Below are 48,982 nucleotides of genomic sequence, written 5' to 3'. Positions count from 1 at the left end.
GTCGAATGGCAGGCTCGCGTGTCTTGCAGCGGGCGCACTCAACCTCCAGCCAGGCGAGTCCGCCACTAAGCATTGATCGATCGTCGGGCAGGGCTGCGCAGGGCCCCCGTAGCATTCCATGCGGACGGACCAGGCTTCCGCCTCCGCCCGTCGGCTTCTCGAACGGCCTCCTGGGCGCGCTCGCGGGCTCCTTGCGCATCATCATCGCGCCCATAATCCGGCCGCTCCAGACTACCTCTCCACACTTTTCGCGGAGGATTCCGCAGGTGGCTTGTGAGGCTAACCGTCAGCCGGGAGCCCCACACCTCACTTCGGGTCAAGCGCGACTGAGCCTAGCGGCTCCCGCGATCTAATGTGTCAACGTGGCTCGAACCGTAGAAGTGACAAGCTCCGCGCGGAAAAAACGCAGAGCGCTTTCGCGGAAGGGGGCGAGCTACTGGTCCCTGGTTCTCGCCGCGCCGAGGATATCCACTCCTCCGAACTCTGGGCGCTAAGCTTTCGCGAAGACGTTCATTTTTCGCAAACCGTGGACGGCTCTAGAAATAAGCTACAGTAAGGAACTACGCTCGGCTAAATGGCGATACGTGATGCCACTGTGGACATCCGCCTGCAAGGATTTGAACTTCTTTGTCCTGCTGGGCTCTTCCGACTTCGACGGGCATAGTGTCCTTTGGCACGCCTCGTGCCGCTCAACTGCGAATACTTTCTGCACACGCCGGTTTCGATTGTAGCTTCTAAAATCTTCCTTGCAGTCGCTCTTCGTCGCGTTCGTGCTCGGAAGGTCGATCCCCCGCGGATTTAAGAGAGCTGCCAGCCTGCACGCAGGATGCAAGTTAGATCAAGATTTCAGAGCTCGCTGGGCGTCACCGATCTCGCAATTTCGCCTACGTGAACGGGCGCGGGAGCAGTTGGATCATCGCGGCCAACCGGGCTCAGGCGATGGCATGTAAAGACGCAGCCCTGCCGGGAAAGGCATCGATGAGCTGCAGCCGCGCCCTCTCATGCTGTGAGATAACGGCCGGCACGATCCAGACCTACAAGGCCGGCACGTAGGGCAGGGGGCTCCGGCTAATCGTCGAAGCACGGTCCGCATTGCAAGTTAGACGGGCAGCCGAAGCCAAAGGTCGTTGCTGGACAGCGTACCGGCCGGCGTGGCTATCTCCATATCGACGACGCGAAATGAGCCGGGTTGATCATCATACAGGTAACGAAGATGCCAGACGGAGCCAAGTTCTGGTGTAATGGCGAAGTCATCTAAGGCACTCGCGACGTATCGAACGGCATCGCGATGTGCTATCGGCGCGGAGAACATCGTGTCCGTCAGCGTGGCGAGGCTCATACCCTCCAGGAGCATGGTTCGCGCGACTTCGTCTCCGTGGACGAGCCTGAGGACGGATACGAGGGCCGCGATAGCGTCAGGGTTCTTTAGAGACACGGCAGATTCGTTTCAGGCCAAAAGGCGGACTATTGACGTAAGGGCGCGTGGGCGGCGGTCGCGTGTTTTCGCAGGGCATGGTCGTCCGCTACAACACCTCAGCACGAACCTGAGCCACGCCACGATTCGTAATCCCCAAGCTGCGCGCAGCCGCCAGCGAGAGGTCGAGGACGCGGCCACGGACCCATGGTCCGCGGTCGGTGATACGAACCACCACCGACTTGTTCGTCTCAAGATCAATGACGCGGACTCTCGTGCCGAACGGCAGACGGCGATGCGCCGCGGTTAGTAGATTCCGATCAAACGATGAACCGCTCGCTGTCTTGCCTTTGGAATACGAATAGTAGGAGGCTTTTCCGGAAATAACTCGATTGAAAGATTGAGCGCCTGAACGATCTTTCAGGGGCTCTTGTCCGCTCGGGCGTTGCGCTTGCGGCTCCTCCTTCTTTGTCTTATCGAGTCCTTCAGGAGCGGGCTCGGCGTGAGCGTCTGGCACGATGGACCATCTATCATTGAATGTTTGCCCAACGGCTGGGGCGGCGTGAAGCCCCGTCCAGATTGAGACCGCTGCAATCACGATCATTCCAGAAAGCGGACGCATGATCGACCTCACTACAAATCACCAGACTGACAAACAATGCAAACTCGTAAGGCGCGTTCCGGCACATCGGGATTCATGTGTAGAGAGGTGATCTGATACCGATTTGAATGTGTTGCATGGCGAAGAGTGGAAGCAGTGCAACAAGCAGATGGTCCGCTGCAGCGCATTCACGAGAACCGGCGAGCCGTTCTAGAGCTCGACGCTTTGCGAAGCAGCGTCAACCTGGCCTGGCGTGCAGGCGGTTCAGTGGCGTGAATCTCTTCGCCTGATTATAGAGACGAGCAGGACATTGAACGGGCCACGGGCAGCTCGTGGGGCGAGATGCCGCGAGCCGCCTAAGAAGCTCCGCGCGTTATCCAGCCTCGCTCGCAGTGGATCGCAACCGTACACGGCTCTTCTGTGTTATTCCAATCGCCGGCAGTTTGCGTCTTTCGCGCTTCTTCAGCGAAACTGCCTCGGAGCAATTGCTATGAACATAAATCTCCGAAACGAACTCGCGAAGTTGTTGGATGACGTCCAAATAACGCCAGAAAATGTCGGACCTCAGCAGTTGGCTACCACTTCTCCCACAGGAATGCATGCGCGAAGGAGGCCGGTGACATAGGGACTGCTCTCAGCTGGCGCATGCGCTCTGGTTCCACTGGCGTTTAACGTGGCCGCTGTCCTCTCTCCTCACTAAAACGGTTGAGCAAAGAACCAAAGGCCGCCTCAGTTGGCGGCCTTTTTACAATTAGGGTACGCCAGTTTACGTGAACGAAACCTCTGATCAGTAGCGCCGATAGTACCGATGGGCATAAGGCCGACGAACGACGACTACGCCGCGGCGATAGGCAGGACGATAGACCGGGCGGGTTCGGACGCATCCGTGCCGGCCGCAAACCAGAGCTACCGTCTCAACGTTCGCGATGTTTGATTGTCCCAACGGAGCAACGGGCATTGCCGATGCCGTTGCAATTGAGAATGCCGCCCCACCGAGAACGGTTATTGCGGCAAGTGTAAGTTTGTATTTCATCCATGCTACTCCGGCGGAGCCCATCCCCGCTGACCAACCTTAGACGTTCCTTCCTGAACCTCGGATGACCACGCCGCAGCTTTCGCGCGCGCCCTGGCTGGCTGTATGTTTCGGCACAATTGGGCCACGCGCGAGGGGTTGTTCTCTCGATCCTATCCGCCGGGCGGCCGCGCGGTGGCTCTGCGACATGGCTTGCCAATGAAGTTCACGCTGGCGCGCCGATCACCTCGTATTCGAAGCCGACGCCCTCCCGATCGTTCTCATCAATCCAAGCCTGCGCCACCTCCTCTGTAGCGAACCACTTTCGGCGGGGGCGAGGCGCGCCATTACAGATCCTCGCGCAAGGAGGATCTTGTGAATGCAGCGCGCGTCGCGCGGAACGGCCCCGACCCCTGCGCAAGCATGGCTCACCGGGGAAGGGGCGCCCCGGTCCCCATTGCGGAACGAACTCCAACCGAAACGGATATTCGGGTATTCGGGTCCGTAGGCGCCGGTTGGTTCCTAAGCCATAGGTCGATCTTGGGAGCCTCGTAAATTGTTCTAGAGTACTGCGATGGCTGGCAAGAGAACGTCCGAAAGAGAGTTCCTGCCCTCCTAAACCAAACAGGCGAGGTGGAGGCGCGGCAGGTTGTCCAAGAGCAAGTCTCGATCACCAGCCGGCGCTCGTCAAAGGTTCGAAAGTAAGATGAAACGAAGGCCGTCACAGTTGGCGGAGTCGTATTGTAGCTTCCGGCACTTGGGAACTGCCATGCGGTACGTTGCGTATGTGGTCGATTTATCCGGCGTTGCTCGGGCGGTTTATCAAGACAGTCCGACGGATGAAGGCGCCAGAACGCGAGCAGAGAAATTTCTCGATACGTACCCCGCCGTAGAGGTGTGGGATGGTCCTCGCAGAATTGCCCGGCTGGTGCGTGAGAGCTCGGGCTGACCGGTCGAGAAAAAGCGAGAGCTACGCCGGGTTGGTTCGGATCTGCTTACGATCATGAATTGACATTTCGCCGCGGCTCGTGGCTTCCAAAATCTTCATGGCGCGCAGGAACGAGCGGTTCGACTTTTAATTGTTGCCCAAGCAACCGTCCAGGTGCGGGAACCTCGTGGCATTAACATCGACGCGCGTGTTATGACGACTGTTCAAACGGCCTTGCTATTGCGGCCGCAGTGCACGCTCTGCACTAGATCGTGGGCGGTAATCGACACATCAAGCATCAGAGGGCACGGCGGATGTAACCGGCTCGACGATCTTAAGGGCCCGACGTGGAATGCGTCGGGGCCGTTTGTTAGGGCTCCATCTACACCGGCAGCCGCTCAGGGGCGCGAAGCGGAAATTATATCGCTTCGATCCGAGCGTTGCCGGTGGTCACCCCGGAGCAGACTTGACAAGTCGGACGAGTGCAAGGCTCTCTCTCTCTCTCTCTCTCTCTCTGCGAGTTAATCAGATAGCGTCGCAACGTCTGGCCGTGAGGGTTGACGATATTGGACCGCGATCGCTGTTAACCTTGGCCGCTTTTCGGCCAAATTGTTGTTTGTTGCTTGGTACTCGGGGCAGGACCTCATTTTGGAGCCCTGCAATGTTCAAGCAAGTATTTTCTGCGTGTCTCTTCGTTGTCCTCAGCTCGATCTGTTCGGAAGCAAGACCCTACCGCATCGGCCACGCGCCCGAATGCAACGTGATCATGCCATGTGACTTCTCGTCCGCGCAGACGCGCGGCGAACGAATTTCGCAATATTCACTGCAGGCGTATCGTCCCAAACAACTCGTAGTAACCGCAGCCAACAGCTTGGCGATGAGTGTCCCTGCTGAGAGCCGGATCGCCGGGGGTCGGCCGCCCGGCTGCCCGGCGGCATTCTGTGGTTGTGGCGCAGCGCTGCGCGTGTTTGGTCGTGTGGTGCCTGAACTAAACCTCGCAGCCAACTGGCTACGCTTTCCGCGTACGTCGCCGTCGCCCGGAATGGTCGCGGCACGCCGTGGGCACGTCTTCGTACTAGAACAGCATCTCAGAGGCGACATTTGGATGGCGTATGACGCCAACTCAGGCGGACACGCGACAAGGATGCACGCGCGATCGTTGCGCGGCTATACAGTTGTCAATCCACACGTTGCGGCCTGAAAGAGCGCGCGCCAGTTGGTGTACCGGTTTGTCGCTACCCGAACGTCAGCGCGTGTGCCCACGACCGCCGCCTGTGGCGCACTGGAAGGGACGGCCCCCGACCGCCAGCCCCCGTGTTGGTCGGGGCCGATTTTCGTCTGGTGCCCAACGCTCTGACACCATCTGACGAGAACCAGCCGGTTGGTTTTCCGGTTTTTTACAGAGTGGCGTTATGTCGCGTGCGATTGCCACCGTTCAAATTCGACTGGGGCGCCGCTACGCGCTTCCAAGTGGTTCGCAGCGTCATACCGTTTGGAGTTCAGGGATTGTCGAATTTTAGTTCGTCTGAGTTTAGCAAAGTAATCGTTCTTTTCTGATTGGGAATGGCGGCGACATTCGCGGAGGTGCTGGCTGCAAGGTTGACCATCATACCTTTTGTATTTTCGTCAACCGAGTATGTGCCGTAATAGGCAAATGCTTGACGCCACGATACTTTGCGCCTCCTCGGGCGTCGCCTTGGCTCGGTCATTAGCCGCAATCTTTGGAATTTCCGCGCGCGATTGGAAAAGCGAGAAATGGCCATCAACTGAGAAAATCATCACACCCTTTGGGGAAGGACCGAAGGGTTCGCCTATTTGGCCGTCGTCCATTTCACTGGTAACAGCGACTAGCGTCCACGCACCAACAAGCTGTTCCTTAGCCGACTTCTCTTGCGCGAATGCTGCGCCCGACAGGGCAAGCCCAAGCCCGATAGCAACAATGGCTTTGTTCATTATGTCCTCCACCACAAAATTTAATTGTTCAACTACGGTCACGTGAGATCAAGGTCGGCGTGAGCTTCGGGGTCAAAATCGGCGATGAAAACCCACACGATGCCATTCCGATCTAACCTGGACAGCGGGCCCACCCACAGACACAGACTAGCCGCAGTACCCACGTGCCAACCGCCAACCCAGCAGGAATGCCGGCTGATCTCCTACCCAGATGTGTGTCTCGGGATCATCGACCTGCGGCGGAGAGCGGGTCGGCCCACCCGTAAATTTCCCAAGTGCCGCGCCTGCCCCTGATCTGGTACGACGGCCCCAGCTCACCGGAATGAGGCGCATTCGGCCAAATGGATGATCTCGCAATGCTTCTCGCCGAGCTGGAGCGGTGCAAGGCAGAGTTCGAGCACCTGCAAACGGAGCTGAATTCCCCAAGGGGCGCCGGCCCAGTACAGCCAACAACGCTCCAAGATCTGGCGCGCCGGATGAGCGAGATCGCGGCCCGTCTTGAAGCTGCAACGCGCGCGATCTCAAAGGGACCTGCCAGCGGAATACATTGAGCAGTTCCGTAGCGCCCTAGCGAGCCGGCCATCTCCGGTTTGAAGCCAGAACGGACTTGTCCACTTCGCGGAGTACATGGTCTAGTTCGCCATTGGCCGTTGCTCAAGCACCGCAACTCTCCGGCTTGCGCAGGATCAAAACGGACAGCCCCGTTCTCACTAGCCTCACACCTAGCCGAACAACCTGCGGTTCAGTCTGCTGAGGTTATGGGCGCCCAATTGACCTACCCCGATGGAGCGCCGCGCCTGTTACGCCAGTACTCTCGCAATGGCATCCCGCAAGGTTTGCCGTGCGAACGGCTTGCGCAAATAGGCGACGCACCCGGCGTCCACCGCCTCAGGGCCTCGGTCAGATGCAGCTGGAACGCGCGCAGCTCTTCCGCCGTCGCACTGTCGGGGGGAGGGCTGAGGAAAACCCTAAGCCTCTTGACGGCGCGGATGTACTCGCGTTGCGTATCGGGTACGAACCTGCGCATGTTCATGTCGTCGAGCATGCGTTGGCGCAGCGGGCTGATGGGCTTCTCGCTCATTGGGGGCTCCTGTCTTGAGGTTGGAGTGCTTGACCCCTCGATCCTGCAGACGGAGCGCCCGCCCGTCACCTGTGCTCGTTCAAACGGTTACAGCGGTAGACGTGATCGGCGGACCGCGCCGCCAGCCCTCCCGCGAGAGCGGGTTCGTTCTTTGACCCGAAGCCGAAGTTATCAGTCAGCCTTTCATGCCATCCAGACCGGGATAATCTTTGTAAATGTTTTCCTGAAGCACGGAGTCTATTCCGAGAGATGATATCGCCGACCGATGTCCTCAATCTCAGAAACTCAGCTACTGGAGATTCTTGGGCGAGCGTGAGCGCCAGGGATAACTCTCCATGATCCGATCTACGTGCTGTTTAAATCGTGTGGCTGATTTCGCGTCCATAGACCATCTCGCGGCAACAGGGCCTGCCTGGTAAGAGGCCCCTCCAAATATCTAGAGCGCTACTCTACCGCTTGGCCCAAATGCGAAGTGCACGACGTCCGCTATTTGAGTCGCTATCGGGGGAAAAGAGGACGTCGCACACAATCCGCGGGTCTTACTGTGCTAGAAATCCGAATGCGACAACCAGTGCCACCATGCTCGAGAAAATCAGCAGTGCCGGAAGGGATTTTCGGGTCATTGGCCTCGTCGAATGGCGCGCAGCCGATTGGCCGGGTTGAGGTGTAGGCGGTCTCTAGGACCGCACGACGTTGCCCTCTCTCGTTGGCGTTGCCCGTGGAGAGACGTTCCACCGGCCTGCGACCGTATGGCCGGGTTCACTCAAACATCAGTGTTGAATTGTTCTGCAATTGAGAGTTGAATGTTTGTATTTGAGAACGGGGGTTAATTTGCTGCAGCTGGAGGCACATCTCGGTATATCCGATGTGCTTCGTTTGATTGAAGAAAAGCTGGGAGCAGGTGTCTGGCGCTGTGATGCAGCCGGCCAGATGCAATGGTCGCGTGGCTTTTTTAGGCTGCTCGGATTGGATCCGCATGCGGTGTCGCCGTCATACACCGAAATCCAACGAAGGATTCATCCGGACGATCGCGGTCCGACTCGCGGTCCCAGCGAGTTGATGATAGATCGGACGTTGCTCGACGGTGAATTTCGCATCATTCGGCCCAATGGCGCTTTGCGCTGGATTAACTGCCATACCGAAGTGCTACTGAATAGCGCAGGTGAGCCGGAATGTATTTTGGGGATCGCTCTCGACATTACAGCGCAACGTCGGTTGGTCCAGACGCTGCGAAGTGACGCCGAGCGCTACAGCGCTTTGACCCAGGTGGTAGGCGGTCTGCTGTGGATCGGTAGTTCCGACGGTCGAATCACGGCACTGCCGAATGGCGAGAAGACACCAGAGGCGCATCGGTTGCTTGGCAAAGGCTGGGCTGATCTTCTTCACGAAGACGAGCGTGAGGCGGCCTTGAGAAGCTGGACGGCCTCGGTCGAGACCGGACGGCGGTACAGCGTCGAGCATCGCCTGCGAGAGCCCGACAATACATATCGGTGGTATCATTGTACGGCCGTGCCTGTCACCAATGCGGACGGCAGCATCCAGGAATGGATGGGTCTCTCCATTGACGTGCATCAGGAAAAGCTCTCCGTTCAACACGCGGCAACATCGCAGCTTACGGGCGCGCAACTGCGCGCAGCCCGCGGCATCCTAAATTGGTCTGTGAAACAATTGGCCGCGCGAACGGGGATTTCGTCCGCCATCATTCGTCGGCTTGAAGAGTACGATGATGCTCCCCCAATGTCGGACGAGACGACGGAGATTCTTCGTCGCGTCTTTTCGGATGCGGGAATCGAGTTCTTGTTCCCGTCTGTCGGCGAGCCTGCAGTTCGGCCGCGACGATGATTTGAGACAAGTTGTCGCAAGCTGGCTATCTCACTTTCCATAGGTAGCTTTGGAAGGACCGTCTTGGAGCTCAGTTTTTGGGTTGCTCGCGCATTTCGCGGCCGGGCGAACCAAAAATTTGCGAAATGCGCCGAGCTAATTTCGTCATACGCGCTGAAGCAGCAATTTTTGCGCGCGTGAGGAAAATCAGGGTCGATTTCTTCTTAACCAACTCGCAGCCAATTGTCTTCACCATGGTCTGCACGCTCAAGTAGGGACGGGAAACCTGAGCTACTGTTTTATTATCGAGTGACCCCACGAGGGATCTTTTTGCCATCTGACCTAAAAGCCGCCGTCGGTTGCGGCGACTAAGCGCGTCACATCCAAATCCATTCTTGCCAATCTTTTTAAGGGTCCAATGACCCGCGGAGTGTTGCCATGCCCTTCAAACTCAAACTTCGGATTCGTGGCCGGCTGATTTCGGGATTTCTTTCCGTATGCGCGATCATCGCGCTTTCAGTCGGATACACCGTGTTTGCGGTCGGCGGGATTTCCACGACCGTCGATCGCATGGTGAACCTGCGGACACCCGTCGCGCTCGCGAGCACAGAGCTGGTCGGCAATCTCTATTCCACACTGGCGACATTGCGTGGCTATCTCTTGACCGGAAATCCGCAAGGCAAGCTAGATCGGGCCGCGATGTGGAAGGAAATGGATGCCACAGTTGCCGGCTTCGATGAGAAGGCGGTACATTTTACCAACCCGGAGAACAGCCGAAAATGGGCCGAGGCCAAGGCGCTGCTCGCAGAGTTCCGAGCTGCCCAAGACAAAGCCGAAGCCGTCGCGTTCACTTCCGATGCATATCCAGCGACAAAGCTACTTGTGACCGAAGCCGGTCCGCGCACCGAAACAATGTTTTCCGAGATCACCAAGATGATCAACGAGGAGGAGGGCCAGGAGGCGACGGCGGAGCGTAAGAGATTGCTGAAAGCAATGGCGGACACGCGCGGCAATTTTGCCGCTGCCACCGCTCAACTTCGCATGTACCTCCTGTCGGGCGAAAAGAACGACAAGGAGAAATTCTTCAAGCCGTGGGAGCTCTCTGAAAAAGGCTATACCGCCGTGAGTGCGAAGAAGGACCTGCTTACGCCGTCTCAGCTGCTCTCTTTCGAGAAGATCACGAAGGCGCGGGGCGAATTTGTTCTCCTTTACGAGAAGATGTTCGCGTTCCGGGAGTCAGCGGACTGGAATGCACCCGTGCATATTCTCATAACGGAAGCGGCGCCGCGCGCGGTGAAGATTCTCGATCTGCTCGACGGGCCGAAGGGCGCCGACGGCACCCGCTCTGGAGGCATCAAGACGAACCAGAACAGCATGCTTGCCGAGGAAAGCCATCAGGTGCAGACGAGCATATCCTTCCTGAGGCTGGTCCTGTGGGGCTTGCTTGCGGCAGGACTGGGCCTCGGGGCCGCCATTGCGCTGCTGACCGCTCGCGCGATCGCCCTCCCGATCCAGGGGATGACCGCCGCCATGGGCAGGCTCGCGAGCGGCGATACGTCGACCTCGATCCCAGGTGTCGGCCGCGCTGACGAGGTCGGCGAGATGGCCGAGGCGGTTCAGGTCTTCAAAGACAATATGTTCGAAACCGACCGGCTGCGGGCCGAACAGGCGCAATCAGAGGCCCGTGCGGCCGCCCAGCGCAAGACGGACATGCACCAGCTCGCTGGACGCTTTGAGGATGCGGTCGGAGAAATCATCCAGACGCTCTCATCATCCTCGACCGAGCTCGAAGCGGCGGCCAAGACCCTGAGCAGGACAGCCGAGAGCACCCAGCAGCGCTCTAGCATGGTCGTTGCGGCTTCCGAGGAAGCCTCGAGCAACGTTCAATCGGTTGCCTGCGCCACCGAAGAGATGAGCTCATCAGTCGTCGAAATCAGCCGCCAAGTGCAGGACGCAGCCAGGATTGCCGGCGCAGCGGTGGATCAGGCACAGAAAACCAACGTTCGCGTCAACAAGCTGTCACAGGCGGCAACTCGTATCGGCGACGTGGTCGAACTGATCAATACGATCGCGGGGCAGACCAACCTTTTGGCGCTGAACGCAACGATCGAAGCGGCGCGGGCCGGCGAGGCCGGACGCGGCTTCGCTGTCGTTGCCTCCGAAGTCAAGGCGCTCGCCGAACAGACTGCCAAGGCGACTGGGGAGATCAGCCACCAGATCGCCGATATACAGGCCGCCACCCAGGATTCCGTCGTCGCGATCAAGGAAATCAGCGGCACGATCGGTCGGATCTCAGAAATCTCTTCCGCCATTGCAGCCGCGGTGGAAGAACAGGGAATGGCTACGCAGGAGATATCGCGCAACGTCCAACAGGCCGCGCAAGGTACCCACGAGGTCGCCTCCAACATCACGGAGGTGCAGCAAGGGGCCACGGAAACCGGCTCTGCCTCTAGTCAGGTGCTTGCCTCGGCGCAAACGCTGTCGAACGACAGCGCGCGGCTAAAGACAGAGGTCGAGAAGTTCCTGATCACTGTGCGCGCAGCTTGAGGTGCTTCCATGACAAGTACCTCAACATCAGCGAGTCACGCTGGAAGTGTCCCAGCGAGGATCCGTGATGGAGCGTCCGAGCCGGTGGCTGCCAACATCATCCCGCTGCCATTTAGTCGAGAGCGATACCTGATCGTCCAGACCAGAACGGACTAAGTTGCTGCGACGGAAGGTCAATGTCGTTATCGAATGTCTTAGAGTTCTCAATGGCCTGCTTGAAGATGTGGATAACGGATCGATACGTGAGGAATTTCAGTCTCGGGTAGCGCGGCTGAACGAGCTGCTCGTGCTTCGGCTTGATCAGCTATCCGCCGCGGATCGCTTGCTGCAGGAGATGCTCCCTTATGCCTGACACGGGACGGATTGTACTGCAGCGCGTACGTTCGTCCTTCAATACTTCGAAGCAGGTGTCGGTGACCACGCAGCCACATCTTGTCCCGTCGCGCGGAATCGGCCGCACGACCGCTCTGACCCGTTACAGCAATAGCGGCGACGCGAGCGATCGATTAGCTAATGCGACGGTAGGTCCCGCGGTCGCGATATCTCCCTTCACCAATGCAAGCGGTGTGACCGATGTGCAACGAGCGCGTAGCTTCACCACAGCTATGTCGGCAACCGAACAATCCGGCTCACGAGTACGCGGTAGCATCCGCGCGACCAATTACTGAGGGCCTGCGGATGAACTTTTCAAGCTCGGAAGATCAGACGTTATTGTCTCTTTGGGAAAGTGTGCGGCGGCAAGTGTTGGCTGATCGCGCGAATGGCGGCCGCTCCCGCATTGTTGGTGACAATCTTCGCAACTATGCTGAGTTGCTCCGTTCGGAAATAGATCGGCGTGAGCTCAAGTACACCTCGATCAATTCAACTGAATGAAGAGGATGCTGCCGGGGGCACTCTAAAATGAGAGACATCCGTGAGCAGTTGGACAGACTCCGCAACGATGCCGCCGACTGCAAATCGATCAGCGATCTAGCCACTGATCTGCGAAAACGAGAATTGTTCGCGAGGCTTGCCGATCATCTGAGCGCGTTGGCTTCAGAGGTCGAACGCGCTACGGCTGTGACAGTCTCTGGCACCCCACCAGAGCTATCACCGCAACATCGGCAATGTTGGGATGCTGCAGCAGGCAGGTTTCGACCTCGGCCGGGTAAATATTCTCTCCGCCGCGGGATGTCCTCGAGGCGGCCCGTGACACGCAAGTAGCCGCGCTTATCCAGCGTCCCGAGGTCGCCCGTGCGCAGCCATCCGTCAGCCGTGATGGCCGGACGCGCATTCTCCGGCGCGTCGAGATAGCCGATTGTGGGTCTGATATCCACGGACTTGAATTACGCCCTAAGTGCCGGTCGGCAAAATACGAAGATCCATCGGAACCGCAACGCGCACTTCCGACGTTCCAGAGCGCTTTCCCGCGGTCCGGACGAACTCAGTCTCCGGATGTCGACGCTCGTCTGCGCGACAATCGGGCTGAGCTCGGTCTGACCGAAGACAGTAAGGACCGGAAGGTCGAGCGCTACCCTCACGCGGCGATGGATCTCGGGAGAGACCAGTGCACCTCAGACAACGCGACGTGCAGCGACGATCCCGACCGTCTCAGGCGTGCCCGCCGGACTTACCGCGCTGTGCCTCGGTGCCGCGATGGCATTCTGATAATTTCGTTAAGCCAACGCTCGGAGCCGCGGCCCTTCCAGCATCAGTGCCACGTCGCAGGCAGGCCGCGGCTTGCTGAACAGATAGCCCTGTGCCTGGGTGCAGCCCTCGCGCCGGAGCAACTCGAGCTGCGCGTCGTTCTCGACCCCTTCCGCGGTCGTGACGATGCCGAGGCTGCGGCCGAGGCCGGTCACGGCGCGGATGATCGCCATGGAATCGGCGCGGGTTGCCAGCTCGGAGACGAAAGAGCGGTCGATCTTGATCTTGTCGAAGGGGAAGCTGCGCAAATAGCTTAGCGACGAATAGCCGGTGCCGAAATCGTCGAGCGAGATACCCACGCCCATGGCGCGCAGCTCATGCAACGTGGTCAGCGTCGCCTCACCGTTTTGCAGCAGCACGGATTCAGTGATCTCCAGCTCGAGACGACGGGCTTCCAGTCCCGCCTCCTCCAGCGCCGCGGTCACGGATGCGATCAGGTTCGGACTCTTGAACTGCACCGGCGACAAATTGACGGCGACGTCAATATCGTCGGGCCAGGTCGCCGCGTCGGCGCAGGCGCTGCGCAGCACGAACTCGCCGAGCTGGATGATGAGACCTGTCTCCTCCGCCAATGGAATGAAGTTGATCGGCGCGATCAGGCCACGCTGCGGATGTGACCAGCGCAGCAACGCCTCGAAGGCGACGACGCGGTTGGTGGCGACGTCGCGGATCGGCTGGTAGTGCACCTCGAATTCGTTCCGTTGCAGCGCCGCGCGCAGATCCATTTCCAGCAGCCGCCGCGCCTGCGCGCGCGCATCCATGCCGGTCTCGAAGAAGCGATAGGTGCCGCGACCGTCCGCCTTGGCGCGGTACAGCGCAAGGTCTGCATTCTTCAACAGCTCGTCCGGATGGCTGCCGTCCTGCGGCGACAGCGAGATGCCGATCGAGACGCCGATCACGATCTGATGGTGGTCGATCTCGTAAGGCGCCGAGATCGCCTCGACGAGACGGCCGGCCAGGAACCTTGCAGCGGTTTCCTCGGAGCGCCCGATCAGGACCACGGCGAACTCGTCGCCGCCAAGCCGGGCCACGGTGTCGCTCTCGCCGACGGTCGCCTCCAATCTGCGCCCGACCTCCTTCAGCAAGGCATCACCGATGGGATGGCCGAGCGAGTCATTGATGTCCTTGAAGTGGTCAAGATCGAGGCAGAGAACGGCGAGTTGGTCGCCTGAATTGGTCCGGCGCAGCCCATGCTCGAGCTGCTCGTGGAATAGGATGCGGTTGGGCAGGCCGGTCAGCGCGTCGTGGCGGGCCATATGGGAGATCCTCGCCTGCGCCTCCAGCCACTCGGTGATGTCCTCGAAGGTCGCGACCCAGCCGCCACCCTGCATCGGCTGGTTGACGACCCGGATGGAGCGGCCGAACCTGGTCACGATGTCGGTCGTGGTGCGGCTCTCGCGCGCGTCGGCGACGAGGCGGGCGAAGAATTCGCCAGCATCGCCTTGCCACTGGCCCTTGGCCTGCTCCTCCCGCAGCACGTCGACCAGCAGCCGGCCGGTGAGCAGGATGTCGGTGCGGCCGAGCATCGCGGCATAACGCTCGTTGAACAGGATGATCTTGCCGTCCGCGTCGAACATGCAGAGCCCCTGCGACATGTTCTCGAGCGCCGTGTCCAGCACCCTCTGCTGGCGGCCCAATTCCCCCTTGGCCCGCCGATCGAGCAGCGCGGCGACCAATGCGATCACGATGATCGCAGCCGCAGCACTCGCGGTCAGAACCGACAGCGACGTCGGCGGGATCGACAGGCCGCTGATCGGCAGCGTCGGATCCGGCGTCAGCTGCACCGCGCCCATCGCCGTAAAATGATGCGAGACGATGGCGACCGTCAGCAGCACCGCAGCACCGAGCGTGCCGGACAAGTTGTCTCGCCGTTCAGCGACATGGAGCGCGAATGCGCCGAAAACCACCCCGAGCAGGATCGAAGCGGCCACCGTGCCCGTCGCCCAGCTGACGCGCGCAGGGATCTCGAGCGCCATCATGCCGGTATAGTGCATCGCCGCCACACCGCCGCCGACGATCGCCCCGCCAAGAGCGACGAGGCCCGGTCGCATGGTCGAGACCGCAACGCTCAAGCCAACAAAGGTGATGGCGATGGCGAAGATTAGCGACAACAGCGTCACCGGAACATTATAGGCGCCGCTGGCGCCCGGTCCGTAGGCCAGCATCGCGATGAAATGCGTCGCCCAGATGCCGCAGCCGGCAACGACTGCATCGAGCGCCAGCCACACCAGGCGGCCCGATCCTTGCGTCGCGCGCGCCCGGTGAAACAGGCTGATCGCAGCCGTACTTGCGAGCAGGCAGAGCGCGCCCCCAAGCGCGACCAGTCGCCAATCGTGTTCATCGGTCAGACAGTAGAGCACTTGATACATCAGCATCCCCCAAGGCCTGCGATCACCAGAGCGGGGAAGTGGTGGATTTTAGGTAACGAAGGAGGACCGGCTTGCCGGATGGTGAACAGAGGCTTCCAGAATCAACCATTCGTTGTCAGTCGAACGACATTCGTCAAACTTCTTTCAACGGGCGATGGGCTTTGCCTGGACAATCAATCTTGACGCGCAAGCAGCAGCGCCGGTTTGCAGAGGGGACGGCGCATCATTGTTACGAGCAGGCTCTCGTCCATGGTGCCTCGCAAATAGAACGGCCACCGCGGAGCAACGCGAAGGCCGCTGCTGGGTTGCCTAGAGCTGACAAGGGCGTTTCCAACCTCCACCCGAGGGGTGAAACGAACTGGATATTTCGGGTTATATTCGTCGCGCTCCGCCGAAGGGCGACAACATTTGGGATGTTGCCGAGAGGGCGCGGACGAATGGCAGAGTGCCGAAGGTACGCCGCAGAGAGTAACGCCACCTCAGTTGCCGGGCTCCTGCGCGATGGCGGAGAGTGCCCCGGCTTCAGCTTGGCTCTGAGGCGGATGGCCGGAGCCGCCTCCGCCGGCTCGGCGGCGGGCCGGCACGGATTAGCTTTCTGCTGATTTTCCATGTTCCCGTAGTACGTGAGATATTGCATACTTTTCCCGATTTGAGACTGCTGCTTTTCCCTTGAGGCTTTTGCAATGTCGAACAGAATAATCGAAGATGATCTGGAGATGCTGCGCCTGATCAAGGCATTCCAGAAAATAACTGACCAGGACACCCGGCGAATGATCCTTCTCTACGTCGAGGAGCAGCTCGAAAAGCGCCAAGCGAAGGTACCGGAAAGCCCTTCGCGCTAACGCGCCAGGCGCCGAAGTCGCGGCCTTTCGAGAACACGTCTCCAGTGCCGATGGCAGCCACCATCGCGCTCGAGATGATCGGGCCAATGCCGGGCACCGTCATCAGTCGCTCGCAGCTTTTGTCTTGACGGGGCAATGCTTCGATCTCGCTGGAGAGGTCCTCGATACGCTCATCCAGCCGGCGCCAGTCGCCCGCCAGATCCTCAATGATGCGCAACATGCGAGGCGAGAGCACATCGGTGCGCGTCGCGAGGATACTCGGCAACTCGGACCGCAGGCAGCGCAGGCCTTGCCGCACGGCGATGCCCCGCTCCAGCAGGAACGCACGGATCTGATTGATGACGCCGGTGCGCTGACCGACTAATCGCTCGCGCACGCGGTGCAGCGCATGCAGGTCGAGCTGGTCGGCGGTCTTGGTTGCGGCGAACTTCATGGTCGGGCGTTGGACCGCCTCGGCGATGGCTTCCGCATCTCGGAAGTCGTTCTTCTGTCCCTTCGAATAGGGGCGCACGTATTTCGCCGGCATCAAGCGGGCGTCGTGGCCAAGCGTTTGCAGCTTGCGACTGAGGTGATGCGCGCCGACGCAGGCCTCCATGCCGATCAAGCACGGCGGCAGGTTGGCGAGCCGGGTTTCCACCTGGCCGCGCGACCACTTCTGCCGCAGCACGATGCCGCCGCGCTGATTCTGGCCAATGATGTGGAACGAGTTCTTGCCGATATCGATGCCGATGACGGCGGGCGAAGCGTCGAGTTTCTGAGACATGGCGTGCTCCTTGTCTTGGGCGCCCTTGCCAGCTTCTCGTACCGCCAGGGCCGCAGCACGGCCGGACCATTCCATTAGCGGAAGTTCGAGCCGAGGCACGCGGAAAACAAATGGTCAGTAAATTGGAACCTGCCTCCTGGGCGAGGGTTTGAGCCGCGTTGTTTCTGCGTGCTTGAGAGGAATACCGGCGATTTCGCTCCAGAATGGCCTTGGGAATAGGCTGCTGGCGGCAACGCCGCCAGCGGACCTTAACTTGCTCGCGCCCTACACCCAGAAAACGTCGTTCGACCTTGATACTGTACTGGTGCGAACGGGAGATGAGTTCAAGCTGGTCTATTTCCCCCTCAGCGGGGCCATAGCGTTCCTAGTTGAAATGTCGGACGGACGCATTGTCGCGTCAACTCTCATGGGCTCGGAAGGGGCGGTCGGCGCTCTCTCCGTCCTAAGTCCCTCACGCTCCCCAGTCACAGCAACTGCCTACGTCCTTGGAGCCGCGCTCCAGGTCCCTGTTTCGCAATTGCAGCTTGCTTATGAGCAAAGCGACACGATCAGGCGTGTTCTACGGCTCCATCTCCGCACACAATTGTTGCAGCTTAACAACGCGGCAGCTTGCAACGCGGTGCATCCGGTGGAGTGCCGCATGGCTCGATGGTTGCTTGAGATTCACGACCACACCGCAGAGAGCGGAATCCAGCTAACGCATGAGGCGCTCGCACAACTTCTCGGGGTCCGCCGAACGACCGTGACGCTAACGATGGGCAGACTTCAGGCCGCGGGCGGCGTCTTATCGGACCGACGCGGAATGCTAGACATCGACCGAAGGCGGCTCGAGAAGATCGCTTGCGAGTGCTACGCCGTGATGCGACACAGAATCAAGCGCATGTATGACAAGGAGCTGGTGGCCGCCTGATCCGCGAAAGTGAGCCGCCGCTCTTTGTTTGACTGGACCTTCGTGCTTGCCTGCGGCTCAGTAACGGCCGACGGTCGCGGTCTAGCGGTAAGTAGCTCACGTTCACCACGCCCCGACAAGCATTAGACCGATAATGGTCAAACACGAGACGCAAGCCACCGTTACAGTGTAGCATTCTGGGGTGTTCATAGTTGCCTCCCGAGCTGTTGCCTGTCACTGCTGCGCCGGGAGAGGCCGCCTGTCTCGGGGCCGCTGTTCGGCACGCCTGTGACCGGTTCGGTGCGGTGTGTTGGTCCTGTCGTCGCTGCTGTGATCCGCAGGATTGTAATCCCACATGTCTGGAGCTTCAGGGCGTTCAGCTGGGATCAGAAGCTGCTTTCGCATTTCAGCGAGGCAGGCGCGGCAATATTCACGATAGAGCAGGTCGAATATGGCGGGCATCGTCACCCCCACCGTTTGAGTGTCAGTGTCAGATCTTTCCACCGCGATCTTCGCGTGATTGTAGCCACTTCAGACGGCTCTTCGATGTGAGCCCGTTCGCAGACTGCACCAGTTCCAAGCTCAACAGCCGATTGGTTGACCTGATTGTCTGCCCGAAAAAACAAAGTCACGCTAACACAGACTATAGCAACTCATTGTTTCAGGAAAACTTCGTCAAACAACTCCAGGGCGCCGAACGCCAACGAAAATCCAACCACAGCGCGAATAACTTTACCACTGAGTGAGAGCAACATTCGTTGCAAGCCGACCGAGTATGAGGACAGCATTCTTCCACGCGTTGGCCGACGGCGGCTTCGTAGCCAGCGGCACGCGTGACGCCGCGCTCACCACCGCCTCGGCAGAAGTGAAGTGTATCAGCGGCTGGTCCGGCGTGGCGACGTCGTTTTCCGACGTGAGCCGGTGCTATGCCGGGCAGGGCGTCGTTCCTCGACTTCCGGTGTTGGCCCATCTGCGACCTCGGAGCCCACCCGCTCTTTGGCCGATGTTGGCGGCAAACCGGACATCAGGCGGCCGCCGCTTCATGAGTACGTGCCCTAGTACGGCGCCGGCGAAATAGTTTGAGCTTGTGCATGTGAAACTTGGGGCGTGCCGATTACGGCCGATTGCGGCACGTGCAATGGGACACCGGCCCCGGCTGTTTCTCCCAACCTGGCTGGGGCCTACGCGCCCTTCAGAAAACTGTCAGCACTGTTGGCTGTTTATTTCGAGCGACGCCGTAACGCAGTTCGCTATATGGTTTCGTTCCCGTTTTTTACATCACCGACTGCCGGGCGATCATAAGAAAGCTGCTCCGCAAGTTTATGCTTTGGACTTTGCCGTCGTCGCCGGGTGTTCCGGGATTTTTGTATGAAATACATATTCATCGCGGTCGGCTGCTGGCTGCTGCTGAACCTGCTCTACATTCTCATAGTCACTCCGCCACGTAGGTCGCTCTGGCCTAGACAGCTCGCTCGCACCATTGCTGCGGTCAAGCGACTCATGCAACGCGGACGGCAGCCACCTACCTGAAGGGAGTGAACTTGGGAGTTTTGTGGCGCCATTCCACCCATAGATCGAATGCATCCGACATACGGCTCACCTCCTTGGCTTGACGCGAAATGGACTGTCGATGGAGAAGGCGTCCGGCGCGATCCCGCTCTCGATGCGCTTCCAGGTCACGGGCGCTGCGATCGGAAATCCCTCGCGCGCTCGCGGGGAATAGGTGCCGATCGCCGTCGTCCCGCGGCCATTGCGCAGATAATCGAGGAAGATGCGGCCGCGACGTTTTGATTGCGCAGACAGAAGGTAGCGGTCTGGATGACGCGCTGCGAGCGCGGAGACGAGCTGATGCGCGATCCGATGCGCCTTGTCGTGCAGCATCGGCTGAGCCAGTGGCGCCATCAGATGAATTCCTTTGCCGCCCGTGAGCTTGGGCCAGGTCTCGAAACCCTCGCACTTCATCAGCGTGCGCAGATCGAGCGCGGTCTCCACGACGGCCTCCCAGCCGACGCCCTCGCCGGGATCGAGATCGATCACGATACGGTCGGCATGTTCGAAGTCCTCGACGGTCGCATTCCACGGGTGCAGCTCGACAGCGCCGATCTCGACGAGACCAAAGAGGCCATCGAGGCTGTCGACCCACAGGCGCGTTCCCTGGCCGCCCTCCCGCTTCTGAATACGAAGCTGGTGCACGGCCGCCGGAATGTCCTTCGGCAGCGGCCCCTTGTGGTAGAAGGTGGTGCCTTGCACGTGGCGCACCAGCTTGAGCGGGCGATGGCCGAGGTGCGGGAGGGCCTTCTTCCACACCCTGCGCCAGTAGTCGGCGAGTTCTTCTTTGGACGGTGCAACGGCTTCGGGCAGAAGCTGCAGGATGTTCTCTCTGGGGACGCCGAGCTTCGGGCGGCCGGCCGCGCAGGGCACGAGGCGCGGCGCCTTGACCTTGCGCACCGCAAGATCATCGCGAAAGCCTTTGAACACGGCCTCGCGAAGCAGGCCATCATCGGTAAGCGCGCCATACCGGACCTCGATTTCGAGGATCGGATCGACCCAGGTCGCCTTCGGCTTTTTGACTGGCACGTCCAGGGGAGACGTCTTGCGGATCAACGGATCGAGCCGCTCGCGCAATTCGCGCGCGGTCGTCTCGGTGTAGCCGGTCCGCACCTTGCCGGCATAGAGCAGCTTGCCGTTCTCGCGCCGGCCGACGTAAAGCGAGGCCACTTTCCGGGGGCGCGCCCCTAACTTCTCCACGAACGCGACGATCGGAAAGGCGTCGCTCTTCTTGCACTTGAGCTTGATCCAGCTCTCCTGTCGGCCCGAGCGATAGGGCTCGCCGAGCCGCTTGCCGATCAGGCCTTCCAGCCCCAGCTGGCACCCTTTTTCGAAGATTACGTTGCCGTCGCCCGCAAGCGCCTCGACGTACATGAACGTCTCGGGCGCGTCCTTCAGAAGCCGCTGCAGCAACCGCTTGCGCTCTTCGTACACGACGCCACGCAGGTCATAGCCGTCGAGGTACAAGAGATCGAAGGCGTGATAGCGCACGCGCTCGCTTTGCTTCGGGCCGAGCTCTCGCCTGAGCTGCTGGAAATCCGGCAGGCCGCCACTGCCGTACACCACGGCCTCGCCGTCGATGACCAAGCTGTTTGCTTTGAGTTTGGCCGCGCCCACCGCGATCGAGGAGAACTGTTCCGTCCAGTCCAGGCCGGTCTTCGAATAGACCTTGGCGTCCTCATCTCCCCGGTGCAGTTGAGCGCGGTAGCCGTCGGCCTTGATCTCGTAGACCCAGTCCTTGCCGCGCGGCGGATTCTCGCGCAGCGTGGGATCACACGGCTCGATGTAACCAGGAATCGCAACTTTGGTGGCGCCATGGACACGCGATACTCCCCAACGAGACTGACGCAACGCCACGGCACACATGGCGATTCAACGCCGTCGCGCTGATTCGTTCCGTTCCGCGGAGGCCGCTTGACGGCCTCGCCAGCGCGGCAGGTCGAGGAGGCCAAATCCGACGAAACCGGGTGGTCGCGCTACGTCTGCACCAGGATATTCCACTTGCGCGTCGGTCTCCCGACAGGAGCACCGGGCCTTCGGCGGAGCTCATGATCGTACCGGCAGGCCGAACCCGCGCCCCGAGCAGGTGCGCTCGATGTTACGGGATGAGTTCGTCGGGCTCTGGACGCGGCGCCGCCGTGTCGGCGCGCAGCGGCGGGCCACGAACATCGCCGCGCTCGCGGGGTGGTGGGCGCGTGGACAGGTCCCGGCCGATCGCGGCTCGCAGCTCCATCAGGTCGGTGAACACGTCCGCCTGCCGCCGGAGTTCGTCCGCGATCATCGGCGGCTGGGTCGCCATGGTCGACACCACGCTCACCCGTACGCCTCGGCGCTGCACCGCCTCCACCAGCGAACGGAAAGTGCCGTCGCCCGAAAACAGAACCATTTCGTCGACGTCGCCGGCCATCTCCATGGCATGCACCGCGAGTTCGACGTCCATATTGCCTTTGACCTTGCGCCGTCCGAACGAGTCGACGAACTCCTTTGTCGGTTTGGTCACGACGGTGTAGCCGTTGTAGTCAAGCCAATCGAGCAACGGCCGGATCGAGGAGAATTCCTGATCCTCGATGACAGCCGAGTAGTAGAAGGCGCGGAGCAGGATACCTCGGCTCTGGAATTCCTGCAGAAGGCGCTTGTAGTCGATGTCGAAGCCAAGGCTTCGGGAGGTGGCATGAAGATTGGCGCCATCGATGAACAGGGCAATCTTGCTGGGCGAGGACGACATGTTGGCAGGCCCGAATGATCCCGGCGGAAGCACCGCTCCCGCTTGGCGGATGGTTTGCTCAAAGATGGAGTTTGGGCACGGGGCGGCCTTGGCCCGCCGCTCACTCGCATTCTGCGTTGCGGCAAGAACGTGAGCTCCGACGGAGCAAGGCTATATCCAAGAATTCGAGCTTTCAAATCCTTTTTCATGAACAGTTGAACCAGGAGCCTGCTGCAAAGACAATGCAGTAGGGGACGCCGTGAATGCCGCACGAATTGCCGCTCTTCGAAATCCACCTCAGGCGGCGCCGCCGGGCATGCAGATGGTGTCTCTGCACGACTGATGGGCAAACCATCATGCAAGGCTCGGAAGCCAACCGGCCGGCTGCCCGGTACCAGGCCAATCGGGCGCTCTTTCTGATGCTGCTCGCTTCCGGGAGTCGCTCGGCAGGCCGCGAAGACCCGTCGCGGAGTCGCTCGCGCCGAAGCGCCTGATCACCCGGGAAATTGCCCGCAAGCGGGCCGACAGCTCGTTATCACGCAATCGCCCGTCGAGCGACGTTCATCGTCACTTGAACGCCCTTGTTCGGCGCGGACTCGACCTTGAAGTCCGGTTTCGCGTTTTCCCTCAAGGTCTGCACGATCAGCGCGCCGATCTTTCCCGGGATCGGCCATGTAATGCCCTCAGGCAACCCGACTCCGTCGTCCGCGATGACCACGCGATACCGGTCTTCGCTCTGGCGCAGACATTCGATCGTGATCACGCCGTGGCCGCGGCCTTCGAAGGCATATTTGAAGGAGTTGGTCAGCACCTCGTTCACAACGAGCCCCACCGACCGCGCGGTGTTGACCGAAACCGGGGCATACTCCGTCTTCTGCTCGAGCCGAATTCCCTGGACGGCGCAGGTGTTCATGACCGCGGCGGCGATCTGGCTGAGGTAATGGCCCAGATCGACCTCGTCGCCGGCGGCCTCGTTCGACAGGCCTGATAGGGCAGATGCAGGGATTCGATGCGGCCGGCCAGCGTGTGCAAGTCGACCCTCTCGCCCCGTCTTTCGTTGCGTGCTTCGAGCCGTATGAGGGCGACGATCAACTGAAGATTGTTCTTCACGCGGTGCTGCAGCTCGCGCAGCAGGATGTCCTTGTCGCGGATCCGGCGCGCATACTCCTCACGCTCGGCACGCGCCCTGTCGGTGATGTCGATCAGCGCCGCGATGCGATAGTTCTCGGTCCCGTCCTCGTTTTGAATGAGACCGGAGAAGGCCTCGACCAGGAGCGGTCTAGGCCGCTCCGCCCGGAAGGTGCCGAGAAACTCTCCTCCGTCCTTCAGCACGGCCAGATCCAGCGAGACGTTCGGATCGCTTTCGTCCGTGAACCCGGCCAGGATCGACCAGCCCTTGCCGGCGCAGTCTTTCGCGTCCTGGCCGAAGAGCGTTTCGAATTCCTTGTTCGCGTAGCAGATGCGCTGGTCGCCGCGGAAGAATTTCGAGACTGGCATCCTGCTCGATGGACGGCGCATTGGTATGATGCGCTCATCGTCAACATGGCCCTACCACCCTGCTGGACGTCTTCGAGGGCCACAGCATCTCGGGTGGAATTCCTACGAGGTCGAATTGCCCCAACAGCTTGTTGTCGGCCGCCAGCTCGCGTTCGCCCTGGAACACACGTACCGTGACGGCATTCTGATTGTCCTCTGCCGTCGAGAACACCTGGCTGCGTTTTGCGGGAATTGTGGTGTTGCGGTTGATCAGCTTCGTCATCACGCCGCCGAGCGTCTCGATACCCAGGGACAGGGGAGTGACGTCGAGCAGCAGCACGTCCTTCACGTCACCCTGCAGCACGCCGGCTTGAATGGCGGCCCCGATGGCCACGACCTCGTCGGGGTTGACGCCCTTATGCGGCTCGCGCCCGAACAAGGCCTGGACGGTCTCCTGCACCTTGGGCATGCGGGTCTGGCCGCCAACCAGCACGACTTCATCGATCTGACCAGGCTCCAGACCGGCGTCCTTCAGGGCAGCCCGGCATGGTGGAATGGTTTTCTGGATGAGGTCGTCGACGATCGCCTCCAGCTTGGCTCGCGTCAGCCTGATGTTGAGGTGCTTGGGTCCGTGCTGGTCCGCGGTGATGAACGGGAGATTGACATCTGTCTCTGTGCTACTCGACAGCTCGATTTTGGCCTTCTCCGCAGCGTCCTTGAGACGCTGTAACGCCAGGCGGTCGTTCCGCAGCTCGATGCCACTTTCTTTCCTGAATTCATCTGCGAGGTAATCGATAATGCGCTTGACGCCCCTGTGCTGGAACTCCTCGATCTCTTGCTCGCGGCACGAGCGGCATCGGCCTCGCCGGCGCGATGAGGACGGCGCGCCGCCGATCGCGCACGCCCAGACTGTCTCCCAGCCCTACATTGTCGCGCTGATGACCGAAGCGGCCGCACTGAAGTCCACGGACAAGGTGCTCGAAATTGGAACCGGTTCAGGCGCGCGGAGCTCAGTGAACTGCGCGGATCGGACGGCGGACGGGCTTCCGCATCACGCAGCCCGTGCACTTTCTCCGGGTCTTGCAGAGCATACGGTCGGAAGCTTGGACAAGGGAGCCGTGCCGCCGTCGAGATCGATCAGCGCATCAATGGCCTCATTGAGCTCCGAGGCCGCATCCGACTGCATGCCTTGCTTCGCGGACGCTACGAGGCGGTATGCGTCTAACGCCCACCGGCGGAGCAGATCTCGCTTCTGCTCCTCGCATAATGTCGGGTCGCGCAGAACCTCGCTCGGTCGCGTATAGCGATCGCAAGTTCGACCTGCACGCTCTCCTCGGCCGCTAGGCCTTTTGCGGCCGCAGGTTGAGGTGGCTTTCTGGCGACGGCACTCGCCGAAGCGCGTAGCGCGTCTTGCCGGTCGCCACACCCACTGCCGGATTGTCTGACATTTGGGATCTTGTTCGGCATAGAATCCTCCCGATACAGCGGGAGCAGGGGTCAAATGGTATCAGTCCCAATACACCTCCAATGGCGTTGCGCCGCTGGGTGTCTGAGCCAAACGCCGGCGAAGGGCGACAAGCAACTAGTGAGCAGCCAAGGAATTTCAAGAAGGACACCAAGCCTCATTACTCCACAAGATTTCCGAAGCCTGAGGAGTTTGCCTGCAGAAACTTCTCGGGAGCGGGTTGGCTATGCCGTCAGCCGCCGTGCCTTTTGGATGAGCAACTGCCGCAGGCGTTGAGGGTCAGGCATCCCCACAGGTCCGTCGTCCCCAACATGATTGGGCTGCCATCCAGGACCTCTGAGGGCGCGTCCGCAGCGAGCGGCCCCTTCAGCCGCCGTGCGGCGGAGCCGTCTGCGAGTTGGCCCCGAATCCACCTAGGATCACGCGGGGGCGGGCGCCCCCTGCGCACCGGCAAATGATGGGTCCGCGATCCAGCCAAAGGTCACTCCTCATACTCTTGAATCGGTGTCGCCGTAGGCGGGTGCTCGCCGACGCCCCCGTTACTACCCCCAACTTGTATCGTTGTGTTGGGCAAGAGCGAAACGCCCGGGCGGCCGGCAGGCACGGCGAGGATCGCAGGATACGTGAGGTGTAACTTAGCGTGCGATAAATTCGCATCTAGAATTTGCGCGGGTTGTCGTTCTAGGTCCTCGTTTGTCTCAGCCACAACACACAGTTCGTACGCGCGGTGCCGATTACTGTTCTCGGCCACGAATTCGGATCGGAGTCCGAGTCCCTCCCGCCATGCCAGATTGAACAGCCGACGGCATTAGGGACGACAAGGTGGGTGCAACGGACCAAGACAATCGATTGGCGGCGCGTCTTGCGCATTGTCTCACGGACGTGTATTACAGCCTCAGCAAGGCAGCGTGAAAAGCACGATTTTTCATAGGGTTACGTAGGAGTCTTCGGAGGTTCGATCCCTCCCGCCCCAGCCAGATGTCAAGCTGTTGAGTTCATTCGGTAAGCAGTTTCACTTTGGGCGCGTTTGGAAACACAGATTTTAAGGCTCGGTCCAGAATCGAACTAAACGGCGTGGCCATGCTGGCTTATCTCCGAGGCTTCCATCCGAACATATACCGTGGAAGCTGGGCGGGCAGGTGTTTTGCCCTCATCGTAGAATAGGGTGCTACGGCGAACGAAGCGGACAACCGGTCCAGATGCGCATGTGCGGAATTGCAGCCGTGCCGCAGTCGGCCCGGCCGGTGGCCTCGGGCGCGGTCGTTGCCCCGCTACCGGGGACCATTACGACTGCAAATCGCGTGGCCTTCGTTTCCTTGGCCGACCGGAACGATATAGACCCCGCACTTCCTGCTGTTGAAAGAGCTCCGCGCAGACGCCACGCAGCCATTGGCTTGCCGGGTCATGATGGAAGCGGGCGTGCCAGTATTGCTTCACCGTAAATCCGGCGATTGCCAGCGGGCAGTCGAGCACGCGCAGTCCGTAATAGTGAGCCAGCGTTTCACCAATGTGCCTTGGAAGGGTGGCGATCAGGTCAGTCGTCCCGACGATTGCAGGCAACCCCAAAAAGCCGGGTAGCTCCAGCCCAACGTCTAGGACTAATTTCTGCTCCTGCAGCGCAGCGGCGAGCAACTGATGCCCGGTGCCGGAGCGAATGAGGACGTGTGCCTCACGCCTGAAATCCTTTGCCGTGATGCGGTCGCGGATCCGGGCATGTTTCGCGCTCGCCAGGCAGACCCAATCCTGCGGAAACAGTGCCTGTTGGAAGTGTCCCGCGTCGAGATCCGAGATGTAGCCGAGCGCCAGATCGGCCTTTCCGGACTGCAGCATTCTTGGGGTGTCGGGGCCGATCTGTGTCGCCTCGATACGAACGCCAGGCGCAACGCGACGGACCTGAGCGAGAATGGAGGGAAGCAGCGTGACGTGACTTCCATCCGTCATGCAAATGGCGAAACGGCGTTTCGCGGTTGTCGGATCGAAGTCGCTGCGAAGCTCGGCCAGGCGACGCAGCATCTCCAGCGCCTGCCTCGCCGTGCCGATCAGAGCCTCCGCGCGCGGCGTCGGCAGCATGCCGTCTGCTGACCGGACGAAGAGCGGATCGTCTAATTCCTTTCGCAGACGGGCCAGCCAGATCGAAATGGTCGGCTGACTTTGACCGAGCTTCTCGGCTGCCTTGGTGACGCTACCCGTTGCGAACAATGCGTCGAACAGCCTGAGCAGGCGCGGGTCCAGCAGGTTGGTCTCGATGGGATCCTGGTGCTTCATTGCGATTCACAATAATTGCTATAAAGATCATAATATATCTAAATATCGAGCGGCCGGCTACCGTGCTTCCAACGCCGAGAATGGCGCGGGAGAAGCGTTCGGATGAGGATCTGCTTTATCGGAGCGGGAGCCTTGGGCTCGACCATCGGCGGTACGCTGGCGCGCGGCGGGGCCGAGGTCTGGCTGATCGATCCGTTCCAGGCTCATGTCGACGCTATCAATGCCGGCGGCCTACGGGTGCTCGAAGTTGGCGCCGAGACCGTTGTGAAGGTCACTGCGTGCACTTCCGCGACCCAGGTTGGCGTAGAGGCAGACCTCGTCATTGTCCTCGTCAAATCCTACCACACGCGGGATGCCATCCGTGCCGCGGCGCCGATCATCGGGCCGCGGACGGTCGTGATGTCGCTTCAGAACGGTCTTGGTCACGAGGACATCCTGTCGGAGGAGGTTGGTCGTGACCGGGTCATAGCGGGCAAGACCTACGTCGGCGGTGTGCTGCTCGGCCCTGGTCATGTTCGTTCCGGGGTCCTCGGCAAGGAGACCATCATCGGCGAGCTTGACGGTCGCTTGACGGAACGTGCGCAGCTAATCTCCGGGACTTTTAATCGCGCCGGAATTCTCACGCGGCTCAGCGACAACATCTTGGGCACGATGTGGGACAAGTTGTTCATCAACGTCGCCGGAGGAGGAATTACCGCCGTTACCGGGCTGACTTATGGCGGCCTGTATTCGCTGCCAGTTCTGGAAGATTGCGCGCTGGCCGCAATCTCGGAGGGCATCGCGGTTGCGCAAGCTGCCGGCGTGAAGATCTCGATTACCGATCCGCGACGCGCCTGGACGATGGCGTCCGCCGGACTTCCGCCCGAGTTCAAGACGTCGATGCTGCAGAGCTTGCAGTCCGGCAATCTGACCGAGGTTGACTACATCCACGGCTCCGTCGTGCGTTGGGGCGCCAGGCTCAACGTGCCGACCCCCGTCAATTCCACCCTCGTCGCGCTGGTCAAAGGCATCGAATACGCCCGCAGCGACTATCCTGGAAGGTCTTGAGACAATGTCATTGCCCCGCGCTTATGTCGAACACGTCGCGATCCGTGTGCCGGACGTTGATCGTCACGTCGACTTCTTTCGTGAGGTGCTTGGTCTCGCCAATCGCGATGAGCAACCCGCCGATGGTACGCGCCCGCGTCAGGTTTGGGTGCTCGGAAGCGTGCAACTCATTGAAGATCCGAATTTCGTCGGACCAGAGGGGCGTCTCGCCCATCTCGGCATCATGGTCGACGATTACGAAGGTGTACTCACCCGTGCCGCCGCCTGGGGCGCCAAGGCGTTGCCCGCCGGGCCGAACTGGCTCGAGCTGCCGGGCGGGCTCAACGTCGAAATCTTGCAAGCCAGCGCAGGCGCCGTGGAAGCCGCCCTGGCGATCAATCCCCGTGCCTAGAGGAAGACGCGATATGACAGATGAGCGCTACTGGGACGATGCCAAGGTCGGCGATGAATGCGTTACGCCACCGGTGACGGTCACAGAAGGAATGGTAAATGCCTACGCCGAACTGACGGGCGATTTCACGCCGGTCCATGTCGACGAGGAGTACGCGAAGACAACGCCGTTCGGCACGCGCGTCGCGCACGGGCTGTTTGGTCTGTCGCTGGCCGACGGTTTGAAGACCCGTGCCTACTACCGCTTCCTCCCGGGAATGTCGCTGGGCTGGACGTGGGATTTCAAGCTGCCGATCAAGCTCGGGGACACCGTGCACGTGAAGTTCCGCGTGGGTTCAATGCGCGAGACAAAGCGGGACGGGTGGGGCATCGTGGTGCTGCCCTCGGAGCTGATTAATCAGCGCGGCGAAGTGGTGCAGCTCGGTGAGCATCGGCTGATGATTCCGATGCGCCCGAAGACCGGCGTCGCGGGAGAGCGCGCATGACCGCGCAAGATCTGCCGCTCAAAGGCGTCCGCGTCATCGACTACAGCCATTTCCTGGCCGGCCCGTTCATGGGCCGTTGCCTCGCCGCGATGGGCGCGGAGGTCATCAAGGTGGAGCGTCCAAAGGGCGGCGACGCAGGCCGGGCCCATGGATATTTCAAGGACGAACAATCCGGCTACTTCCTACAGCAGAATATGGGGAAGCAGGGACTTTGCATCGACCTGCGCGACAAGCGTGGTCTCGACATGATGATGAAGCTGGTCGACACAGCCGATGTCTTCATCGAGAATTACCGACCCGGCGCACTCGAACGTCTCGGGCTTGGTTACAAAGCGCTATCGGGGCGGAATCCGAAGCTGATCTATTGCTCGGTCTCCGCCTATGGTCACACCGGTCCCTATGCCGATCGTCCGGGCTTCGGCCTGATCGCAGAGGCGATGTCGGGGGCCCTGGCGCAATTGGGCAATCCCGGCGAAGCGCCGCCACTGCTGCGGATGCCGCTGGCCGATATGTACACTGGCATTCATGGCGTCGCTGCTATCAATGCGGCGCTGGTTGGCCGTGCGTCGTCCGGGCGCGGCCAACATATCGATCTGGCGCTGTACGATTGCATGGTCTCGATGCACGACTATGCGGTTCAGCGTTACTTCCTCTCGGGCGGCGCTGACCTGCCGAAGCAAACCGGCAGCGGACAGCCGGACTCGACCGTTTACGGGGTCTTTCCGGCCAAGGACGGCAATCTTGTCATCGCTGCGCAAGTCGATGATGCGTGGCGACGATTGGCGAGCCTGATTGGAGGAGACACGCTGGCATTGGACGAGCGTTTCGCCAAGCCCGCCGCGCGGAACGCCCATTATGCTGAAGCCATGGAGATTGTGCGCAACTGGACGCTATCACAGCCGTCTCGGGATGCGTGTCTTGCGGCACTCGAGGAAGCAGGTGTGCCGTCCGCTCCCGTGCAGACCATCGAAGAGGTCGCGAGGGATCCGCAGATCCATGCGCGCGGCATGCTGGTCGAGCAGGAGCATCCGGTGCTCGGCAAGGTAACGCTGCCGAACCTGCCGTTCCGGTTCTCCGATTGCGACACTACGGTGCGTACTCCGGCGCCACTGCTTGGGCAGGACAATCGCCGCATTGCCGCATCGCTGGGACTGTCGGCCGAAGCCGTCGACGCGATGGTGCGCGACGGCGTGCTTTACAACGAAGCTGCAGTGCGGGAGTGAGCGATGAGCGATCGTTATGCGGTGATTGGCAATCCGATCGGCTTCAGCAAATCACCCTTGATCCATGGCACTTTCGCCAGAATGACGGGACAGGATCTCGTCTATGAGGCGATCGAGGGACCTATCGATGGCTTCAGCCGACGGGTCGACCAATTCCGGACAGAGGGTGCCAAGGGGCTGAACATCACCGCCCCTTTCAAGCTCGATGCCTTCGCTTATGCAAATGAGCTTTCAGAGAGCGCCAGACGGGCAGGTGCCGCAAACTGCCTGAAATTCGAGGGCGACCGGATCATCGCCGAAAATTTCGACGGGGTAGGGCTGGTGCAGGACATCACTGCCAATCTCGGCGTCAAAATGGCCGGTCGGCGCGTCCTGATGCTCGGCGCCGGGGGAGCGGCGCGTGGCGCGTTGCTGCCTTTCCTGCGCCAGCAACCGTCCGAGTTGGTTCTCGTCAATCGAACGCTGTCCAAAGCCGTGGCATTGGCCGAAGAGTTTGCCGGCTGTGGTCCCCTGATGGTGAGCGGCTACGCTGAACTGGCGGACCTTGCCGAGGGCTATGACGTCGTGGTCAACGCGACCTCTGCCAGCCTGCGAGGTGAAATGCCGCCGCTTCCGGGGAATGTCTTCCAGGGCGCGGAGCTGGCGTACGAACTTGCCTATGGCAAAGGATTGACTCGCTTTCTGCAAGCGGCCCGCGCCGAAGGCGTGGCCAAACTGGCTGACGGCGTCGGCATGCTGGTCGAGCAGGCGGCGGAAGCCTTCGTCTGGTGGCGCGGCGTGCGACCGAGCACGGCCCAGGTCATCGCCGAATTGACTGTTCCATTGAGCTGACGGACGACGCCGACAATGCATCGCAAACCCGGCTTTCTCGTCGGCCTGATCGGCAGCGGCATCTCGGCGTCTCGCACGCCGCCCATGCACGAAGCGGCCGCCGACGCCGCTGGCATCCGCTATCTCTACAAGAAGATCGATCTGACCGAGTTGAACCTCGGCGTCGAAGCATTGCCGGAATTGCTCACGGCCGCAAGGCGGATGGGCTTTGACGGTTTGAACGTAACCCATCCCTGCAAGCAGGCGATCCTTCCACTGCTGGACGAGCTTTCGCCCGACGCCGAGGCGCTTGGTGCGGTGAACACCGTGGTCGTCAGGAACGGCCGAATGACCGGCCACAACACCGACTGGTTCGGCTTCGCGGAGAATTTCCGCCGCAACATGCAAGGTGCACCACTTGGTCGCGTCGTGCAATTCGGCGCAGGCGGCGCCGGTGCGGCGGTTGCTTTCGCGCTGAAGAAGCTTGGCGTGCAGGAACTGACCATCATAGACGTCGACCTGGCCAAGGCGCAGAGCGTGGTCGACGGCTTGTCCTCTCGATTTGTAGAAGGGCGCTTGAGGGTCGGCCAGGATGTTGCCGCCGCCGTGGCGGCCGCAGACGGAATTGTCAACGCGACGCCGATCGGCATGGACAAATATCCGGGAACGCCGCTGCCGCTGGCGATGCTGTGTTCCGGTCTCTGGGTTGCCGAGATCATCTACTTCCCGCTGGAGACCGCGCTGCTGCGCGCGGCGCGGGCCCTCGGCTGCCGCACGGTCGATGGTGGCGGAATGGCTATCTTCCAGGGCACCGAAGCGTTCCGCCTGTTCACGGGCGTCTCGCCTGATCCAGACGTCTTCTTCGCAACTTTCGCATCCCTGGGAGGGTGACACCCGGCCGATGGGCGAGCGGCACGCACAACGCCCGAGAGGAAACGCAAGATGGGCTACACGCTCGATTTCTCGGTGGTTTGGCACGCAATGCCCGCGTTGCTGTGGGGTTGCGTGGGGACGTTGGGTTTGGCGCTTGCTGGCATGACGCTCGCAATGATCATCGGCGTCGCGGGCGTCGCGGCCCGCGATGCGAAGGCGGCCTGGTTGCGCGCCATCGTGATCGGCTTCGTCGAAATCGTGCGCAACACGCCGTTCCTGGTGCAGATCTTCTTTCTGTTCTTTGCACTGCCGCTCGTCGGGGTAAAGCTCAATCCGACCGCCACGGCCATTATCGCACTCGGCGTCAACGGAGGCGCGTACGCCATCGAGATCATCCGCGGCGGCGTGCAATCGATTCACAAAGGGCAAATCGAGGCTGGCTACGCGCTCGGACTGCACAAAGGGCAGGTATTCCGTTCCATCGTACTCAAGCCCGCGCTTCGCGCGATCTATCCCTCGCTCACGGGACAGTTCATCATGCTGACGCTGACCTCGTCGATCTGTTCGGCTGTGTCGGCTTACGAATTGACGTCGGTCGCGCAGCGAATCGAAAGCGACACATTCCGCAGCTTCGAGGTCTATTTTTTCGTCACTTTCCTCTACCTCGCGATCTCCTGGCTGCTGATGGCGGGCTTCGCAATCATCTCTCACCGCTTCTTCTCATATCCGACGCGCTGAGGAGCACAGATCATGACACCGCATTTCGGCGTTCCCGAGTTCGGCTTCCTCCTGCGTGGTCTGCAATGGACGGTACTCCTGACGCTGGTTGCATTCGTCGGTGGCTGTACCGCCGGCCTGGTCGTCGCATTGTTGCGCACCTGCGGTCGCACGACCGTGGAATGGATAGTTCGGATCTATATCGGAATCTTCCAGGGGACACCGCTGCTGCTGCAACTGTTCGTGGTGTATTACGGCTTGGCGCTCCTCGGATTGAAGCTGTCAGCATTCGTTGCGGTCGCGATTGGGTTCACCGTCAACGCCTCGGCTTTTCTGGGCGAGATCTGGCGCGGCGCAATCCAGGCCGTGCCTCGCGGTCAGACCGAGGCCGCGATGGCGCTCGGTCTACACTATTCCGCGCGCATGCGCGACATCGTGCTGCCGCAAGCCATTCGCATCGCGCTGCCGGCGACCATTGGCTATCTCGTGCAGCTCATCAAGGGTACCTCGCTCGCTGCCATCGTCGGCTTCATCGAACTCGCCCGCGCCGGTCAAATCGTGTCGAACCAGACCTACCAGCCGTTGCTCGTCTTCGGTGTGGTCGGCGCGATGTATTTCATCCTCTGCTGGCCACTCTCGTGGTGGGGCAGTCGGATGGAGGCCAGGCTCGCCCTGGCCGGTCAAAGGTAGGTTCGGCGCACCTACTCAATCAAACACAGCCATCACCAGGAGGAGATACTCATGTTGTTTTCGCTCAATCGCCGCCAACTCGGCGTTACGCTGCTGACGCTGTCGGCCATCGTTGTCGCAGGCGGCTCGCAGGCGGGCACTCTGGAGGACGTGAAGAAGAAGGGCGTCGTCGTCATCGGCATTCAGGGCGATAATCCGCCCTGGGGCTATGTCGATAGCTCAGGAAAGCAGGATGGGATCGATGCCGACATGGGGCGTGCCTTCGCTGAATATCTCGGCGTGAAGGCCGAGTTCGTCCCGCTGGCGGTGGCCAATCGTATTCCGGCGCTGACCACAGGCCGCGTAGACATTCTGTTCGCGACCATGGCCATGCTGCCCGAGCGTGCGAAGGTGGTACAATATTCCAAACCCTATGTTGCCAATGAGATTACACTTGTCGCTGCCCAGGCAACGCCGATCAACAGTAACGCCGATATGGGGAAGTACGTTATCGGCGTCCCACGCTCCTCCACGCAGGACACCCAGGTAACCAATAATGCTCCTGCGGGCGCCGAAATCCGCAGGTTTGATGATGACGCGGCCACGATCCAGGCACTGCTCTCGGGTCAGGTGCAGGCGGTCGGGGCAAACAGCTTCTACCCGCAGCGTCTGAACGCTGCAAAGCCGGAACTTGGGTTCGAGCCCAAGCTTCACTTCACCGCCTTGTACAACGGGGCCTGCACGCGCCTCGGAGAGAAGGAGTGGAACGAGACGGCGAACAAATTCGTCGACCAGATCAAGTCCAATGGCAAATTGGCCGCTTTCTACGCCAAGTGGATGAAGGCGCCCGTGCCGGTCTTCCCCGACTCGGTCCCCGGCGTTCCGTTCACAGTTCAATAGTCACTGCAAGCGGCCGACGCGCTGGGCGCGTTGGCCGCCGTCCGATAACGGAGGCCGAATCCATGCAGGACCAGATCCTGATCGAAATGAAGGGCGTGCAGAAATGGTTCGGCGGGTATCAGGCTCTCCGCAACGTTGACCTCACTGTGCGCAGAGGGGAAAAGATCGTGCTTTGCGGTCCGTCCGGTTCGGGCAAGTCGACGCTGATACGCTGTATCAACCGCCTGGAGGCAATCCAGCAGGGCAGTATCGTGGTGAACGGTCATCGGTTTGACGACAGCATCAAAGCCATCGATGTCGTACGCCAGGACGTCGGCATGGTCTTTCAGAGCTTCAACCTTTTTCCGCATATGACGGTCTTGCAGAACTGCATGCTCGCGCCCATTCGCGCGCGCCGCATCAGCAAGACCGAAGCGGAGGCGAGCGCGCGAAAATATCTCGAGCGGGTGCGCATTGGCGAGCAGGCCGAGAAGTATCCGGCGCAACTCTCGGGCGGTCAGCAGCAACGTGTCGCGATCGCGCGTGCTCTCTGCATGCAGCCCAAGGTCATGTTGTTTGATGAACCGACTTCGGCTCTCGATCCGGAAATGGTCAAGGAAGTGCTCGACACGATGATTGGCCTCGCCAACGACGGCATGACCATGATTTGCGTCACCCATGAAATGGGTTTTGCCCGCCAGGTTGCCGACCGTGTCATCTTCATGGCTGAAGGGCAGATCATCGAAGAAGGTGTGCCCGACGCTTTCTTCCGCAATCCGCAGCACGCTCGCACCAAGCAGTTCCTTGGCGAGATCCTCGCCCATCACTGAACGGAGTTATTCCATGAGCCGTCTTGTCTACGTCCTCAACGGGCCAAATCTCAATTTGCTTGGCAAGCGTCAGCCCCACATCTATGGCCACGAGACGCTTGCGGATGTGGAGCGAGATTGTCGGGGGCTAGCCACGGAGCTGGCTCTGGAGATGCGCTTTCACCAGTCGAACAGGGAATACGAGCTGATCGACTGGATCCACGAGGCGCGCGAGACGGCTGTCGGCATCGTCATGAATCCCGCGGCTTTCACCCATACCTCGGTCGCCATCCTAGACGCTTTGAACACGTTCGAGGGGACAGTAATCGAGGTGCACATTTCCAATGTGCACAAGCGCGAGGAATTCCGCCACCGCTCGTTCGTTTCCAAACGAGCTGATGGCGTTATTGCAGGCTTCGGCACTCAGGGTTATCTGCTCGGTTTGCGTCGGTTGGCCAAGCTGCTCGATGAGAAGGGATAGAATCGTATGAGTGCACCCGTCCGCCTGACGGTCATGGGAGCGGGTCTCATCGGCAAGCGACACATTGAACATATTCTCGCGCGGCCGGAGGCGGTCTTATCGTCAATCGTCGATCCGATGCCGGTTGCACGGGAGTTGGCGGTATCGCTCAAGGTGGACTGGTTTTCGTCCGTTCAGGACATGATCTCTGAAAACCGGCCGGAGGGGGTGGTTGTCGCCACCCCCAACCAGATGCACGTGGCCAACGGCATGGATTGTATCGCTGCGGGCATCCCGGCGCTGATCGAGAAGCCGTTAGCGGATGATATCGTGGCGGCACAGACGTTGGTCGAAGCATCCGAGCGGGCGGGCGTGCCGCTGCTAACCGGCCACCACCGTCGCCACAACCCGATGATCCAGCGCGCCAAGGCGGAGATCGACAGCGGCAGGCTCGGTCAGATCGTGTCAGTGCATGGCATGTTCTGGCTGATCAAGCCGGACGATTATTTTGAAGTGCCCTGGCGCGGCGAGAAAGGAGCGGGTCCCGCTTTCGTGAATCTCATCCACGATGTCGACCTGCTGCGGTACCTGTGCGGGGATATCGTGGCGGTACAGGCTGCCCAATCCAATCGGCTGCGTGGAAATGCGGTCGAAGAGACCGCGGTGATCATCCTGCACTTCGCGTCCGGCGCGCTGGGAACGGTCAATGTCTCCGATACCATCCAGTCGCCTTGGAGCTGGGAATTCACCACCGGAGAGAATCCGGCCTACAGCATACGCTGGAGACCTGCTACCAGATCGGCGGCACGAGGGCATCGCTGGCCATTCCGCAACTCGATCTGTGGCATCACCCGAGCAAGGCCAGCTGGTGGGCGCCGATCGAGCGCGAGCGGCTGAGGTTCGAGAAAGAAGACCCGCTTGGCCTGCAGATCGCAAATTTCTGTGGCGTTATCCGCGGCACGGCCACGCCTGTGGTGAGCGGGCGCGAAGGGCTAAAAACGCTCAGGGTGATCGACGCGGTCAAGCGCGCAGCGGAAACCGGAGATCTCGTGTCGTTTTGACTCTGGTAAGCACAGGTGTCTACGCTGAAGTATCGATATTTTATTTGGCGAACCATCAAGGTGCCGCTGATAGACAATGCTGGGAGCACTATGATCCTGCGACGAAGGCCCGTTTTCGGCCGGATAAACCCAGTGGTGCGATTGGTAAGTCATTGATTGTTCTCTACCCGTCGCTATCTCTTAATCAGCGGGTCCCAGGTTCGAGCCCTGGTGCGCCCACCAAATAAATCAAGACCTTAGCAAGAGAAACCGTTTGAGTCCGACGGACTAAAACGGTTTTTCAAACGGTGTTCTTGACGGCCAGCCGGCGAGTCCACTCTCGGCATTGTGATCTACTCTGTCCGTCTCGACGGAGGCCAAGGCGACTCGAAGGCGTCCGGCAGAACCACTTCCTTGATGTTGTATGTAGATCAGAGCCGCCCGACATAGCCGGCATTTTTCCACTTCTGTTCAATTTCATCAGCGACGCATTGGGTAGCCGCGCAGCGCCTCCACCGAAATAGTGCTTGAAGTCGATGTGAACTCTTATGTTGTCTGGCCAATAAGCCGCCATGCGGTCATAGAGGAGAACCGATCCGGTCTCGAAGCGCCGATAGACCGATTTGTGCATCGGCGATTTTGATTCCGCCATTCGGAGGTTCGATCTCTCCCGCCGCAGCCAAGCAGTCACTCAATTATAGAGAGTGGGACCGTATTGGCTGAAAGTGCCGCATTTTACGGGATTTTTGTGCGGCTCTCTAAAGTCTCTGCTCCTCTGAAACCGGCAACCTTGGCGAGAAGTCGTCGAAAGTCTCCAGCCCAAACCGCAGAAATTACCTTTTTCCGTGGAGACGATTGGCAGAGACCGGTTCGATCACCACTGGACAGTGGGGGTGGCAGTGAATTTTGACGGTTTCAAACCGCTCGACGACTATTGGCTCTGCGATGGCGATAGCTATTCTGCAGAAGCGGAAAACGGAACTCGAAATTGCTAAACGGCTCTGTCGAACGATTGCTATCGCATGCGCGGCAGGGCTCACAGGGGACAGTGGTGATGCGACAGCGCGTTCGCTTTGAAAGCGAGTGCAACCACACCCTTTAAATTGATCACTTCTCTCTCCAGAGGCATACGTAGCCAAGCGCGCATTCACGCTTCGCAGTCGATAACCGCTCCGAGTGGGGGCAAGTGGGACGGTCGGTAAGGTTCATGAGCATACTGAACCAATCTCATTATATACTGTCGAGCCGCGGAAGCCCTTCCCACCAGCACCGATCGTGTCCCGTGGCGTGGTGTAGCTGGCGGCGGGTCACCGCGTTCGCCGGCTGGAGAGCCGGGCTGGTCAGCTGGCGATAGCCGTGATGCTGACGCTCGGATCATCGCTCAACGGCGCGATGGTTTCCAGTGCCATGTAGCGGGCACGCTGGACGGCCCATTCATCATTCTGTTCGAGCAGGATCGCGCCGATGAGGCGAGTGATGGCGTCATCGTTGGGGAAGATGCCGACCACCTCGGTCCGCCGTTTGATCTCGCCGTTGAGACGCTCGATCGGGTTGGTCGAGTGCAGCTTGGTCCGATGCTGTGCGGAAAGGTCATGTAGGCGAGCACATCGGTCTCGGCCTCGTCGAGGAAGCCGGCAAGTTTGGGCAGCTTGGGGCGGAGCTGGTCGGCGACCTTGCGCCACTGGGTTCGCGCGGCCTCGGCGTCGTCCTGGGCAAACGCTGTGGCGATGAAGGCGGAGACGACGCGCCGCCCGCTCTTGCCGGCATGCGCCAGCGCGTTGCGCATGAAGTGGACGCGGCAACGCTGCCAGCTGGCATCGAGCACCTTGGCCACGGTGGGCTTGATGCCTTCGTGGGCGTCGGACACGACCAGCTTGACGCCGCGCAGGCCGCGGCGGGCGAGCTGGCGCAGGAACGCCGTCCAGAACGTCTCGGCCTCGGAAGGGCCGATGCCAATGCGGAGGACCTCGCGTCGGCCGTCGCTATTGACGCCAACCGCGACAATCACCGCGACTGAGACGATGCGGCCATTCTGGCGCACCTTCACGTAGGTGGCGTCGATCCACAGATACGGCCAGTCGCCCTCGATCGGACGGGCGAGGAAGGCCTTCACCTTGTCATCGATCTCGCCGCACAGCCGGCTGACCTCGCTCTTGGAGATGCCGGTCATGCCCATGGCCTGGACGAGGTCGTCCACCGAGCGGGTCGAGACGCCCTGCACATAGGCTTCCTGCACCACGGCGGTGAGCGCCTTCTCGGCCATGCGTCGCGGCTCCAGGAAGCCCGGGAAGTAGGAGCCTCGCGCAGCTTGGGAATGTGCAGCTCAACCGCGCCGGCGCGGGTCTCCCAGATCCGGTCGCGGTAGCCGTTGCGCTGGGCCAGGCGTTCGGGGCTCTTCTCTTCGTAGGCCGCCCCGGTCTGGCCTTCCACAGCTCCATCAGGCGCTGGGCGGCAAAGCCGATCATCTCGCGCAGCAGATCGGCGTCGGGGGTCTTCTCTACGAGCGTGCGCAGGTTCATCATGTCTTCGGTCATCGGTGGTTCCTCGGTTGCGTTGGCGTGTCGCAACCCGATCCTACCGGAGAACTGCCGGTGACCACCGCAAAGCTGCCCGCCCGCTACGGCGCTATTTGAAGGCGCGCATCCGGGCGGCTTTGCTCTACCGAGCTACACCACCACCGGGGACACGACCCCAGCAACTAGTAAGTGCTGGCAATATTTCAGAATTATAAGTAGCGTCGCGGCAAGAAAAATCGCGATGGCCGCCCGGTCAACGCAAGTTAAAAATGGGGAGATTCAAATGCTTTTGCTGAAAGCCGCAGTTGCAGCCGGTCTAGTCATCACAGCTTTTACGGGCGCTGCGCTTGCGCAGAGCAAGCCGCCGGAAATCAAGATCGGTATCACCACTTTCCTGTCGGGACCGGCTTCCGTATTCGGCGTACCGGCAAAGGCCGCGGCCGAGATGATTGCAGAAGACCTCAACAAGAAGGGCGGAATCGGCGGTGTACCGGTAAAACTGTCTTTCATCGATGAAGGCGCCGGCGGCGAGGCATTGGTCTCGAACTACCGGCGCATGGTGCAAGACGAAAAGGTCGACGTGACTTTCGCCTCCATCTCCTCGGGCAGCTGCAATCAGCTTGTCCCGGTCGCCGAAGACCTCAAAGTCATGAACTTTATGTGGGATTGCGGTGCGGCTTCTATTCTGGAGACGAAGAAATATCGCTACAATTTCCGCACGCAGGCTAACGGCACGCCGGAGATGCTGGCGGTGCTCGTCTATCTCCTTAAGACAAAGCCCGACTTTAAGACCATCGCGGTCGTCAATCAGGACTACGCGTGGGGCCGCGAAAGCTGGGAAATCTTCTCCACCGCATTGAAGGCGCTGAAGCCCGACGTTCAGGTGTTGGCGGAGCTTTTTCCGAAGTTCGGTGCGCCGGACTATTCCACCGAAGTTTCGCGCTTACTGGCATTGCGGCCGGATGTCGTTCTAACCACCTCCTGGGGCGGCGATCTCGACACGCTGGTCCGTCAGGCCGGTCAACGCGGCCTGCTGCAACAGTCGACCTTCGTGTTGGGCATCGGCGAATCCTCGATCCAGCGACTGGGCAAGGATCTGCCGGAAGGCCTGATCGTCGGCGCGCGTGGCGATCATTGGTTCCTGCATCCTGAAAAGAAGAACGATCCGGCCTTCAAGGCGTTTGCCGAGGCATTCAAGGCAAAGACCGGCGCCTGGCCGATTTACCCCGTCTACCACATGGCGCAGGCTTTCACGGCGCTGCAAGCTGCCTATGACAAGGCGATCAAGGCCAATGGCGGCAACTGGCCGACACGGGAGCAGGTCGTAGACGCAACCTCCGGCACCGAGTTCGCGACCGGTTTCGGCCGGCCGATCACGCTGAGGCCCGAGGACAACCAAGGTCTGGAAGCGCAGCTCGTCGGCGTCACCAAGTCTTTCCCGGGCTATGACTTCAAACTGCTCGACAACATGATGATCTTTGATCCGAAGGTGATCACCAATCCGGCGGGCGTGCGCTCGGTCGAGTGGCTGAAGACGCTCAAGCCGGAATTCGTTAAAATGGACGTTCCGACCTTCAAGCAGTAGGCCAGATCATCGTCCTCCGGGCAAAAACCGCAGGACGGCTTTCCTGAAGGTCTCCATGAATTCGACTCTCGCCATATTGGCCGTCCTTGACGGGATCAGTTACGCCGCCTTGGTGTTCCTGGTTTCCGTCGGGCTGAGCCTGATTTTCGGTGTGCTTCGCGTGGTGAATGTCGCGCACGGGTCGCTTTATGCCTTTGGCGCCTATCTCGCCGCGACGTTGAGCCTCGTGATTGCGCAGGTGTCGCCGTGGCTTACCTATCCCGCATTGCTGGTTGCCTCCATCGTCATAGGGTTTGTGTGCGGCGGTTTCATCGAGCGCTTCCTGTTGCGGCCGCTTTACGGACGAGACGACGTGTTGCAGCTCCTGATCACCTTCGCGGCCTTCATGATCATGGACAATCTGCAGCGTCTGATCTGGGGCGTGCAGCCCATCTTCGCTGCTGAGCCCTTGAAGCTGTTGCCGAACATCAGCGTATTCGGCGTGAACTATACGTCCTACCAGGTCGTCCTGCTTCCAGGCGTGGCAGTCGCGACGCTGTTCGGACTGCGTTACTTCTTGCGGAAAACTCTTGCGGGAGCCGTGATTCTAGCAGTAACCGAGGATCGGGAGGCGTCAACCGCCATCGGCATCGACGCCCAACGCGTCTACTCTATTACGTTCATCATCGGGGCGAGCCTGGCGGCGCTCGGCGGCGCGCTTGCTTCGCCGACCACGTCGCTGGTGCCCGGCATGGGCGCGGACATGATCGTGCTCTCGTTCGCGGTGGCAGCCACTGCGGGTCTGGGGCAGATCGAGGGCACCGCCCTTACGGCCCTTATGATCGGTTTGACGCGCGCCTTCGTCATCTATCTGCAGCCGGAGTTCGAAGTTCTCGTACCCTATCTGCTGATGGTACTGGTGCTTCTGGTGCGTCCGTTCGGACTGTTCGGTACGGTGCAGATGAGAAAAATCTGATGGCGGGCCGTATCAAGCCGATCACGGCAGTCGCAATCATCTTGTTTCTGGCCAGCGCGGTACTGCCGCTCTTCGTCGCGAGCTGGGCGACGTTATTCGCGCTCATCCTCGCCAAGGGCATCGTGGTGCTCGGCATCGTCCTGTTGCTGCAGGCGGGACAAGTATCGTTCGGACACGCGATGTTCTTCGCCACCGGCGCCTATACCGCGGCGTTCTGGGGCAAGTACATCGGCGGCGGCGATATCCTGATCTTTCTCGCGCTGGGAGGCATAACCTCTACCGTTTTTGGCCTGATCGTCGGCCTGTTCGTGGTTCGCTACAGGGAAATTTTCTTTGGAATGCTGAACCTGGCATTCTCCATGGTCTTGTGGTCGCTGCTCGAGAAAATGTTCCACTACACTAACGGCGCGGACGGCATCCGGGTCGCCCGTCCTGGCTTGTTTGGGTTTTCGTTCACGCCGGAGACGTTCCAATACGTTATTCTCTACGTGAGCCTTTTGGTCGCGATTGCTGCCTTCTACGGCGTGCAACGCTATCTCGACAGCCCGCTCGGTCACATGTTGCGGGCAATGAAATCTAACGAAACCAGGCTCGAATATCTTGGCATGTCGGCGCGGCGCGTGCTGCTCATCGGCTACGTGTTCTCCGCATTTCTCGGCGGCATAGGCGGCACTCTGGTATCGATCATTCAGCAGATCGCGACCCCCGAATTCGGCTTCTGGACCAAGTCCGGCGAGTTCGTGTTCATCGCGATCCTCGGTGGCAGCGCCCATGCTTTCGGTGCGTTTGCAGGCGCGGCGATGTTCGAATGCGTACGGTTCTATGCCGCGGCGCATCTGGCGGATTCTTGGCAGCTCATTCTCGGCGTCGTGCTGGTCGTCATCATTCTTTACGCGCCGAACGGCCTTATCGGCCTCCGCCAGCGCTACGGTCAATCCGGGCGGGGAGGGCATTAATGGCCAACGTCCTGCTTTCTGCCAAGAACATCAAGATCCGGTTCGGCGGCGTCATCGCCGCCGATGGCATCGACCTCGACGTCCTGGAAGGCGAAAACCTTGCCATCATCGGGCCGAACGGGGCCGGCAAGACGACGTTCCTCAACATCTCGACCGGTTATCTTCGGCCGCAAGCCGGCACCGTTACCTTTCTCGGCCACGACATCACCGCGCAGCTGCCACGTACGATCACCAGGCTCGGCATTGCCCGCGCCTTCCAGATACCACAGCTGTTCCTCGACCAGACCGTGATGGAGAACATGTTGATCGCGGCCGCCTCCCTGCGAGGCCGTCCGTCTGGTTTCCAGGCTCTTTCTCTCATGCCGGAAGTGCCGGAAATGAAGCGGCTGCTGGATCTCGTCGGTGTCAAATCGTATGCGGAACGAACGGCGCGCGAACTGCCCGAAGGGCAACGCAAGCTGGTCGATATTGCACTCGCGCTCGCGCTGAAGCCAAAGCTCCTCCTGATGGATGAGCCGACTTCGGGCGTCGCGTCATCAGAGAAACTCACCATCATGGACATTCTAACCACGGCGCTGGCAAAGGAGAAAGTCACCTCGGTCTTCGTCGAGCACGACATGGATATGGTGGAGCGCTATGCCAACCGCGTCGCCGTGTGGAATGTCGGCAAGATCCAGATGGTTGGGACGCCGGCTGAGGTTCTGGCGGACCCGAAGGTCCGGGAACAGGTGATCGGGATATGACACCGATGCTGAGTTTCGAGAATGTCAACGTCGCGATTGCTGACGCGCCTGTGTTGCGAAATGTGAGTTTCTCGCTGCTGCCGGGTGTGAGCGCAGCGCTTATCGGGCGAAACGGCGCCGGCAAGACCACGACCGTGCGCACTATCATGGGCTTCACAAAAGCGAGCGGCACCGTTCGTCTGGGCGGCGAAGATCTTGGAGCGATCGCGCCGCATCGCCGGCCGTCGCTGGGTCTTGGCTACGCGCCTGAGGACCGGCGTCTGTTTTCCGCCTTCACCGTCGAAGAAAATATTTTGCTTCCCGGTCGTGTCGCCAAGCTGAATCCGGACGAGACGCGGCGGCGGCTGGAGCGAGCGTATTCGGTGCTGCCGGAACTCAAAGAGCTTGCCAAACGTCCGGCGGGATCGGTCTCGGGCGGCCAAGGCAAGATGGTGGCGCTTGGGAGGGCGCTTATGCTTGGTACCCGGCTGCTTATCCTGGATGAGCCATTTCAGGGTCTCGCGCCTGTGTTAGCGCAGCGATATGCGGAAGCACTCCGGCGGCTTCGTTTGCAGGATAAGGACATTACGCTGCTGATCACCGAGTCGAATCCAAAGCTGCTCGAAACCTTTGCCGACGTGACGCTTACCATTGAAAGAGGTGAGATCGAGGCCCGCCAAGCTAATTGAAGACGCGGTGGAGGAGCCGCCGGCCTAAGCAGACCTCGGCGGTTTACCGATTCAGCGTCCGCTCTGCCACGTGATCGTGGCACTCTGTTTCGACCGTTCCTCGTAATCGTCGCGATTCAGATCGACCGTCGTTGGATTTCGGGCACGTCGGCTTAGTGCAGGTGTTTTAGTTTGTCCGCAGGGGCTGGCCGTCACATGGTCGCGGCCCGCTTCAGCCGCCCAGTTGAACAACCCCGAGGCGGCCTTGCGCATATGACGTGCGTTGCTGACGGAGGGCTTGCCGAACTTGCCCGCGACGATGTCATTCGAGATTGTCGCGATGTCATGCTTCGTCACCCGGCGCTGACGCACCATGAATTCATGGAAATGGTCGAGATTATCCGCGCTCTCGGCAATTCGTATCGCCTGGCTGCACTGGAGCCAGGAAGCGGCTTTCTCTACGGACGCTTCACCTTCAATTTCTGCCGGGTCGTTGTGTCGTGTGTCGAGCGGTAGGCGGCACTTCGGTGGCGCCCGGGTGTCGAGCATCTACGGCAGCGACCGTTTGCTGTGCGTGCCCATTATGGTTCAACCCGTGCAGACCATCGTGCGAGGCCCATGAACTGCCTCACGCGAAGGATCGGATCAGATATCGCAGGTCTGGTTGGTGTGGGGAAAGACGGTAGCACCCTAGTGACTCGAACCCCCGACAGATCACCGCATAATCTAATACGCTTACCCTCGCAGGCCTCGGCTGCTCCGCCGCAAGTCCAAGATCCCACTGACGCGCCGAGCGCCGTTCTCCCTCGCCGCCGCCGCAACGAAATCGCAACGAATTGGGTGAAACGAGCGTGAACAAAAACGGGACGGAAGCACCTGCCGATGAGAGAAAGATCAACAACTTAGAAGATGTTCACTGCGTTCGGGACGCAGCGGTCGCAGGTACAGAAGGCGCCGCCGAGCAATTTACATTTCGTCTGTAACCTGTTGATTTCGATAGTGCTGTTGTGACGGCGTTTTACAGCTAAGTAGCTGAAAGTTATTGTGAAAGATGAGACTCTTAATCTGCGGGTTCCAGGTTCGAGCCCTGGTGCGCCCACCAAGCATAAGCCCTCTTCTTCAAGAACTGACGAGAAGGGTCGCTGAGAACAAAACGGGTCTCGTGCGACGTTTTGTTGTCGGCGTTTTTGCGGTCGGATTGCTGCGAGACTTTCCTTTGTTTCTGCCCCGTCGCCGCAGGGGACCGCTGCTGCAGAATCGGTTGGTATCGTCACAGGATGCTGCCCAACGGGCTAGATGACCCCGTCTTTGCGCATTCGTTCCAGCTCGGGCTCCTGGAGCCCGAGAAGATCACCGAGTATCTCTCGGTTTCGTGCCTCGATAGCTTCGCCAACCAGAGAATTTCTCCAAGGCGTCGCGGCCCCGTGCGCATTCGCTTGTTCGCCGGGGCAGGTGATCGAGGAGCGACGTCAAGGCGCTGCCGGGGGGCGTCGCCGCGGTCGATGTCGACGCGGCCGCAGGGCCAACCGGGATCGTTACCCGCGAAGAGCTCCAGCGCGAGTCCGATCGCGCAGCCGGCATCGTCCGCAAGGCCGCCGCGCCCTGACAGTGCCTTGGGCGCGGCGGCGGCGTGGTCGAAACTGCAACCGGTATTCTACCTGCTAGCCGATCATTGAAGGCCAGCACTTGGTCGCGAAGCGATCATCTCGCCTCCGGCTTTGATGGCTGTCAGTGTCACGCATCTTGCGGCGCGGCTGCTCCGGCGGTCCGCCGCCGTGCCGGCAGGAAACACCCCGCAATCGCGCCGGCCAGTGACAGCGTCGCGGCGAGGCTCATCGCCGCGGCAAATCCGCTCTCGAAATGCGCGGCCGAATCGACCCCGCCATGCGCCGAGAAGTTCGCCACCAGCGCGGCGATACCGAACATGCCGCCGAGGAAGCGGCCCATGTTGAAGATGCCGGACGCCTTGCCCATTTCGGCCACCGCGACCGAGCTCAGGATGGCGTTCTGTGCTGCCGGCATCGCCATCGAGACGCCGACGCCGGCCAGCACCAGCGGCGCGACCAGGGCGGAGTAGGTAACCGCAGAGCTCACGAGCTCCGCGATCCAGCCAAGTCCGATCGCCTGCATCAGCAATCCCGTCACCACTAGCGGCCGCTCGCCGAACCTGTTGACGACCGCGCCGGCGATCGGGGCGGTGACGAACAGCGTCGCGGTCCAGGGCAGCAGGCGAAGTCCGGCGCCGAAGGCGTCGAAGCCCAGCGCGGTCTGGAGGAACTGCGGCAGCAGGAACAAGACGCCGTACATCGCGGCGTAGAACAGCACGCTGGCGGACATGCCGGAGGCAAGCGCCCGCGATGCAAACAGCCGCATCGGCACCATTGGCGCGGTCGCGCGCAATTCCCAGAGAACGAAGCCGGCTGTGAACACCAGGCCTGCCATCAGCGCGGCCATGATTTCGGCGCTCGCCCAACCCACGGCGTTGCCGCGCAACAGACTCCACACCCACGCCAGCGCCGCAAGCGCGACAAGCGCCAGTCCGGGGATGTCCAATGCGGCGGCCGGGCCGAAGCTTTCGCGCAAGCGTGCCAGTACCAGGGCGATCGCGATCAGGCCGATCGGCAGGTTGATCCAGAACACCCAGCGCCAGCCGAAATGTTCGGTAATGAAGCCGCCGATGGCGGGACCGATGATCAGCGCGCAGCCGGTGATGCTGGCGAAAATGCCGAGCGCGCGAGCGCGCTCCTCGCGGCCGAACGTGCCGCTCAGGATCGCCATTGCCAGCGGCATCACCAGCGCGGCGCCGGCGCCCTGCAGCGCGCGGGCGGCGATCAGCGCGGTGGCATTGCCTGCGAGCGCACAGGCCGCCGATGCAACGACGAACAGGGCGAGCCCGGCCGCGAACATCCGGCGGCGACCGAAGCGGTCGCCGAGTGCGGAGCCGGTCAGGAGCAGCACGGCAAAGGTCAGATTGAAGGCGTTGACGGTCCATTGCAGCGTCTCGACCGGGCTGCCGAATTCGGCGCGGATGGTCGCGAATGCTGTCGTGATGATCATGGCATCGAGCGCCATCATGAAGGATGCCAGCGCGGTGACGCCGAGCACCCAGTTCTGCGCGGCGCGATTGATCGGGGTCTGCATCGCCCTGTCTCCGTGTGTCGCGCCAGCCTGTCGCGGCGCGTTCTGCGGGCTAGACGAGGGCTGAGCGGCAAAGGATGCGCCCAATAATAATTTGTTCCGGGCCGCATCCTTCGCCTGCCGGCAAACGTCCTAGGGGTGATGCGGCCATTTGCCCGATTTTGAGCGAACCAGGTCGCGACATCAGCAAGGAGCGCGCGATGAGAAGGACGTTGATCAGGTACAAGGCCAGGCCGGAGCTGGCCGATCGGAATGCCGAGCTGGTTTCGGCCGTATTTGCCGAATTGAAGGCGGCCGGCCCGGACGGCGTGCGCTACCTGACGCTACGGCTGGAGGACGACACCTTCATCCATCTTGTCGAGGCCGCGGCCGAAAACGGCTCGAGCCCGATTCCGAAACTCAAGGCATTTCAGACGTTCCAGGACGGCATCCGCGACCGCTGCGCGGAGCCGCCGCTGGTTCGTGATGTGAGGATCGTCGGCAACTATCGTATGCTGGACGAGTCCTGAACAAGCGAAGCGGAGGAGCAATGGCGCCAGACCCGCTGGCCACCATCGATACCGAGGCCCTGCTGGCGCGGATGCGGCCGAAACTGCATCGCTACTGCGCCCGCATGGTCGGCTCGGTCATCGACGGTGAGGATGTGTTGCAGGATGCGCTGATCAAGGCGATGGAAGCGCTGCAATCGGTCACGCCCGTCAATACGGAGGGCTGGCTGTTTCGCATCGCGCACAACACCGCGCTGGATTTCCTGCGTCGCCGCAACCGGCAGGAGGCGCTGCACTCGGCTGAAGAGGTGGAGATGATTGCCGACCAGCTCGATGATGTGGAAAGCCGCCAGATCGCCGCGACCAGCCTTCGCACCTTCATGCGGCTGCCGGTGGCGCAGCGCTCCAGCGTGATCCTGATGGACGTGCTCGGCTGCTCGCTTGCCGAGGTCTGCGACATCATGGATTTCAGCCTGCCGGCGGTGAAGGCCGCGCTGCATCGCGGACGCACGCAGCTGCGGGAGTTCGCCGGAGAGCCCGACGATGTGCCGCAGCCGGGCCTGTCGGAAGCAGATCGCACGCGACTCAACGCCTATGTCGGCCATTTCAATGCCCGCGACTTCGACGCGATCCGCGCCATGATCGCCGACGACGTCAGGCTCGAGCTCGTCAACCGTACCAGGCTGAAAGGCAAGGCCGAGGTGTCGAACTATTTCGGCAATTATTCGAAGAACAGCGACTGGCACCTGGTGACGGGGCAGGTCGAGGGACGTCCCGCGATCCTCGTGTTCGATCCGAATAAGCCGGCCGGGCGGGCGAAATATTTCATGCTTCTCGACTGGTCCGCCGGCAAGCTCGCCACCATCAGGGATTTTCGTCACGCAGCCTATGTTATTGATGGTGCGGAGTGCGTGGTGGATAGAGGGTGAACTCGCCTTCTCCATCGGAGCAGGCGCGTCGCTTGACTAGAAGGCCGTGGCAGGTTGAATGGGAGGACTGCCCGTCGGGCAAAACACCCGCCATCCCGTCAACCCCTCTCCACAAATATATTCCGCTTTACCGAAATTCGGAAACGGCGTATGTGTTGGCCATCCCGGCTCATCCTTGAGGGGCGATCTTGTGGTCGTCATGTTCGCGAGCCGGGCTTGCGGTGGACGCGGCAGCGTTCGGGTGCGAGAGGCCAAGGGC

Annotated in this window: 35 protein-coding genes and 6 pseudogenes; 24 read left to right on the top strand and 17 right to left on the bottom strand. The window is 60.8% G+C overall.

Going from position 1 to position 48,982, the window contains the following annotated elements:
- The 3 genes and pseudogenes from IVB36_RS31975 to IVB36_RS31965 form a co-directional block, all read right to left on the bottom strand.
- Positions 1-214 (bottom strand): annotated as a pseudogene (locus IVB36_RS31975) (hypothetical protein); the annotation flags it as partial.
- A gap of 885 nt (positions 215-1,099) precedes the next feature.
- The gene (locus IVB36_RS31970) at positions 1,100-1,339 is read right to left on the bottom strand and encodes a hypothetical protein (RefSeq protein WP_143274137.1); all 240 of its coding nucleotides are present in this window, start codon (positions 1,337-1,339) and stop codon (positions 1,100-1,102) included.
- Between the two features lie 184 nt (positions 1,340-1,523).
- Positions 1,524-2,036, bottom strand: coding sequence for a septal ring lytic transglycosylase RlpA family protein (locus IVB36_RS31965; RefSeq protein WP_083926609.1), 513 nt, complete (start codon positions 2,034-2,036; stop codon positions 1,524-1,526).
- A gap of 2,580 nt (positions 2,037-4,616) precedes the next feature.
- On the opposite strand from IVB36_RS31965, the gene IVB36_RS31960 reads away from it, so the two are divergent.
- On the top strand, positions 4,617-5,156 hold the full coding sequence (locus IVB36_RS31960; protein WP_198293420.1) for a hypothetical protein: 540 nt from the start codon (positions 4,617-4,619) through the stop codon (positions 5,154-5,156).
- 425 nt (positions 5,157-5,581) lie between these two features.
- On the opposite strand, the gene IVB36_RS31955 is transcribed toward IVB36_RS31960, so the two are convergent.
- Complete coding sequence (locus IVB36_RS31955; RefSeq protein ID WP_157643159.1) at positions 5,582-5,908, bottom strand: lipocalin-like domain-containing protein; 327 nt, start codon at positions 5,906-5,908, stop codon at positions 5,582-5,584.
- Positions 5,909-6,683: 775 nt separating this feature from the next.
- Complete coding sequence (locus IVB36_RS31950; protein WP_018460443.1) at positions 6,684-6,989, bottom strand: phage integrase N-terminal SAM-like domain-containing protein; 306 nt, start codon at positions 6,987-6,989, stop codon at positions 6,684-6,686.
- Between the two features lie 831 nt (positions 6,990-7,820).
- Here IVB36_RS31950 and IVB36_RS31945 point away from each other — a divergent pair.
- The gene (locus IVB36_RS31945; protein ID WP_039801407.1) at positions 7,821-8,831 is read left to right on the top strand and encodes a PAS domain-containing protein; all 1,011 of its coding nucleotides are present in this window, start codon (positions 7,821-7,823) and stop codon (positions 8,829-8,831) included.
- A 70-nt stretch (positions 8,832-8,901) separates the two neighbouring features.
- On the opposite strand, the gene IVB36_RS31940 is transcribed toward IVB36_RS31945, so the two are convergent.
- Entirely contained in the window at positions 8,902-9,129 is a 228-nt protein-coding gene (locus IVB36_RS31940; protein ID WP_143273025.1) for a hypothetical protein, read from the bottom strand.
- Between the two features lie 119 nt (positions 9,130-9,248).
- On the opposite strand from IVB36_RS31940, the gene IVB36_RS31935 reads away from it, so the two are divergent.
- The gene (locus tag IVB36_RS31935; protein ID WP_247367699.1) at positions 9,249-11,357 is read left to right on the top strand and encodes a methyl-accepting chemotaxis protein; all 2,109 of its coding nucleotides are present in this window, start codon (positions 9,249-9,251) and stop codon (positions 11,355-11,357) included.
- Positions 11,358-13,012: 1,655 nt separating this feature from the next.
- Here the strand turns inward: IVB36_RS31935 and IVB36_RS31925 are convergent.
- Positions 13,013-15,412: an EAL domain-containing protein gene (locus tag IVB36_RS31925; protein ID WP_026234031.1), complete on the bottom strand. Its 2,400-nt coding sequence runs from the start codon at positions 15,410-15,412 to the stop codon at positions 13,013-13,015.
- 846 nt (positions 15,413-16,258) lie between these two features.
- Positions 16,259-17,017 (bottom strand): annotated as a pseudogene (locus IVB36_RS31920) (IS110 family transposase); the annotation flags it as partial.
- Positions 17,018-17,270: 253 nt separating this feature from the next.
- Here IVB36_RS31920 and IVB36_RS31915 point away from each other — a divergent pair.
- Positions 17,271-17,927, top strand: a complete 657-nt coding sequence (locus IVB36_RS31915; RefSeq protein ID WP_240543263.1) for a Crp/Fnr family transcriptional regulator — start codon at positions 17,271-17,273, stop codon at positions 17,925-17,927.
- Positions 17,928-19,502: 1,575 nt separating this feature from the next.
- On the opposite strand, the gene ligD is transcribed toward IVB36_RS31915, so the two are convergent.
- The 5 genes and pseudogenes from ligD to IVB36_RS31885 all read right to left on the bottom strand — a co-directional run.
- The gene (gene ligD, locus IVB36_RS31905) at positions 19,503-21,320 is read right to left on the bottom strand and encodes a DNA ligase D (RefSeq protein WP_018460435.1); all 1,818 of its coding nucleotides are present in this window, start codon (positions 21,318-21,320) and stop codon (positions 19,503-19,505) included.
- Between the two features lie 232 nt (positions 21,321-21,552).
- Positions 21,553-22,179 carry an NYN domain-containing protein gene (locus tag IVB36_RS31900; RefSeq protein ID WP_018460434.1) on the bottom strand — a complete coding sequence of 209 codons (627 nt, stop codon included), beginning with the start codon at positions 22,177-22,179 and terminating at the stop codon, positions 21,553-21,555.
- A gap of 514 nt (positions 22,180-22,693) precedes the next feature.
- Entirely contained in the window at positions 22,694-23,071 is a 378-nt protein-coding gene (locus IVB36_RS31895) for an ATP-binding protein (protein WP_051113081.1), read from the bottom strand.
- Complete coding sequence (locus IVB36_RS31890; protein WP_051113080.1) at positions 23,068-23,655, bottom strand: histidine kinase dimerization/phosphoacceptor domain -containing protein; 588 nt, start codon at positions 23,653-23,655, stop codon at positions 23,068-23,070. Before IVB36_RS31890 ends, IVB36_RS31895 begins: the two co-directional genes overlap by 4 nt.
- 91 nt (positions 23,656-23,746) lie before the next feature.
- Positions 23,747-24,436: pseudogene (locus IVB36_RS31885) on the bottom strand (Hsp70 family protein); the annotation flags it as partial.
- 73 nt (positions 24,437-24,509) lie between these two features.
- Between IVB36_RS31885 and IVB36_RS31880 the strand changes: the two are divergent.
- A pseudogene (locus IVB36_RS31880) lies at positions 24,510-24,650 on the top strand (protein-L-isoaspartate O-methyltransferase); the annotation flags it as partial.
- Between the two features lie 1,733 nt (positions 24,651-26,383).
- Here IVB36_RS31880 and IVB36_RS31875 read toward each other — a convergent pair.
- Complete coding sequence (locus tag IVB36_RS31875) at positions 26,384-27,364, bottom strand: LysR family transcriptional regulator (protein WP_018460432.1); 981 nt, start codon at positions 27,362-27,364, stop codon at positions 26,384-26,386.
- 102 nt (positions 27,365-27,466) lie between these two features.
- Here IVB36_RS31875 and IVB36_RS31870 point away from each other — a divergent pair, with 102 nt between their 5' ends.
- The 12 genes and pseudogenes from IVB36_RS31870 to IVB36_RS31815 all read left to right on the top strand — a co-directional run bounded on the left by IVB36_RS31870 (position 27,467) and on the right by IVB36_RS31815 (position 36,787).
- On the top strand, positions 27,467-28,411 hold the full coding sequence (locus tag IVB36_RS31870) for a ketopantoate reductase family protein (RefSeq protein ID WP_247370641.1): 945 nt from the start codon (positions 27,467-27,469) through the stop codon (positions 28,409-28,411).
- Positions 28,412-28,415: 4 nt separating this feature from the next.
- Entirely contained in the window at positions 28,416-28,802 is a 387-nt protein-coding gene (locus IVB36_RS31865) for a VOC family protein (protein ID WP_026234029.1), read from the top strand.
- 13 nt (positions 28,803-28,815) lie between these two features.
- Positions 28,816-29,286: a MaoC/PaaZ C-terminal domain-containing protein gene (locus IVB36_RS31860; protein WP_018460428.1), complete on the top strand. Its 471-nt coding sequence runs from the start codon at positions 28,816-28,818 to the stop codon at positions 29,284-29,286.
- Positions 29,283-30,509: a CoA transferase gene (locus tag IVB36_RS31855; RefSeq protein ID WP_018460427.1), complete on the top strand. Its 1,227-nt coding sequence runs from the start codon at positions 29,283-29,285 to the stop codon at positions 30,507-30,509. Before IVB36_RS31860 ends, IVB36_RS31855 begins: the two co-directional genes overlap by 4 nt.
- 3 nt (positions 30,510-30,512) lie before the next feature.
- Positions 30,513-31,340, top strand: a complete 828-nt coding sequence (gene aroE / locus IVB36_RS31850) for a shikimate dehydrogenase (RefSeq protein WP_018460426.1) — start codon at positions 30,513-30,515, stop codon at positions 31,338-31,340.
- 15 nt (positions 31,341-31,355) lie between these two features.
- On the top strand, positions 31,356-32,210 hold the full coding sequence (locus IVB36_RS31845) for a shikimate dehydrogenase (RefSeq protein WP_247394239.1): 855 nt from the start codon (positions 31,356-31,358) through the stop codon (positions 32,208-32,210).
- A 51-nt stretch (positions 32,211-32,261) separates the two neighbouring features.
- Positions 32,262-32,930 carry an amino acid ABC transporter permease gene (locus IVB36_RS31840; protein ID WP_007601261.1) on the top strand — a complete coding sequence of 223 codons (669 nt, stop codon included), beginning with the start codon at positions 32,262-32,264 and terminating at the stop codon, positions 32,928-32,930.
- Positions 32,931-32,942: 12 nt separating this feature from the next.
- Positions 32,943-33,599, top strand: a complete 657-nt coding sequence (locus tag IVB36_RS31835; RefSeq protein WP_018460423.1) for an amino acid ABC transporter permease — start codon at positions 32,943-32,945, stop codon at positions 33,597-33,599.
- Between the two features lie 51 nt (positions 33,600-33,650).
- Positions 33,651-34,478, top strand: coding sequence for a transporter substrate-binding domain-containing protein (locus tag IVB36_RS31830; RefSeq protein ID WP_018460422.1), 828 nt, complete (start codon positions 33,651-33,653; stop codon positions 34,476-34,478).
- A 62-nt stretch (positions 34,479-34,540) separates the two neighbouring features.
- Entirely contained in the window at positions 34,541-35,287 is a 747-nt protein-coding gene (locus tag IVB36_RS31825) for an amino acid ABC transporter ATP-binding protein (RefSeq protein WP_247394237.1), read from the top strand.
- A 13-nt stretch (positions 35,288-35,300) separates the two neighbouring features.
- Complete coding sequence (aroQ, locus tag IVB36_RS31820; protein ID WP_018460420.1) at positions 35,301-35,747, top strand: type II 3-dehydroquinate dehydratase; 447 nt, start codon at positions 35,301-35,303, stop codon at positions 35,745-35,747.
- A gap of 6 nt (positions 35,748-35,753) precedes the next feature.
- A pseudogene (locus tag IVB36_RS31815) lies at positions 35,754-36,787 on the top strand (Gfo/Idh/MocA family oxidoreductase).
- A 1,319-nt stretch (positions 36,788-38,106) separates the two neighbouring features.
- On the opposite strand, the pseudogene IVB36_RS31810 reads toward IVB36_RS31815, so the two are convergent.
- Positions 38,107-39,300 (bottom strand): annotated as a pseudogene (locus IVB36_RS31810) (IS256 family transposase).
- Positions 39,301-39,565: 265 nt separating this feature from the next.
- On the opposite strand from IVB36_RS31810, the gene IVB36_RS31805 reads away from it, so the two are divergent.
- From IVB36_RS31805 to IVB36_RS31785, 5 genes are read left to right on the top strand one after another with little or no spacing between them, the layout of a single operon-like run.
- On the top strand, positions 39,566-40,867 hold the full coding sequence (locus tag IVB36_RS31805) for an ABC transporter substrate-binding protein (RefSeq protein WP_018460419.1): 1,302 nt from the start codon (positions 39,566-39,568) through the stop codon (positions 40,865-40,867).
- Positions 40,868-40,922: 55 nt separating this feature from the next.
- The gene (locus IVB36_RS31800; RefSeq protein WP_018460418.1) at positions 40,923-41,822 is read left to right on the top strand and encodes a branched-chain amino acid ABC transporter permease; all 900 of its coding nucleotides are present in this window, start codon (positions 40,923-40,925) and stop codon (positions 41,820-41,822) included.
- On the top strand, positions 41,822-42,778 hold the full coding sequence (locus IVB36_RS31795; RefSeq protein WP_085359164.1) for a branched-chain amino acid ABC transporter permease: 957 nt from the start codon (positions 41,822-41,824) through the stop codon (positions 42,776-42,778). The genes IVB36_RS31800 and IVB36_RS31795 overlap by 1 nt, the downstream gene beginning before the upstream one ends.
- A complete protein-coding gene (locus IVB36_RS31790) occupies positions 42,778-43,521 on the top strand; it encodes an ATP-binding cassette domain-containing protein (protein ID WP_018460416.1) in 744 nt (247 codons plus the stop codon). The genes IVB36_RS31795 and IVB36_RS31790 overlap by 1 nt, the downstream gene beginning before the upstream one ends.
- Before the next feature lie 5 nt (positions 43,522-43,526).
- The gene (locus IVB36_RS31785; RefSeq protein WP_039801403.1) at positions 43,527-44,189 is read left to right on the top strand and encodes an ATP-binding cassette domain-containing protein; all 663 of its coding nucleotides are present in this window, start codon (positions 43,527-43,529) and stop codon (positions 44,187-44,189) included.
- A 51-nt stretch (positions 44,190-44,240) separates the two neighbouring features.
- On the opposite strand, the gene IVB36_RS31780 is transcribed toward IVB36_RS31785, so the two are convergent.
- Positions 44,241-44,717, bottom strand: a complete 477-nt coding sequence (locus IVB36_RS31780) for a hypothetical protein (RefSeq protein ID WP_247394234.1) — start codon at positions 44,715-44,717, stop codon at positions 44,241-44,243.
- Positions 44,718-45,902: 1,185 nt separating this feature from the next.
- Positions 45,903-47,309: a DHA2 family efflux MFS transporter permease subunit gene (locus IVB36_RS31775; RefSeq protein WP_018460412.1), complete on the bottom strand. Its 1,407-nt coding sequence runs from the start codon at positions 47,307-47,309 to the stop codon at positions 45,903-45,905.
- A gap of 197 nt (positions 47,310-47,506) precedes the next feature.
- Here IVB36_RS31775 and IVB36_RS31770 point away from each other — a divergent pair, with 197 nt between their 5' ends.
- Together IVB36_RS31770 and IVB36_RS31765 are read left to right on the top strand one after the other, a co-directional pair.
- Positions 47,507-47,815: a hypothetical protein gene (locus IVB36_RS31770; RefSeq protein WP_026234026.1), complete on the top strand. Its 309-nt coding sequence runs from the start codon at positions 47,507-47,509 to the stop codon at positions 47,813-47,815.
- 20 nt (positions 47,816-47,835) lie between these two features.
- Positions 47,836-48,723 carry a sigma-70 family RNA polymerase sigma factor gene (locus IVB36_RS31765; RefSeq protein WP_018460410.1) on the top strand — a complete coding sequence of 296 codons (888 nt, stop codon included), beginning with the start codon at positions 47,836-47,838 and terminating at the stop codon, positions 48,721-48,723.
- The last annotated feature ends 259 nt before the right edge of the window (positions 48,724-48,982 follow it).

This window comes from Bradyrhizobium sp. 35 (genome assembly GCF_023073215.1).
In the GTDB taxonomy this organism is placed as follows: domain Bacteria; phylum Pseudomonadota; class Alphaproteobacteria; order Rhizobiales; family Xanthobacteraceae; genus Bradyrhizobium; species Bradyrhizobium canariense_D.
The sequence above is the reverse complement of the archived record's forward strand: the minus strand, read 5'-3'. Positions and strand labels throughout refer to the sequence as shown.

Coding starts and splice junctions, on each gene's coding strand:
- IVB36_RS31970 (WP_143274137.1), bottom strand. CDS start 1,339: ATGAGCCTCGCCACGCTGACGGACACGATGTTCTCCGCGCCGATAGCA.
- IVB36_RS31965 (WP_083926609.1), bottom strand. CDS start 2,036: ATGCGTCCGCTTTCTGGAATGATCGTGATTGCAGCGGTCTCAATCTGG.
- IVB36_RS31960 (WP_198293420.1), top strand. CDS start 4,617: ATGTTCAAGCAAGTATTTTCTGCGTGTCTCTTCGTTGTCCTCAGCTCG.
- IVB36_RS31955 (WP_157643159.1), bottom strand. CDS start 5,908: ATGAACAAAGCCATTGTTGCTATCGGGCTTGGGCTTGCCCTGTCGGGC.
- IVB36_RS31950 (WP_018460443.1), bottom strand. CDS start 6,989: ATGAGCGAGAAGCCCATCAGCCCGCTGCGCCAACGCATGCTCGACGAC.
- IVB36_RS31935 (WP_247367699.1), top strand. CDS start 9,249: ATGCCCTTCAAACTCAAACTTCGGATTCGTGGCCGGCTGATTTCGGGA.
- IVB36_RS31925 (WP_026234031.1), bottom strand. CDS start 15,412: ATGTATCAAGTGCTCTACTGTCTGACCGATGAACACGATTGGCGACTG.
- ligD (WP_018460435.1), bottom strand. CDS start 21,320: ATGTGTGCCGTGGCGTTGCGTCAGTCTCGTTGGGGAGTATCGCGTGTC.
- IVB36_RS31900 (WP_018460434.1), bottom strand. CDS start 22,179: ATGTCGTCCTCGCCCAGCAAGATTGCCCTGTTCATCGATGGCGCCAAT.
- IVB36_RS31895 (WP_051113081.1), bottom strand. CDS start 23,071: ATGAACACCTGCGCCGTCCAGGGAATTCGGCTCGAGCAGAAGACGGAG.
- IVB36_RS31890 (WP_051113080.1), bottom strand. CDS start 23,655: ATGCCAGTCTCGAAATTCTTCCGCGGCGACCAGCGCATCTGCTACGCG.
- IVB36_RS31875 (WP_018460432.1), bottom strand. CDS start 27,364: ATGAAGCACCAGGATCCCATCGAGACCAACCTGCTGGACCCGCGCCTG.
- IVB36_RS31870 (WP_247370641.1), top strand. CDS start 27,467: ATGAGGATCTGCTTTATCGGAGCGGGAGCCTTGGGCTCGACCATCGGC.
- IVB36_RS31865 (WP_026234029.1), top strand. CDS start 28,416: ATGTCATTGCCCCGCGCTTATGTCGAACACGTCGCGATCCGTGTGCCG.
- IVB36_RS31860 (WP_018460428.1), top strand. CDS start 28,816: ATGACAGATGAGCGCTACTGGGACGATGCCAAGGTCGGCGATGAATGC.
- IVB36_RS31855 (WP_018460427.1), top strand. CDS start 29,283: ATGACCGCGCAAGATCTGCCGCTCAAAGGCGTCCGCGTCATCGACTAC.
- aroE (WP_018460426.1), top strand. CDS start 30,513: ATGAGCGATCGTTATGCGGTGATTGGCAATCCGATCGGCTTCAGCAAA.
- IVB36_RS31845 (WP_247394239.1), top strand. CDS start 31,356: ATGCATCGCAAACCCGGCTTTCTCGTCGGCCTGATCGGCAGCGGCATC.
- IVB36_RS31840 (WP_007601261.1), top strand. CDS start 32,262: ATGGGCTACACGCTCGATTTCTCGGTGGTTTGGCACGCAATGCCCGCG.
- IVB36_RS31835 (WP_018460423.1), top strand. CDS start 32,943: ATGACACCGCATTTCGGCGTTCCCGAGTTCGGCTTCCTCCTGCGTGGT.
- IVB36_RS31830 (WP_018460422.1), top strand. CDS start 33,651: ATGTTGTTTTCGCTCAATCGCCGCCAACTCGGCGTTACGCTGCTGACG.
- IVB36_RS31825 (WP_247394237.1), top strand. CDS start 34,541: ATGCAGGACCAGATCCTGATCGAAATGAAGGGCGTGCAGAAATGGTTC.
- aroQ (WP_018460420.1), top strand. CDS start 35,301: ATGAGCCGTCTTGTCTACGTCCTCAACGGGCCAAATCTCAATTTGCTT.
- IVB36_RS31805 (WP_018460419.1), top strand. CDS start 39,566: ATGCTTTTGCTGAAAGCCGCAGTTGCAGCCGGTCTAGTCATCACAGCT.
- IVB36_RS31800 (WP_018460418.1), top strand. CDS start 40,923: ATGAATTCGACTCTCGCCATATTGGCCGTCCTTGACGGGATCAGTTAC.
- IVB36_RS31795 (WP_085359164.1), top strand. CDS start 41,822: ATGGCGGGCCGTATCAAGCCGATCACGGCAGTCGCAATCATCTTGTTT.
- IVB36_RS31790 (WP_018460416.1), top strand. CDS start 42,778: ATGGCCAACGTCCTGCTTTCTGCCAAGAACATCAAGATCCGGTTCGGC.
- IVB36_RS31785 (WP_039801403.1), top strand. CDS start 43,527: ATGCTGAGTTTCGAGAATGTCAACGTCGCGATTGCTGACGCGCCTGTG.
- IVB36_RS31780 (WP_247394234.1), bottom strand. CDS start 44,717: ATGCTCGACACCCGGGCGCCACCGAAGTGCCGCCTACCGCTCGACACA.
- IVB36_RS31775 (WP_018460412.1), bottom strand. CDS start 47,309: ATGCAGACCCCGATCAATCGCGCCGCGCAGAACTGGGTGCTCGGCGTC.
- IVB36_RS31770 (WP_026234026.1), top strand. CDS start 47,507: ATGAGAAGGACGTTGATCAGGTACAAGGCCAGGCCGGAGCTGGCCGAT.
- IVB36_RS31765 (WP_018460410.1), top strand. CDS start 47,836: ATGGCGCCAGACCCGCTGGCCACCATCGATACCGAGGCCCTGCTGGCG.